Raw genomic sequence first — 57671 nt, forward strand, 5'->3', positions numbered from 1 at the left:
AAAGGAAGGCAGATCAAGGAGCCGCAGTTTGAGACGAAAGGCCCGCTCGTTCACGGTCCGCCTGACCAGCGCTATTATGTCACTACCGGCTTTGGTGAGGATCTGATGACGGCCTGCCGCAAAGCAGTGAGTTACATGATTGAGCATATCAGCCACACATACGGCCTTTCAGACGTCGAAGCATACATGCTTTGCAGCACCGCAGTTGACTTGAAGCTGAGTGAAGTAGTGGATATTCCGCACTACCTCGTCTCTGCGTATCTTCCATTATCTATCTTTAAGTAGCGACAGGATGTTTATTCTGTCGTTTTTTTGAGTAAAAAAACCTATAATGGAAGTAACAGCTTAGAAGAAACGACGTCTATAACTTTAATTTGTATAAAAGGAGCTTCAATATGGAACGATATCAGCAGATGGTGTATAAGCGGATCGAGAAGACACTGGAGCTCTGGGAGCAGTCAGGGGATATTCGCGAAGATGAATTGTACCGCTTTTTTCATAACGTGAAAGGCACAGCAGGAACCGTTGGAATGACGGACGTGTATGAGGCGGCGTCAGTCAGGCTGGAACAGCTGTCAGAAACGGGACACTCAGTGCTGCCGCGGTCAACCTGGAAACCGATGCTTGAGCAGCTCATGCCGAGCAGGGAACAGCCGGTATTAAAGGAGCCTGAGCCCGAGCCGGAGGAAGAGACACCTTTTATCCTGGTGATTGACGATGATGTAGAGTTTATTGCCTATGCAAAAGAACTGCTGGAATCAAATGGGTACCAGGCTTTGCTGGCGATGACCGGTGAAAAAGGAATCGACATGTTTTATGAGTTCCGTCCGAAGCTCGTTATTTTAGACGCGCTCATGCCAGCTTTAAATGGGGAGAGCGTGTTCAGCCGGATTCGTGACAAGGCCGTGAGCGACTTTACCCCGATTGTCCTGCTGGGGGCAGGGGCAGGTCTGGAAGAACGGATCAGCGCTTATGAACAGGGAGCAATGGACTTTATCAGCAAACCGCTGCAGCAGGAGCTGTTTTTTCCCTTTTTAAAAAACCGGCTGCAGCTTCAGGAGCGCATCTGGAATTCGGCACTGCAGGATGAGCTGACTGGTGCGCGAAACCGCAAGCGCTTGTTTCAGGATATGGCTGTCCTGCAGGAAAAAGCGAAAGAAGCAGCCGTTTCGTTTTCCCTCATTCTTTGTGATCTGGATTATTTTAAAAAGATCAACGACACATATGGACACAGCACCGGGGATGAAGCACTCCGCCTGTTTGTGGATGAAACAGAAGCGCTGCTCGGAGCAGGAGAGAGCCTGTACCGCTATGGCGGCGAAGAATTCGTCGTCATTATGGAAGATGCCGGACCGGAGCAGGCAGAATACCGCATGGATCAGCTGAGGGAACGACTGGAGCAGCGTCCGCTGGAGGAAAGCGGAGTCAAGCTGAAGTTTTCTGCCGGCATTTCGACCCCTGAGAAGGAGTCCTTCCATCCGGAGGAGCTGCTTGAAAAAGCCGATCAGGCGCTGTATTACGCCAAGCGGCACGGCCGGGGCCGAACGGTTCCCTATAAAGAAGGGATCGCAGATGCGGTTGAGCAGGGAGTCGTGCAGGTGATTGTCGTCGACGATGACGAAGTGGTGCGGGATATGCTGCGACAGTACATGCAGCGCCGGACGGAGTTTGCAGGCAAAATCGTCCGTTTCCGCAGTTATCCGGACGGTGCCGCATTTTTAGAGGATAACTGGTATCGGGAAAATGATTATTACTTTCTGCTCCTGGACGGCATGATGCCGAAGCTTGACGGCATTGATGTGTTGACGGAAGTGCGCAGCTCGTATCCGAAAGAACGAATACTCGTGTCGATGCTTACGGCCAGAAAAAGCGAGGCCGAAATTGCGCGGGCACTGGAGCTTGGCGCAGATGATTATATGGTCAAGCCCTTCCGAGTAAGGGAAGTGGCTGCCCGCATGACAAGATTAATGGAAAGGGTGTTTGCCTGATGATGTGGGCTGTGTGGCTGATCATACTGTTTGTCGCTTTGCAGCTGGTGCTGCTCGTCTATTTGCTTTTGATGAAGTCGCGCGCACTCCGCTATGAGGAAGCACTGCAGGCGCATTATGAAAATCTGCTGCCGAAAATGGTGTCCTACGCTTCTGGTGAAGAGCAGCATCTGCCTGATTTTCCGGAACGGGGCCAGCTGAAGGTGGCGATCATCGAGAAGGTGCTCGACCGGCTGGCGCTGATAACGGAAAACACCGGCGAACAGGAGCGGCTTCAGCTCTTTGCTGAACAGGAGCTGCTGCCGGTTTATAAAAAGCGTCTCCGTAAAGGCAATTGGGCGGAACGGATGAATACGCTCTACTTTATTGAAGACCTGCATTTGACGCAGATGGCTGATGCTGTGGATACCCACATCAACCGGCTGCAGCAGGGAACAGAAGAATACAGGCAGGCAGTCCGGACACTTGCATCACTCGGCCATACTGGTGCGGTTGATGAATTGCTTCGTGAAGACACGACCGGAGTCGTCTTTCAAAAAGAAATCCTGCGGAGGCTCCCCGAAGAAGAGCTTCGGCACCTAGTAAACCGGCTTGACTCTGAAGCGCACCCGGAGCTCTTCCAGGCGCTTATTGTTCACATTGGGGAACGGGGGCTGCTGGAATTTCTGCCGGATGTGGAGCGGGCGCTTCATCATACGAATAAGGAAATCCGGTTAAAGGCGATGCGGAGCATCGGTGCCTTTCAGTATATGAATACACCGGCGCTGATCGATCCCTTTTTCCGTTCAGACCATTGGGAAGAGCGGATGTATGCCTGTAAAACGGCGGCCGTTCTTTCTCTGGAAAACCGGAGGGATGAGCTGCTGGAGCTGCTTGCAGACTCGGAATGGTGGGTCCGCTATGCCGCAGCTGAAGCGCTGCAGAGCTTTTCAGATGGCGAAATTCTGCTGGAATACGCACGGAATAATCATGAAGACCGCTTTGCACGGGATATGGCAGCGCGGACGCTGACAGCAAAAGCGGAAGGGGAGCGGTAAACATGGACATCCTTTCACTTCTCTTGACGATCACTGGTTACATGATCATCGCCTACATGCTGATCGTAGGCGGCATTTACCTGATTCTCTTTTTTATGTCGATGCCGAAAATCCGCCGCGAGCACGGACTGGACCGCGATGAACCGATAGAAGAGCTCACCGAGAGCGAGGATACGTATCCTGTCTCTGTGCTCGTTCCTGCTTATAATGAAGAGCTCGGGGTCGTTTCTACGGTCCGTTCGCTGCTTGCGCTGAAGTATCCGGAGTTTGAAATTATCGTCATTAACGACGGTTCCAAAGATAAAACGAATGAGAAAATGCTGACGTCATTTAACATGGAAAAAGTAAACTCACCGATTCGACAGCATTTTCCGACTGCGCAGGTGAACCACGTGTACCGCTCCCGCACCCATAAAAACGTCTGGCTGCTGGAAAAGGATAACGGCGGAAAAGCCGATGCGCTGAATGCAGGCATTAACTTTTCCAGATACCCTTATTTTGCAGCGATCGACGGGGACTCCATTCTGGAGCGGGACGCCCTCTTGAAGACGATGAAACCGATCATTGATTCAAACGGCGGAGTTACCTGCACAGGCGGGACGGTCCGGATCGCTAACGGATCGGAAATCCGCCGCAGCGTCGTGGAAAAAATTGCCCTGCCGAAGCAGCCGCTCGCAATCATGCAGATCGTGGAATACTTCCGGGCGTTTTTAATCGGGAGGCTGGGGCTCAGCCGGGTCAACGTTCTGCTGATCATATCCGGCGCGTTCGGCGTGTTTGAAAAGCAGCGGGTGATCCGGGCCGGGGGCTATGAAACGAAAACGATCGGAGAAGACATGGAGCTGATCGTGCGGCTGCATAAAATGCTCAAGGATGAAAAATCAACCCAGCGCATTGAATACATTCAGGACCCTGTCTGCTGGACGGAAGCGCCATCTGATGTCAAATCGCTGAAATCGCAGCGGATCCGCTGGCAGAAAGGGCTTGCCCAGACGCTCTGGCGTCATAAGAAGATGATGTTTAATCCAAAATATAAAGGCATCGGCCTGTTTTCCATGCCGTATTATTTTTTTGTGGAGCTGCTCAGCTCCGTCTTTGAATTTCTCGGTTATTTTATTATCATAGCCGGTCTCGTGTTCGGGTTAGTGAATCCGGAAGTGACGACGCTCATGATCATTGTCACGATCCTGTACGGCTCGCTGCTTTCTGCACTGGCGGTGCTGCTGGAGGAATGGACGTATCACAAGTACCGGGATATGAAGAGCATCCTCGTTTTGTATTTCTGGGCGCTCACCGAATCATTCTGGTTCCGTCCGTTTATGGTCTGGTGCCGCGTTGTCGGATTGTTCTCTGTCCTGAAGAAGAAGCAGTCCTGGGGCGATATGAAGCGAAAAGGAATTGAAGAAGAGCAGAAAGGAGCCTGATCGTGAAACGAATTTTAGTTGCAGATGATGAAGAGATTCTGCGCATGCTGATCACCGATACGCTGGAGGATCTCGGTCATGATATTACAGAAGCAGAGGATGGGGCGGATGCGCTGCAAAAGCTTAGCGAAGCCTCGTTTGATTTACTCGTCGTCGATTATATGATGCCGGAGAAAACAGGAATGGAAGTGCTGGAAAGCCTGTCGGATGAACAGCGGAATATGCCTGTTATCATGCTGACTGCTAAAGCACAGGAGCAGGATAAGCAGCGCGCCCTCGCTGCAGGAGCCGATTATTTTATGGCAAAACCGTTCAGTCCGGAAGAACTGGAAGCGCTCGTGGAGGATATTTTATGATGAAACGTTCCATTCGCAGCAGCTACATACAAAAGGCGGCTATTTTCGTTGCCGTTGTTCTCATTGTGACAGCTGCGGTTACAGGCTATTTAATTTATGACCAGAATCAGAAGGAAAAAGCACGGGAGCAGCTGACAGAGCGGTATGAAGCCGTCGATGCGGTATCAGAACGGCTGAACGAACTGTTTTTTCGTGCGAGGTCCTACTATGCCTATCAGGATCCTGAAGATCTCCGCCACACAGAGCTGGATCTAAGGGCGCTTCTTGCCGGGCTTGACCGGATGGAAGAGCTTGAATTAACAGAGGAGGAAAGCTTGTTTGCTGCAGAGCTTCGGTCATTTTTGATTACTTATGAATCGGACATTCTGCCAACCGCTGTGGCACTCGTAGCTGCCGATGATTACGAAGGGCTTCGCAGCTTCGGCCAGGAAGGTTCGGTAGCGCAGATTAACGGGCTTTTCGATGAAGCATCTGAGCTGCGGAATACCGTTTTCGCTGACTTGCAGCAGGAGTATGAATCCGCGCTGAGTGCGAGTATGACGAATCTGTTGCTCTCCTTTGGGTTTGGAATGCTCGTCTTTTTTGCGATTTTATTTGCGTCCCAGCGTATGCTGCGGAAACTGATTGTACCGGTGGAAGAGCTGACGGAAGCTTCCGATAAGCTGGCAGAAGGGGAAGCGATCGACATAGAGGCAGCGACCCGCAATGATGAGCTGGGCGTGCTTGGCCGATCTTTCATGAATATGGCGCTCACCCTGCAGCAGAACGAGGAAGAGATGCAGGCTCAGAATGAAGAGCTGAAAGCACAGCAGGATTCGCTGCAGGAGCTGCTGGAAGAAGCGGATCGGGAAAAACGCAAGGTGGACCGTTTCAGCCTGTTGAATGAAACGATGTCGACCCGCCTTGACCGCCAGGAGCTTCTCAGCGCCGTTTTCGCTTACGTGAACGAGCTTTATCCGAGCGACCGCAGCATGTTCTGTATGGTGGATACCAGTGATTTTCGTTCAGCCAACATGACGGAGGCGATGATCGAATCCTGGCGGGAGGCGGATAAAGCAGTCTGGGTTAAACGTCTGTTAAACGAGAAACGTGTCATCATCACACGCCCGGCGGAAGCCTCGGATAAAGGGATCGCACCTGAAGCAGATGTGACCGATTATTATACAGCTGTGAGAGACGCTGAAGGGCACATTTACGCTATCTTTGCCGCTACTACGATCGGGAAACGGTTTACAGAAGAAGAAATGGAAGAAATCGAGGCCCTGATGAGCCATGTAGGGATCGGTCTGCAGCGTGTCCTCATTCATGAAGAGATTGCGACATCGCGGCAAATCAGTCAAACCATACTCGACACTGTCAATGAAGGCATTCAGCTGATTGACGGCGAGGGAATTCGCCTTCAGGAAAACCGGGCCGCAGCGGAGCTGGTTCCTGGGGAGTGGCCGTCCAGTCTTCTCCAGCTTGTGGATGAACCGGGGGAGCTGGAACGCTTCTTTGAGGACATGGTTCACCGGCAGTCGGGATCGGCTTCTCATGAATTTACGATACAGCATGAAGAAGGCTCCGTCGTGTACAGCGTGTACGGAACACCTGTCTTTGACGACGATAAGCGCATCGGCACCATTTTTGTTTACCGTGATCGTACGAGGGAATCGGAGCTCGACCGCATGAAATCCGAGCTCGTCAGCACGGTAAGCCATGAGCTGCGGACGCCGCTTTCCAGCGTGTTAGGCTTTACAGAGCTGCTCTTAAAGAAAGAGCTGAAGCCGGAGCGTCAAAAAAAATACATTACGACGATTCATAAAGAAGCGAAGCGTCTGACCAATTTGATTAATGATTTTCTGGATCTGCAGCGAATGGAGGCCGGCAGTCAGCCGTACCGGATGGAAAACATACAGCTCGATCAGCTGGTTCTCGAAACAATGTACCAGTTCCGTCACGTGACGACGCATGAGCTTCTGTTTGAGGATACGGCAGGCGGAGTAACAGTTGAAGCAGACGGAGAGCGGATGCAGCAGGTGCTGACGAACTTGATCAGCAACGCTGTGAAGTTTTCCCCTGAAGGCGGAGCTGTGAAAGTGAAGCTTGCCGCTCAAGAGGATCTGCTGCGGCTTAGCGTGTCTGATGAAGGACTCGGTATTCCAGAGGCAGAAATCGCCAGACTGTTTCAGAAGTTCCAGCGAATTGACCAGAGCGACCGCCGCAACATCGGCGGTACGGGACTCGGTCTCGCGATTTGCCGGGAAATCGTCGAGAAACATGGCGGCAGAATCTTCGTAGATTCCGTAGAGGGAACAGGCTCCACGTTTACTGTCGAACTTCCACTGCTCGTAAACGCACAGCCGTCTGACGACCGGGAGCCGAATGTGAACGGCGAAACCGTTGTGATCGTGGAAGACGATGCGAGTCTCGCTCTGCTGCTGTCAGAGGAGCTGAAAACAAACGGATACCGGGTAGTCCATTATTTACACGCGGAAGCTGCCCTGAACGCGATGAAGGAAACCCCGCCGTCAGCGGCTGTGATTGACCTGATGCTCGGCGAAGGAGGGAACGGCTGGGATCTGGTTCAGCGAATGAAACAGGATGCTGCCACAAAGGACATTCCGATCGTCATTTCCTCAGCGCTCGATGAAGCAGAAGAAAAAACAGAGGAATTCGGTATCGCCCGCTACTTGACGAAGCCGTATCCGCCGGAAAAACTGAGCCGCGCGGTGATGGAGAACGCAGGGCAAAACGGTGATATTCTTTTTCCCGAAAACAGCTCCACTACCTGAACACGTTAGCGCGCAGCATATGAGCGGACGATCGAGTTTTCGATCGTCCGCTCACGCTTTTTAACGAAGTAAAATGCCGCTGCCTTTCAGGGTGTACGCTGAAAGCCTCCTCCCATCCTTTAGATGAAAAGGTTATTCTCGTTAACTGTTTATCATTTCTATGCCGTCCTTCTCCGCTTATCTGGCCTTCCGTTCAACATCAAACGACTTTGAAGACCTGGCAGCACGTGAAAGCCTGGAAACACGACTACATAAAATCACATATCAAACAGGTTTAGTTATACATAGATTGGGAATATATTAAACAAAAGCTCAACAATACTGGAGGCGGATAGGAATGGAACACTTTGAAGGGAAGGTTGTTCTCGTCAACGGCGGGACTTCCGGAATCGGCGCAGAAGCCGTCAAGCAGTTTGCTGAACGCGGTGCGCGCGTTTACTTCACAGGAAGACGGGAAGATGAAGGAAAATCCGTGGAGCAGGAAGCCGGAAGCACTGCCCACTTTCATAAAGTTGATAACACGAATCGTCAGGAAGTAGCTGATTTTTTTGAGAAGCTGTTGGAAGAAGAAGAGCAGATCGACATTTTGTTTAACAACTCAGGCGTCCTTTCACTTGGCAGTGGCCCGCTCGCACGGGTAAAGGAAGAAGACTGGGATGAACTCATCGCAGTGAACCAGACCGCGTTGTTTCTGTATATGAAGTATACGCTTCAGCAAATGCAGAAGCAGAAATCCGGTGCGATCATTAACAACGCCGCTATCCTCGGAAACGACAAAGTCAATCCGATGCTTCCGGCATACAGCGGAACAAAGGCAGCCGTTAAAGCCATGACGAAAAGCACGGCGCTGCGTTTTGCGAGACAAGGTATACGCGTCAACTGTATTTCTCCCGGTCCTACAAAGACAAAGCTGGCCGTGAAAGCATATGGGAACGAAGAATCCTTTGATAAAGCCTCAAAGGAAGCACCGCGCGGATCGTATGCCGATCCATCTGAAATTGTCGCAGCTGTCCGGTTTTTAGCCTCAGACGCTGCCTCTTATGTCATTGGCACCGAGCTCGTCGTTGACGGCGGGTACTCGTTGAAATAGATTGACCCGGGAGAGGTACCGCGGACTTTCCGGGTCCTATACGATGCAAGCTGATAGAAGGGGCTGCTCCGGGATTGACCGCGGAGCAGCCCCTTCTTATGCACGGAGTCGTACAAGCATCATATTCATTGGCTGGCCGAGCCTGTCGTGAAGCGGTTCAGGGTCAAGCGGCTCCCGGATTAAGGCGGGGTGGGATGCACAAAGTGCCAGCACGGCTGCATCGAGCAGGTCATCTGTGGCAAAGGCAGACCGCGGGTACTGCCGGAGCGTGTCGGAAACAAAGCGACGTACGCCGGGATCGAGCGTTTCAAGCAGCGTAAGCCGCTCTTCGCGGCCTTCGGGCTGCTTTTTTTTGGACAATACGGGACCTTCATTCAGGCAGGCAAATAACAGCTCCGGATGGGCCTCGGTTAAAGCGAGAATGTTTGCAGCTTCTCGAGCTTCGGCGATTTTCGGCAGGATAAACCAGCCCTGCTTCTGCAGTCCGGAGCCGGTCAGCTCTTTATGAAGCACGTTCGCTTCAGGGTAGGAAGCTGCTTCCAGCACTTCCTCAGCCGGCACCGGAAACACGGTTGAACCTCGGCCGGGAAGCCGTTTTCGAGCCAGCTGTTCTGTTCGGCGCGGATAGCTGCCGGCGGAAGGGAGCCCGATCGGAATATCGATCCAGATGGCCCCGTAGGCCCCTGCTGCCAGCTGACTCAGCTGGGGCAGCAGAAAAGCGCCGGTGAGCCGGCCGTTCTTTGAGGTCACTGCAATCCAGCCCTGGCGGCATCCGTCCAGTCCGGCTGCAATCAAAGCGTTCCCTCCTCCATCCGCTTCATGTTCAGCTTGACGGTGTCCTTCTGCTGCTTCGTATCCTCTTCACTGCGATTGTCTACGTGCTTGTAAATCATGCCCATGCGCTGGTTGCTGCGGAACCTGTCTTCGTGCCGTTCAAGAAAGTCCCAGTAGAGCGCATGGAACGGGCAGGCGTCTTCGCCGTATTTTTCTTTCACGCTGTAGCGGCAGTCACCGCAGTAGCGGCTCATCTTCTGGATGTAGTTTCCGCTCGACACGTACGGTTTAGTCGACATCAGGCCGCCGTCCGCGTAAAGCGCCATACCCAGCACGTTCGGAAGTACAACCCAGTCGTGCGCATCCACATACATTTCATTGAACCAGTCGGACACCTGCTTTGGCTCAATACCGGCCAGATTTGCAAAGTTGCCGAGCACCATCAGCCGTTGAATGTGATGACTGTAGCCGTGATGCACGACCGCGCTGGTGCATTCCTTTAAGCAGTTCATCTCGGTGTCTGCCGTCCAGTAAAAGTCGGGCAGGTCGCGCTTGTGGTTCAGCTCGTTTGTATTCTCATAGTCCGGCATTTTCCGGATGTAAATGCCGCGGATATACTCTCTCCAGCCGATAATCTGACGGATAAAGCCTTCGACAGCATTAAGCGGAGCCTGCTCATCGTGATACGCCTGCTCCGCTCTGCGTACAACATCGAGCGGGTCCAGCAGCGCATTGTTGATGGAAGTCGAGAGCAGCGAGTGGGCCATAAACGGATCTCCCGGAATCATCGCGTCCTGATAATCACCGAACAGCTCGAGGCGGTTTTTCATAAAATCCTCTGAAAAAGCCTCAGCGGCATCGGCTGTAACCGGATAATGAAAGGTCTCCAGTGTGCCGTACGTGTCAGGAAAGTTTTTTTCGACCTCTTGTATCACGTCTTTTGTGATTTGATCCGGTTTTGGCCAGTCAGGGTTCGGAAATTCCATTTCTTTTTTCGGCTTTTTGCGGTTGTCGGCATCGTAGCTCCACTTACCGCCAATTGGTTTTTTCTGCTTCGTCAGCAGCACATCCATGTCTTTGCGGAATTTGCGGTACAGCTTGTCCATCTGCCAGTTTTCATTGTCTGGAAGAAGCGATTCCCATTCATCGCGTCCGATTAAAAATCCACCTTCCTCCGTCGTATGCACGTCCGTATCTTTCTGCGCCTTCACCCATTTCCGAACGTCCTGCAGCCGATGGTAGTCGGTTGGTTCATGCAGGTAAAGCTCGTTTGGACGATACTGATTGACGTGCATGTCGAGCCCTTCTGAGAACGTATCGGCCGTTCGGTAATCCACTTTGTAGCCTTTCTTTTCGAGCTCCTCTTTAAAATGGCGCATAATCGAAAAAATGAGGACGAGTTTTTGCTTGTGATACCCTTTCCACAATTTTTTTGAATGCTCCTCAACGAGCAGCACCGTATCCTCTTCTTTATCAAACGACTCGAACCAGGGCTGCCGGAGCGAGCACTGATGACCCATCAGCCAAAGCGTTGCCAACATAACCGCCTCCTTCTCCTTTCTCCATACCCCATCCATCCCTCTGCAATCCGTTCATTGATATATGTAAACGAAAGACTCATCGCAAATGACAGCACAAGGTCCTGAATCAGCAGTAGAGGAGACAACAAAAAAAGCCGCTCAAGAGGCGGCTTCAGAGTGTTGATAACGTCATTTCAGGTGAATAACCTTGCATCTGCGGATACTCATTTTCCGGAGGGAATGGGCTCGGCTTTCACCTCGTTCTGATCCTCCTTTAGTCGAGGTCCTTCGATTTGGCAGCTGGCAGTCCGTTTGAAACGCCTGGTGATGATGCAAACGAGCTTGTTCCATATGGATGGAACCTTTATATAGGCAACGCTTCGATGTCGAATAGGGATGCCAGTGCTTCAAATATTCACCAAAAAAGCAAAAGAGCTGCAGCGTCTAGCGATCGGGACGTTTTTTTCCATTAAACAAACCCGTTTTCCCGTCGTATCCGGCGGGGACGCCTGTGGAATAAGCGCAGCCTGAAGATCCTTTCTCAGGGGTTTCCCCTGAGAAATAGCTGAAGGCAAGCCCACGGCAAGCTTCCGCCGGTAAGCAAAGGGGAAATACAATCAATTGAATAAATATATAAGCTGATTGACTTTCTCAACAGCCTGAAGCCGCCCAGCAGGCGGCTTCAGATGGCTATCGGTGGTCGATGGTTTCCGGGTACATGTCGTGGTTCATCATGCGGTGCTCGGCCATTTTTTCATATTTCGTGCCGGGCTTGCCGTAGTTCGTGTACGGGTCGATGGAAATGCCGCCGCGCGGCGTGAATTTACCCCAGACTTCAATGTAACGGGGGTCCATCAGCTTGACGAGGTCGTTTAAAATCGTATTCATGCAGTCCTCATGAAAGTCGCCGTGGTTGCGGAAGCTGAACAAATACAGCTTGAGCGATTTGCTTTCCACCATGCGCTCATCCGGAATGTAGCTGATATAAACGGTTGCAAAGTCCGGCTGGCCGGTTTTCGGACAGAGGCTTGTGAACTCCGGACAGTTAAATTTAACAAAATAATCGCGGTACGTGTGGCGGTTCTCAAATGCCTCCAGAATGTCCGGATCATAATCCATTTTGTAATCAACGTTTGTATTGCCGAGCAGCTCGACTTCTTCATCGCGGCTGTGTGCCATGCGTATCGTTCCTTTCCTGTCTGTCGTTTCGTTGTTTATCTTACATCGTCTGCGCCAATTTTGCCACCCAAACCCGTCCGGTGCTACAATGAAAGCACATACATAATCAGGAGAGGGGCGGACGGCATGAAAGAAACAGCTTCGGAAAACGTAAGCGGCACACGATTGATTCACACATACGAAGGCGGCGGATGGACCGAGCAGGAGGACGACATTGCGCTCGAAGCGCCGGTGACGATTCACGTAAATGGCGACGAATTTGCCACACTGCTTTGTACTCCTTCTTATATGGAAGACATGGTTTACGGCTTTCTTTTGTCAGAAGGCGTGATCCGTTCGGCAGATGACGTGACGCGGCTTGATATTTCGGAGGAAAAGGGCATCGTGCACGCCGATGTAAAAGAAATGCTGCCGCTTGACCGTCTCGGGGTGTCGAAGCGGGTCATCGGCTCCTGCTGCGGAAAGAGCAGGCAGTTTTACTTTGAAAACGACCGTCGAACGGCTAAAACGGTTTCCAGCCCGGTGCGGATTCGCCCCGAGCAGATCATCCGCCTGATGAAGGAAATGCAGGAAGGATCTGCAGACTTTCACGCTACCGGAGGCCTGCACAACGTTGGATTGGCAACGGCAGACGAACTGCTCGTCACCCGATCCGACATCGGCCGGCACAACGGACTCGACAAGCTGTTCGGCTACAGCGTCCGACACCGTATCAGCTTAAAGGATAAAGTGATTGTGTTCAGCGGCAGGCTTTCCTCTGAAGTGCTGCTCAAGGTGTCTAAAATTGGGGCTGGTGTTGTCCTCTCCAAGTCGGCTCCGACCTCGCTCGCCCTGGATCTGGCAGATGATCTCGGCATTACGGCAGTCGGCTTTATCCGCCGGGACCGGTTCAACGTGTACACGCATCCAGAGCGGATTGACGGCTGACCGCAGTTGCGAAGCCGCCTGAAATATGGTAGCGTTAGAGCATTCGAACCGATGGAGAGATGCCGTATGGTAACCGTCCGCTCCGTGCATGTCCAACAGCAGAAGTAGCTCTGCCTGAACCGCTGTCAAAAGCTGGATCAGGGAGGGCTTACACGTATGTAACCGCAGACGCTGGACCATGTGCATGGGAGCCGTGCGGTTTTTTTGTGTTCGTAAAGAGAGGATGGGTACCATGGAAGAAAGACGACTGACCGCCCTGCCGGAAACGGTAGAGCAGTATCAGGCCGGGTTTCCGCTGCTGACAGAAGAAGCGGTCGGGAACCGGACTGATTTAGAAGAAGGAGAGCTGTTCACGCTGGAGGCGCCGGACGGAGATTTTCTCGGACGAGGCTATATCGGCAAGCAGAATAAAGGCATCGGCTGGATTCTGACGAAAAAGGAAAACGAACAGATTGATGAACAGTTCATTTCCAAAAAGCTGATGATGGCGATCAGCCGGCGGGGAAACCTGCTTGCCTCAGAAGAAACGACCGCATTTCGGGTCTTTAACGGAGAAGGAGACGGATTCGGCGGTATTCTGATTGACTACTACGCAGGCTACTACGTGCTGCAGTTCTACAGCCAGGGAGCATACTCCTTCCGCCAGCAGTTTATCGATATTTTGACGCAGACGATGGACCCTGCCGGTATCTATGAGAAAAAGCGCTTTTCCGATGATCAGGAAAAGCAGCAGAGCGACTTTGTCAGCGGCAATGAAGCACCGGCACCGCTTCCTATTAAGGAAAACGGCATGAACTTTGCCGTCTACCTGGACGATGGGGCGATGACAGGCATATTTCTCGATCAGCGTGACGTAAGAAAAACGCTGCGGGATGAATGGGCTGCAGGCAGCACAGTTCTGAATACGTTCAGTTACACCGGAGCATTTTCAACAGCGGCGGCTCTCGGAGGAGCTGTTTCAACCGTAAGCGTAGACGCTGCAAACCGCAGCCGTGAGAAAACCGCGGAGCAGTTCCGCCTGAACGAAATCGACATGGACAGCCAGACGATTCTCGTAGATGACGTGTTCAGCTGGTTCCGCAAGGCGGCTTCCCGCCAGCAAACGTATGATATCGTCGTCCTCGACCCGCCGAGCTTTGCCAGGACGAAGCAGACGATGTTCCGTGCCGCCAAGGATTACGGGCGTCTGGTAGAGGATGCGCTTGAACTGATGGAGCCGGGATCGCTGCTGATTGCGTCTACGAACCATGCAGGACTGCCAAGGTGGCGCTTCCGCCGTCAAGTTGAACAGGCCTTCAAAGCGAAGGACCGCCGCTTCCGAATGGAAAAGCAGTTTTCGCTGCCGGAGGATTTTCTTGTTAATGCCGATTATCCAGAGGGAGACTACCTGAAGGTTCTTGCAATGAGAGTGCTGTAGCATGCAGGCTGGATCGTGACAGGATAAAAAAACACAGCGTCCGGCAGCAACGCCTGCCGGAATGACAGATGAAGAAAGGTGATGGAACCGTGAGCGAAACACACACTCATTTTATTAAGCATATTGTGTCAAAAGACATGGAAGAGGGCGCGTACGATGAAATTGTAACGCGCTTTCCGCCGGAGCCGAACGGCTATCTGCACATTGGCCACGCTAAGTCGATTGTCTTAAACTTTGAGCTCGCTGATGAATTCGGGGGCCGTACGAACCTTCGCTTTGATGACACGAATCCGCTGAAGGAAGACGTGGAATACGTTAAGGCCATTAAAGAAGATATTGACTGGCTCGGCTACGAACCGGAGGAAATCCGCTTTGCATCGGACTATTTTGAGGAGATGTATAAACAGGCGGTTCATTTGATCAAACAGGGACTGGCATACGTCGAGGATCTGTCTCAGGACGAGATCCGCGATATGCGCGGAACGCTGACTGAGCCGGGCAAGGAAAGTCCATCCCGCTCCCGCAGTGTAGAAGAGAACCTGGATCTGTTTGAGAAGATGCGCGCAGGAGAATTCGCGGACGGAGAAAAGGTGCTTCGCGCGAAAATCGATATGAGCTCGCCGAACATCAACCTGCGTGATCCGGTTATTTACCGTATTTCTCACACGACGCATCACAATACCGGGGAGACGTGGTGCATTTACCCAATGTATTCGTTCGCCCATCCGCTTGAGGATGCGATCGAAGGCGTCACACATTCGATATGTACGCTGGAGTTTGAAGACCAGCGACCGCTGTATGACTGGGTGGTTGCACATGCGGAAAACTTGTCGGAGCCGAAGCAGATTGAATTTGCGCGGCTGAACCTGACCAATACGGTCATGAGCAAGCGGAAGCTGAAACAGCTCGTTGATGAAAACATTGTAGACGGCTGGGACGACCCACGGATGCCGACAATTTCCGGCCTGCGCCGCCGCGGTTTTACACCGGAATCAATCAAACAGTTCTGTCGTGAGATTGGCGTAGCGAAGGCGGACAACCTCGTAGATTTCCGCATGCTGGAGCATTTTCTGCGCGAGGATTTAAAGCTGAAGGCGCCGCGCACGATGGCCGTGCTCGATCCGATTAAAGTTGTCATTACCAACTATCCGGAAGGACAGGTGGAATGGCTTCCGGCAGACATCAATCCGGAAAATGAAGACATGGGTATGCGTGAAATTCCGTTTTCCCGTGAAATCTACATCGAGCGGGAAGATTTCATGGAAGACCCGCCGAAAAAGTATTTCCGTCTCTATCCAGGCAACGAAGTACGGATCAAGCACGCCTATTTCATTAAGTGCGAGGACGTCATCAAAGACGAGAACGGCCGCATCACCGAGCTTCACTGCACGTACGATCCGGAAACAAAAAGCGGGTCCGGCTTTAATGCCCGCAAAGTAAAAGGCACGCTGCATTATGTCGAAGCAACACGCGCCGTGCCGGCAGAGTTCCGACTTTACGAGCCGCTCATTGGCGATGAAGCCGGCGGCGACTTCATGGAGCACGTCAATGAAGACTCTGTACAGATTCACCGTGGATTTGTCGAGCCGAACATGGCAGATGTACAAGGGAATGACAAATTCCAGTTTTTCCGCCACGGCTACTTCAACGTTGATCCAAAGGAAAGCCGGAAAGACCATCTGGTATTCAATCGGATCGTAAGCCTGAAAAGCTCGTTTAAGCTAAACGGATAAGTGAAAGCAGCCTCTTTAACGGGGCTGCTTTTTTTCCTAGGCGCAGCGGTGCTTTGGCACCAAGCGTTGCAGGTGAACATCAGCACAGCGCGGGGCACGTACGTTAACAGCACAGGTTCTTCATCCCGCTAAAAAAGATCAAAAAAAGGCTGCCGCAGCAGCCTTTCAAACGGTTTAGCGATTTTCGACAGCATCGATGACTTTACGGGCAACGCTCTCACTCGACATTGGATTCTGTCCGGTTACGAGGTTTCCGTCGCGGATGGAAAAGTCCGTCCACTTGTCCCCGCCTTCAAACTGCGCTCCTTTTTCACGAAGCGTAGACTCAAGCAGGAACGGCACGGCGCCTTCGAGACCCATATCGCGCTCTTCCTCGTCCGTAAAGGCATTGACGCGGCGGCCTTTTACGAGCGGGGTACCGTCGGAAAGCGTCACGTGAACGAGCGCTGTCGGTCCGTGGCAGACGGAACCGATTACGCGGTCCTGTTCAGCGTGCTCCCGCAGAATGCGCTGCAGCAGCAGGTTATCCGGAAAATCGAACACGGTACCGTGGCCGCCTGGGAGGTAGACCGCATCGTAGCCGGCGGAAACGTCTTCCTCAGACAGCTTGTCCGTGTTTGTCAGAATAGACTGGGCCTCCTGCCACTCAAGATTCTCTTCTTCCGGCAGACTGTTCGGATCAAGCGGAACCTGTCCGCCGTCGATGCTTTTCACCGTTACATCATATCCTTGTTTTACAAAAGCAGCGTAAGGAGCTGCATATTCTTCCAGCCATAGTCCGGTATCATTTCCGGCAATTTTGTCTGAGCTTGTGACAACGATCAATACTTTTTTACCCAAATCGAAAACCTCCTTGCAGATTAGCCTCGTGGACTCTACTGGCTGATTCCCGCAAACAGGAGATGTTAAACGCCGGAGACTGCTTCTTGAAACAGCCGGTCAACGTGAGCCTGAACAGTTGATACGAACGGCAGAATATCGCTTTTTGCCGCAAGTTCCAGTTCCGTGCAGCCTAGCAGCATGCTCGTACAGCCGGCGTCGCGCCCGTGGCGCGCGCACCGTTCGACGAGCGCCTCGGTATCGGCGGTGACGATGCCGGACGTAAGCTCGCTGAATATCTTTTTATGCAAGTCCTGCTGCAGCGGTGCAGGCAGATAAATGGGTTCAATCCCTCTGTCCCGAAGCGCTTGGTCGTAGAGACGGTGATCGACAGTGAAGGAGGTGCCGAGAACAAGAATCCGCGAGGCAGACACCGCTGCAGCCGCAGCTTCTGTGATCGACATCACAGGAATAGACACAGCCTGTTCCACGTCGCGGATCCGAAGATGCACCGTGTTGGAAAGAATACCGATAAACCGGGCGCCGCTCTGCTCCAGCCGGACAGCAGAATCCGCGAGCATGCGGCCGACGGCATCCCAGTCACCGTCATGCTGATATGTCGTTACCTCATGAAAAGGGAGCGAATCAATCAGGCAGGGAAGGGATACGCCGCTGCCGAACGTCTGCTGAGTCTGTTTCTGCAGCAGCCGGTAGTACATAGCGGTCGTTTCCCAGCTCATTCCGCCGATCAAGCCTGCTTTTCGCAGCATCCGTTCAGGCTTTTGCATAAGCCTTCAGCGCCTTGACGACGGCGTTGCCGTCTGTCGTTTCGTCAAAATCAACTCCGTAGATGTATTCGCCAAGCTCCTTTCGCTTCCAGACAACTTGTCCAATTGGTTGAAGCTCGGTATCTGCGATCGTAAAGGTAAAGGCGAGCATCGTTTCGTCAGGCAGATCAAGCGGTGTGCGAAGGCGCAGTCCGCCTGCACTCAAGTTCAGCAGCACGCCTTTTCCAGGCTTTGACTGCAGCGTCTTCCCCTTGATTCCGCTTATAAAAAAGCTCGTATCGTGCGGTACGCGGAACGCGTACCGGAATGGTTCCTGTCGTTTAAACGGACTCATGCTCATTCCTCCCCGGGTTAACGTATCGAAAAGGTTTGCCGGAATTCCCGCCTGATATCCTGGACGAGCTGCTCATGCGTCAGCAGCTCCAGACCGGTCAACGCAAGTGCTTTGGCACCGATGATCATGCCGTTAAACCCTTCCCGGCTGAGCGCGGCGTCCCGAAACTCCTCGGTGTGGGGAGTCAGCGGCCTGGACGTGATTTGCACGTATGGATGGATGGCAGGGCAGCGCTGGCTGACATTCCCCATATCGAGGGAGCCGCTGCCGTTATCCTCTTCAAAGATGACATCGGGTTTTATGCCGAGTTCCTGAAGCTGTTTCGTAAAAAGGCCGGACAATGTTTCGTTCGTCTGCATGTCGTCATACGAGTATTCGTAGTTTTGAATTTCGAGCTTAGCTCCAGTGGCAAGCGAAGCAGCACGCGCAGCCTCTTTCACCCGCTCAGAAACAGGGTTTAAGGTGCTTCTCGTGGCAGCGCGCACATAAAACTGAGCCGAAGCAAACTCCGGTACGACATTGGCCGCCTCTCCTCCGTTTGGGATAATCCCATGAATGCGGACATCGTCTGTTACGTGCTGACGCATCGCATTTAAGCTGTGGAACAGCTGCAGCACCGCGTCGAGCGCATTGATTCCTTCTTCAGGAGCCGCGGCTGCGTGAGCCGGCCGTCCATAAAACGAGAACTCCAGAGCATCCATCGCAAGCGAGGTACCGCTTTTCACATAGTCGGAAGACGGGTGAGCCATCATCGCGGCATCGAGATGATCGAACATGCCTGCATCGGCCATCGTAACTTTTGCGCCGTTCGTTTCTTCAGCAGGCGTACCGTATACGTAAATGGTGCCGCCAGTTTCGTCGACGACCTGGGCGAGGGCCATGGCGGCCGCCGCACTCTGCGTGCCGATCAGGTTATGGCCGCAGGCATGTCCGATGCCGGGAAGTGCGTCATATTCACACATAAATCCGATCGACGGGCCGGAGCGGTGGGAGTGGTACACTGCCTCAAACGCCGTCTCCGGCTGCCCGGAAAGCTCCCGCTTCACGTGAAATCCAGCCTCCTCAAGCAGGTCGGTAAGCGCTACTTTGGCTTTGTATTCCTGGTTGCCAAGCTCCGGGTTCGTGCCAATATACTGGCTGATATCGTAAAACAGCCCTTTGCTGCTGTCCAGATAGCGTACAATTGTGTCTTTCATGAGGAATCCCCTCTCTATTGCGTTCTTGTCCCTACTTTACCCTATGTCCTTTCAGGCGACAACTGACGGCATTTATTAGCAGGAAAAGCCGCACAGACGTCGAATAAGTAAAAATATGAATTTTCAAAAAATACCTGGAGGCGAGCTTATGCTGAAAAATTATCCGGCCGATGGATATTATGATGAGATGGTAGAAGCGGCGGGCAAAGTCAGACCGCACTACGAGAAGTTCAGACGGATTTTAGAAGAGCACGCACTGGATGAACTGAATGAGAAACACGAAACGGCACAGCTCAGCTTCCTGAGACAAGGCATTACGTTTACGGTTTACCATGAGGAAGGCGGGACGGAACGGACGATGCCGTTTGATCTCGTGCCGATTATCATTGATCACAGCGAATGGCAGAACATTGAAGCCGGGATTAAACAGCGGGTCACAGCGCTTAACTATTTTTTAGAAGATATTTACAACGAAAACCGGATTGTGGAAGACGGAATTATTCCAAAGGATCTGATTAAGCAGAATCAGTACTACTTTGAAAAACAGGCGTCGGGACTTTCCCTTCCGCACAAAAATCATATTTTTCTTGCGGGAATTGATTTAATCCGGGACGGAGAAGGCACGTACCGGGTGTTAGAGGATAACCTGCGCAACCCGTCCGGACTGTCGTACGTGTTTCAAAACCGGTTCGTCATGCGGAAGGTGTTTCCCGAGTTTTTCTTTGAGCACGCTATTCGGACGCTGGAGCACCAAATGTCACACCTGCATAAGGCACTGCTCGCGCACGTTCCGGAAAATTCACCGAACAAAGCGAATCCGCAGGCTGTTCTTTTAACACCGGGCATGTACAACTCGGCCTACTATGACCACGTGTTTCTCGCCCAGCAGATGGGGATCGAGCTCGTAGAAGGACAGGACCTGCTCGTCAAAGACGACGTCGTGTATATGAAAACTGTCCGCGGACTGAAGCGTGTGGACATTATTTACAGACGGATTGACGATGATTATCTCGATCCGGAGGCGTTCGATCCGGAATCTGCTTTAGGAGTTCCCGGGCTGATGCGCGCGGTTAAATGGGGCAACGCAGCGGTCGTTAACGCGGTCGGCAACGGCGTGGCGGATGACAAAGCCATGTATGCATACGTACCGGAAATGATCCGCTACTATATGGGAGAAGAGCCGCTCATACCAAACGTGGACACGTACTTCCTGAGCGATCCGAAAGTGCGGGAAGATGTGCTTGGACGCCTGGAAGAGCTCGTCATTAAAAACGTAGGGGCTTCAGGCGGCTATGACATGCTGATCGGGCCGCAGTCGACAGCGCGCGACCGGGAAATCTTCCGCGAAAAGATTCTTGAAAATCCGCATCAGTATATCGCCCAGCCGACGATCCAGCTCTCGCGCGCGCCGGCCTTCCAGCAGGGACGCTTTTATCCGTGCCATGTGGACCTGCGGGTGTTTGCTGTCGGCAGCGATCATATTCACGTCCTGCCAGGGGGACTGTCCCGGGTCGCGCTTAAAGAAGGCTCCCTCGTCGTCAACTCGTCACAGGGAGGCGGCGGCAAGGATACGTGGGTGCTGAAAGGAGAGGAAGTCCATGCTTAGCAGAGTTGCGTCCAGCTTGTTCTGGATGGCCAGAAACGTCGAGCGCGCAGAAAGCAATGCACGTGTTCTTGAAGCGAGGCTGATTAATGCACTGGAGACACAGGAATATGGTAAGGTATCTCTGAGTGACTGGGAGGCAGTTGTCGAAATTTGCGCATCCAAGGTTGATTACGAGGCTAAAGGAGGCACCTTTACAACAAAGGAAGCTGCTTCGTACATTTCCTTGGCGCCCGAAAACATCAACTCGATCCGCAATTGTCTGGAGAATGCGCGCTTTAATGCGAGGGCGGTACGCGACCATATCCCGGAAGATTTCTGGTACGTGCTGAATGAGCACTATCTGTCCTTCCGCGGGGAACCGTTTACCGACTGGAACATGCGCCGCATTCAGACCTTCCTGCAGGACACGCAGCGGCTTTCCTTTACGCTGCAGGGAATTATCGAATCCTCCATGCTTCGGGAAGAGGCCTACCAGTTCATCAAAATAGGCAAATGGTTGGAACGAAGTGAAAAAACAGCACGCGTGCTGAACGTGATGTGTGAGAAAACGAAAGAGGCAGAGCAGGAAGCGAACGCCAATTACTACTACTGGCTGAGTGCGCTTCAGTTTTTAAATGGCTACAGCGCTTATCTGAAGCGGTTCCCGCCGACGATGGATCCGGAGTATGTCATTCCGTTTCTGATCTCCTACGAGCAGTTTCCGCGTTCGATTGAATACTGCATGGAGCACGTCAGAGAAACCATTATGAAACTCGAAGGGGGCCAAGTGTCCCATTACTCAGAGGATCTGTTCAAATCGCTTGATCATGTAAGCAGCGAATTTATGAAAATTAAATTTCAGCGGCTTTCCAACGAGGAAACGGGTCAGTTTCTGGACCGCTTTCAAAACGATTTAAACCGGATCAGCTCTGTTTTCTCAAGCACGTACTACTTCGTCTAACGTCAGCCGTACCAGAGGTGGTAACACGTGAAATATAAAATAGAACATACCAATGAATTCCGCTACGAATCCTCCGTTGATCAAAGCTTAAACCGGATCCGGCTGAAGCCGCGCACCGACGAGTGCCAGCGGCTTCTTTCCTACTATCCGGAGATCACCCCGGTGTCGCTCACGAAAGAGCATACGGACATATGGGGAAACAACGTCGAGACCTTTTTTATAGCTGAGCCGCATCACGAGCTGCACATTAAAACGACGTCTTATGTGAGCATTCAGAAAAGCCCGTTTATCCGCGTCATTCCTTATACGGATGAAATGAAGGCGATCTATCATTCTGATTTGTTCCATAAGCATTACCTTGCGTACCTTGCGGAAACAGATTATACCTACGTGCCGGATGAACAGCTGCAGGAAATGTGGAACGTGACCGGCTCCAACGGCAACCCGGTGCAGTATGCGCTGGATGTGATGAAATATATGCACGAAACGATCACGTACGACCCGGAAGCGACTGAAGTCCACACGAAGGCTCACGAGGCATTTGCTTTGAAGCGGGGAGTCTGCCAGGACTTTACCAATATTATGCTCGGGGCGCTCCGATCCCGGAAAATTCCAGCCCGCTACGTCAGCGGCTATTTATATGTCGGCGAAAATTCGGCGCTGGTCGGCGACGCAGCGACCCACGCCTGGGTAGAAATGATGGTGCCGGGGATCGGCTGGGTCGGTCTCGATCCGACGAACAATGTCGAGGCGCTGGAGCAGCATATCCGCGTCGGTGTCGGACGGGACTACAACGATACGAGTCCAGTCGAGGGAGTGTACCGGGGCGGGTCGCATACGCTTGACGTGAAAGTAGCCGTTCAGCTCCTGGAGCAGAACTAAGGTCCTCTTTCTGTGTACGGCACTGGATATTTCGCTGGTGGAAAGATATAATCAGGAAAGCGGTTCCAGCTGCGGAGCGGGTAGTCAGGCAGCTGGAGATGTGAGAAAATATGCCGTACACCATTTTTGAATGAGGGATGGAACATGATGATGGATGTGAAGGACAACATAACGCCGTTTACGACGTTCTCCAGAACGGAATGGGCGGCACTGCGTGAATCATACCCAATGGAAGTAACGCCGGAGGAGCTGGAGCGGCTGAAGGGTGTCAACGACGTGCTGAACATGGATGAGGTCGCTGACATTTACCTGCCGCTGACCAGGCTGCTGCACCTCCATGCGATCGCTTCGCAGGAGCTGTACCGGAGCCGTTCGGTGTTCCTGCAAAAGCAGGAAAAGAAAGTGCCTTATATTATCGGCATTGCCGGAAGCGTTGCTGTCGGAAAAAGCACGCTGGCACGTGTTCTTCACACTCTGCTGTCCAGATGGGAGGATCACCCGCGGGTGGATCTTGTCACGACGGACGGATTTCTGTATCCCAACGCTACGCTGGAAAAGCGCGGCATAATGAATAAAAAAGGCTTTCCGGAAAGCTACGATGTCCAGAAGCTGCTCGCGTTTTTATCGGACTTGAAGTCTGGTAAAGCGCAGGTCGAGGCACCGGTTTACTCCCACATTACGTATGACGTAAAGAAGGACGAAAAACAAATTGTCAAGCAGCCGGATATTGTGATTATCGAAGGAATCAACGTCCTGCAGCCGCCGCGTCCGGTCAGTCAGGAGGATGAAGTGGCCGTTTCCGACTACTTCGATTTCTCTATCTACGTGGATGCCGATGAAACAGACATTTTCCGCTGGTACGTCGAACGGTTTAAGAAGCTTCGGGAAACGGCATTCCGCAATCCGGCTTCCTATTTCAGGCGTTATGCTGATTTGAACGACGAGGAGGCATATACGTTTGCCAAAGATATTTGGGACAGAATCAATCATCCCAATTTGACCGAAAATATTCAGCCGACGAGGCACAGGGCAGACCTGATTCTTCGAAAAGGAGAGCATCACCTCGTTAACCAAATCAAAATGAGAAAGATATAGCAGGGAGGCGTCAAACATGCAAAAAAACATTATTCATACGAATCTCGCTCCGGAAGCGATTGGCCCGTATTCCCAGGCGGTCGAAGTAGACGGAGTCATTTATACGTCCGGCCAGATTGGCCTTAATCCGGAAACCGGCGAGCTGGTTGAAGGAGTGGAGGACCAGGCGCACCAGGTTATGAAAAACGTCTCTGCTGTGCTTGAAGCAGCCGGAGCCGATACGTCCACTATCATCAAAGCGCTTATTTTTCTGCAGAACATGGACGATTTTACTGTCGTCAATGAGATTTACGCTTCGTACCTGCAGGAGCCGTATCCGGCCCGAAGCGCTGTAGAAATTTCCAGAATGCCAAAAGGAGCGCTTGTAGAGGTTGAAGTCATCGCCAAAAAAGCATAGCCGATGGTAAAAGCTCCCAGGTCTCGCAGACCTGGGAGCTTTTAGACTGTGGATTAAGTCTTTCAACTTACATGTTTATTCGTTTAGTTATATTTTCCCTGTGCTTACCTAGCCTGCAGTGGGCTGATCTTCAGCTATTTCTCAGGGTGACCCCTGTTCAAAAGGGAGAATGGCGCGGATTCACTCGGACCCAGGCTTCTTATAAAGAAGCCTTCTAGAGCCAGTCCGGCTCCGCTCGTGCGTTGAAACCGTTCGCAGATCTGAACGGCACGGGATCTTCAGACTGTTTGTTGCGACTCCGCCGGACACATCGGGAAAACGGCTCTGCTTATTGGGGAACAACGTCACAATAGGCAACCGCGACTACTTTTTTTCGTTTATCATGCATTCGATGAAGGATTGGCATCCCTATTTAACATCGAAACGTCTCTTCCGGAAGGTTCTATCTGTATGGAAGCCGATCGTGCCTTCATAACCAGCACATGAAACGCACTGCCAGCTGCCGACATCGAAGGTCCTCGACTCCTGGAGGATCAGAACGAGGCGAAGATCCAGCGCTTTCGACAGCAGGAGAAAGCGGTTAGCTGAGCCCGTTCCCTCCGGAAAGCGAGGGTCCGCATATACAGGCAGGTGTAAGGTTATTCACCTAAAATGACTTTATCAATACTCTGAAGCTCCCAGGTCTCGCAGACCTGGGAGCTTTTTCTGAGTCGTTATTAAAAGATAAGGTGGGCGATGAGCACCACGACCGGGAGCGAAATAAGCGTACGCTCCAGAAAAATAATAACGAGGTCGCGGAAATTGACCGGAATTTTTGATCCAAGCAGCACGCCGCCGACTTCTGACAGAAAGATCAGCTGGGTTACGGAGACACAGGCAATAATGAAGCGCGTCATGTCGCTCTCGATGCCGGAAGCGAAAATAGCCGGCAAAAACATATCGGCAAAGCCGACAACAAGCGTCGCTCCGGCTTCGGCTGCTTCCGGCACCTGCATCAGCTGCAGCAGCGGCACAAACGGCGCGCCGAGCCACGTAAACAACGGCGTGTTTTCAGCGAGAATAGTCGCGATGGTCCCGAACGCCATTATGATCGGCGCGACCGCGATCCACATGTCGAGAACGGTTCGCCCGCCCTGCGCGAAAAAGGCGGCAGGACTGCTGTTTTTCGCGGCGCGTTTAGAAGCCATATCAAACCCGAATCGAACGAGACCGAACGACTGGCCGCGGTATTCCTGCGGCAGTGTTTCATCGAGCTTTTCCGTAGCTTCATCGATATAGCTGTTCGATTTCCACGAGAGCGGCGGGATACGCGGCATGATCAGAGCGGTGACGAGACCAGCTGCAATCACCGTTCCGTAAAACTCAAAAAACATATGCTGAAGCCCGACTTCCTCAATGACGACGAGCGCAAAGGTGATGGAAACGACAGAAAAAGTCGTCCCGATGACCGCCGCTTCACGCTGGGAGTAATAGCCTTCCTGGTACTGTTTGTCGGTCAGAATGACACCGATCGTCCCGTCTCCGAGCCAGGACGTTAACGAGTCGATAGAGGAGCGTCCGGGCAGCGTAAACAGCGGACGCATGATCTTCGTCATCAAGCCGCCGAAAAACTCCAGCAGTCCGAAGTTTAATAAAAGCGGCAGGAACAGACCGGCGAACAGAAAGATCGTAAACAGCGTCGGGAGCAGGTCTCCGAACAGAAGGCCGCCCGTAAATTCACTCCATACCATCTCAGGCCCGATTTGAAAATACGTCATGACAACAAACACAGAAGCAAGAAAACGTACGGTAAACCAGAACCAGGAAACATCAAACAGCCGCTGTAAGAATGCATGTTTATCCATTGCCTGCGGCCGCACTGTTTTAATGATGAGCGAGCCGATAAAGCTTATCAGAATGACGAGAACGATTAAGACCGGCAGCACGTTTCCAAGCAGATCACGCAGCCCGGACGATAATATGGCGATCGGAATCGTAAAGCCTTCATCTGTCGGGATCGGTGTCATAAACAGCAGCACCCCGATCAGGGAAAATACAATAAATTTAAGAGGGGAGTATCCTTTCATGATGAACCCCATCCTTTCCAATTAGCATCTTCATTCACAAGAACTAATTCTAATAGATGAAAACCGGAAAATCAATTATAAATATACGATTATAATGAATGAATTTGCGTTTTTTCATCTTCAGGCTAACAGGATGAAAAAAGCCGCCTCCCAGTTAAAATAAGGAGACGGCCGGTGTACGCGTTATTTACGTGCAAGATCACGTTCTTTTTCTTCGCGCGCCACTTTAAGGAATTTATTCGTTTCTGCCACAACAACCCCTGTCAGACCGAGCAGGCCGATCAAGTTCGGAATCGCCATCAGCCCATTCATCACGTCAGCGATGCCCCAGACGAGGTCAAGCTCGGCAACGGCCCCGACGAAGATGGCAGCCACGAAGGCAGCACGGTAATACGGAACTGCTTTGTCGCTGAACAGGTAGCTGAAGCACTTCTCTCCATAATAGGCCCAGCCAAGAATGGTAGAGAAGGCAAAGAATACAATACCGATGGCAACGATGACACCGCCTGCTCCTCCGAGGAAGAGGTCAAAGGATGCGGATGTTAAGGCAGCACCTTCCGGACCGCCGATGTACATGTCACCCATGACAATGACGATACCAGTGATCGAACAAACGATGATCGTATCAATGAACACTTGCGTCATCGAAACGAGTGCCTGACGTCCAGGATAATCGGTACGCGCAGCAGCGGCTGCGATCGGAGCAGAACCGAGACCGGCTTCGTTCGAGAACACGCCTCGTGCGACACCCCAGCGGATGACAGCACCGATCGCACCGCCGGCTACAGCCTGCCCGGTGAAGGCATCGGTAAAGATATAAGCCACAGCACCAGGAACAAGCTCCCAGTTTAAAATCATAATAATGAGTCCTGCGAGTACATAAAAAAGAGCCATGAACGGAACGATAAATGCGGTTGCACGTCCGATCGCGCGGATGCCGCCAAGAATAACAAGTCCGGCGAGTACCGTCAGTATAAGGCCGGTAACAGTCGCATTGACGTTAAATGTTTCCGTGAGCGCTCCGGCAACGGAATTGGACTGTACCATGTTTCCGATCCCGAATGCGGCGATTGCCCCAAACAGGGCAAACAGTACGGCCAGCCATTTCAGGCCGAGCCCTTTCTCAATATAGTACATCGGACCGCCGGAAAACTGTCCTTTTGAGTTCTTCTCCCGGTATTTAACCGCGAGAATGGCTTCTGCATACTTTGTCGCCATCCCGAACAGGGCACTTAGCCACATCCAGAAAACAGCACCAGGTCCCCCGAGCACGACCGCTGTTGCGACACCGGCGATGTTACCTGTACCGATCGTCGCCGCGAGGGCGGTCGTCAATGCTTCGAAGTGACTGATATCCCCTTCTGATTTTTTATCCTGCTTACTAGGGCTGAAGGCGAGCTTCAGACCGTAAAACAACGTGCGGAACTGTAGAAATCCAAGCCGTATTGTTAAGTAAAGCCCTGTTCCGACAATAAGAATTAACGTCGGAATCCCCCAGACGACATCACTGATGGCGCCGATTACATCCATAAGCCAGTCCTGCAATGAAAACTACCCCCTTTAATATGTAAGTAGTTTCATTATATTCCGAAAACTTAGAATAAAAAAGCAATATTTTCAAAAATGTGAAAAAATCCGACAACTTTTTTCATGCGGACAAAGAGGGACAGGGCAAAACGAGAGACCGCCAGCGTGTTTTCATCAGAAGATGAATCTGCCGCTCAGGAAAAAAGATCCTATATTGACAGAATAGTTCGGCAGGCGATAGCAAAACGATCCGCCCAGTTTTCCGGGCGGATCGTCGTATCGTGCTGCTGCCGGCTATGCCCACTCACCGTTTCGAAAAACCGGTTTTACCGTACCGTCAGCTTTGATGCCGTCGATGTTCATGTCGCCTGATCCGATCATGAAATCAACGTGGGTGATGCTCGTATTGAGGCCGGCATGCTTCAGCTCATCGCTGCTCATGTCAGCTCCGCCTTCTACGCAAGTGGAGTAGGCGCTGCCGAGCGCTATATGATTGGATGCGTTCTCGTCATAAAGCGTATTGTAAAACAAAATACCGCTTTGAGAAATGGGGGAGCTGTGCGGAACGAGTGCCACTTCACCGAGACGTGCAGCGCCGTCATCGGTATCAAGCAGATCTTTCAGCGTTTCTTCGCCCTTTTCTGCAGAGAAATCAACCACTTTTCCATCTTTGAACGTCAGCGAAAAGCCGTCAATGATGTTGCCGCCGTAGTTGAGGGGCTTCGTGTTGCGCACCGTTCCGTTGACACCATCTGCTTTTGGTGCGGTAAACACTTCCTCGGTCGGCATGTTCGCGATGAAGTGCACACCGTCCTTGTTCGGGCCGCCTCCGCCGATCCAGATATGCTGTTCCGGAAGTTCAATTGTGAGATCCGTGCCCGGCCCCGTATAGTGGAGACGATCGAATTTTTCCCCTGTAAGCTCCTTCGCTTTCGTTTGCAGCTTCTCGTCGTGTTCTTTCCAGGCTTGAACCGGATCAGCTTCATTGATGCGCACAGCTTCAAACATCGCCTCCCACAGCTTCTGCTCCTGCTCTTCTGCTGGAGCTTCCGGGAAGACCTTTGCTGCCCACGCTGGTGAAGGAGCAGAGATCACAAGCCAGCTGACTTTGTCAGACTGAATATACGTGCGGAACGTATTCATCGCCTGTCCGGACGCCTTGTTAGCAGCTGCGACTTTGCGGCTGTCGACACCTTGAAGCAGGTCTGGATCGGTTGATTTGATGGTCATAAAAGCTGCGCCGTTTTCTGCAAGCTCCTCAAAGCCGCGCGCCTTCCACGCTGGAAATTCATGGAACGCTTCCAAGGGAGCCTTGTCGTACTTCAGCCGCGTTAATCGATCGTCGTTCCATTCCACATGGACGTGCTTAGCACCCGCCTCATAGGCTTTGTCTGCAACCAGATGAACGAAGTCCGCTGCGCTCACCGGTGCATTCACGACGAGCGTCTGATCCTGTTGAATATTCACACCAGCCTTTACGGCCAGTTCTGCGTACTTATCGAGCTTTTTTGCAAATGCTGTCATAGATGTACACCCTTTCCCCTCCATTGATGCTGCCGGCGGATTCAACACCGGTCAGATAAAAATACTCCCTCTGAAAGTATACCAGTCCGTGCCGGAAATTTGTACGTACTGGAGCGGAATCCTTCGGGAATGGAAATGATAAGATTATGAGCGAGTGATAAAGGGAATTATATACTGGTACCAGCGATGTCAAAAAACGTGTAAATAGACCGGGTATATTGGCTTATTGAAGACTTGTTCAGTAAAATAAAAGCAACTACGCTGTTTGCAGTGAACAGTCATCTTCACGCGCATGAGCTGTCATCTGAGAGTGGTTGCCTGTGATTTCATAGAAAGGAAGAGACGGGATGCTTGATTTTATGAACCGACACCGCTTTATGTTTTTGTGCTTAGGCATCCTCTGGATTAAAACTGTTACGGTGTCCTTTCTGACCTTTAATTTGGTCATGGCGCACTGGCTGGAAGCGATTATTTTCGTTATTAATCCGCTTGCATTCCTTCTCATCGTCTTTAGCCTGGGCCTGCTTTTGAAGCCGAAATGGCAGCGGGGCTACTTTTTTACGCTCAGTCTGCTGTTGACGGTCGTCCTCTACAGCAACACCGTGTACTATCGGGAGTTTGCGGATTTGATTACGCTGCCGATGCTGGTGATGGGCGGGAATGCAGGAGATTTAACGACGAGCGTGTTCGAGCTCATCCAATGGTGGGACATCATCTTCTTTCTTGATTTGATTTTAATCGGCTGGATTATGGTGAAAAAACCGGATCCAATTCCGGTAGAACGTGCTCCGATGAAGCACGAGAAGGCAAAATATGCCATCATTGCAGTTGTTGCCGTGCTCATCATCGGACTCGGCCGCGTCGATTTCGCTGAAGCGGAAACCCCTGCACATTCCTTCGACCGCCAGAGCCTGATTAAGAGTCTTGGCATATACAATTTTTACTTTTACGATGCGTATCTCCACTTCACCACCGGTGCTCAGCCGGATCTTGCAGAACAAGATGATCTGGATGCGATTGAGGAGCATTTGGAGCGTTACCATACGGACCCGAATGCAGATTTTTTTGCCGCAGCAGAAGGGATGAACGTTGTCGTGATTTCGCTGGAATCGGTTGAAACACAGGCGATCGAGCTGACGATCGATGGTGAAGAAGTGACCCCGTTTTTAAATGAGCTGATCGAAGAGAGCTTTTATTTTGAGAACGTTTACGACCAGGCAGGACAGGGGAAGACGTCCGACGCGGAATGGATGATGAATAACTCCATGTATCCGCTGGGCCGCGGTGCTGTTTTCCACACCCATCCGGAAATTGAGAGCAGGCCTCTGCCGCGTGCGCTCGGGGAAGAATCCTATACGAATATGGTGTTTCACGCCAATACGGATACATTTTACAATCGGGATGTCGTCTATCCGCATCTTGGTTATGACGAGTATTTCCATTTGGATTATTTTGACGTGACAGATGAGAATTCTGTCGGCTGGGGCCTGAAGGATATTCCGTTTTTCGAGCAGTCGATGGCGTACCTGGCAGAAGAGCCGGAACCGTTTTATGCGACGTTCCTGACGCTGACGAATCACTTTCCGTATGAGCTTGATCCGGAAGACACATTTATTGATCCGCTTGATACAGACAGTGATATCGTAAACCGGTATTATCCAACCGTGCGCTATACAGATGAGGCAGTCCGCCATTTCATGAACCGTATGGAAGAAGAGGGGCTCCACGAAAATACGATGTATGTCATGTATGGAGATCACTACGGCATTGCTGAAAGTCACTACGAGGAGCTTGGTCCTGTCCTTGGAAAAGAGATTGATGATTATGAAGCAGTGAAGCTGGACCGCGTGCCATTTTTAATTCACATTCCGGGAATGGAAGAGGAAGCACAGCGATTCGATACAGTGGGCGGCCATATCGATATGATGCCGACCGTTCTCAATCTGCTCGGGATGTCCCAGGATAACCACGTTATGTTTGGCACAGATCTTATGGCAGAAGAACGCGATGATTTTGCCGTATTACGAAATGGGACAGTTATTACCGATGAGGTCATTTTTGTAAACGAACAGTGCTTTCATGCAGAAGACGGAGAGCTGATTGAAACGGAAAACTGTGTAGAAGCAGCGGCACGCGGGGAAGAGGAGCTTCTCTATTCCGACGAAATTATTTACGGTGACCTGCTCCGGTTTTTTGATGAAGAGGAACTGCAGTAAATAACAGGTTTGAACTTGGATAAAACAGGGAATACGTAATTATTCTATTGCGTTACCTGGAGGTGAACATTCATGGTCCAACACGGTAATCCGTTTATCGGCCGCTATTTACGCTATGCTGTTTTACTGCTTGTTTTTGGACTCTTTTTACCAATTACCTTTTTCTCGGCAGATCCACTGTTTGCTGTGTTAAGCATCACGATCGCGCTGCTCTTTACAGTCGGGGTTGATGTTATGATGTATCAGATCGTTCGTTATAAGGCGAATACAGTGCTGAAAGAGGACATTCAAGCGTCGGTGCCGGCAGTCTTGACGCGATCCGATTGGAGAGGAAGGCTGATTTTCACCGAAAACTATATTGTTTTCGTTCCATACTTTCATAAGATCACGTTCGCCCGCCGCTGGCAAAAGGTATTTGCGTTTGATATGGAAGGCGGCTACCTCGAGCTTCTTTATACGAAGAGCAAGCAGCGCCGCGTGATACACTTTATCGTCGCTTCCCCGTATAAAGTGCGGGAAGAGCTCGCAGGACGTACAAAAGAAGAGCGCGTTGCCGTCGACGTGCAGTAAAAAAAGCAGCCTGGATGGGCTGCTTTTTGTTTGCTGTTTTATATTGGAACGATCGTTTTTATCAGCGCAGCGCGGTCTAAACTGGATAGCGCCAGAAGCGTTCGGTTACGAGCATTTCTTCCATTTCCGTATCGTGCCTGCTTTTGACGGCTTCAATCAGTCCGGCCGTCTGTGAGGCGTGAGCCTCAATCACCTGAAGTTTTTTATCCCGGTAGGCGCTCACGTCTGTAAGGACGTCCGGTGCGCCAAGGTCCTCTTCGGTCCCGTCAGCAAACGCAATGGTGTGAACATCCGGCCGCTCTTCCTCCGGGAGCGCTCGGACAGCGCGAATCACCGCTTCGCCCGTGGCATCATGATCCGGATGGACCGCGTAGCCGGGATAAAAGGTAATGATCCGTTCCGGAGCGACCTCCTGAATGACATCGCTGAAGCGGGAAGCGAGCGCGTCGAGGTCCGTGAACTCAATCGTTTTATCCCGCATGCCAAAGCGGCGCAGGTCCCGGATACCGAGCAGCTCAGATGCCCGGTCCAGCTCATGCCTGCGGATGTCCGGCAGTGTTTCCCGGTTCGCCATCACGGGACGTCCCATGTTTCGGCCCATCTCACCAAGCGTGAGACAGACGTAGGTGACGGTTCCTCCGGCTTCGACGTGTTTCAAGATAGTTCCTGCCACACCGAACGCTTCGTCGTCCGGATGCGGAAATATAACAAGCAGTGGCTTCTTACTCATTGTCAGCGCTCCTTTCGCCCGGATATTGCCCGGGCAGCATTATTTCGGGAAAGGGCTGCGGCTTAGTTCAAGCGCTGCAGCGAGTCTTCCTTCCTCATCGTGACCGGCGAAAAGCAGCCGGTTTTCTTCGTCTTTTTCCCAATCGGTCAGTCCTTCTGCATAGAGCCAGCCGATATCTGTTTCAAGCCCGATTCGGTAGGGGCCGTTCCCGGCAATCTTGCCGATTTCAAACGTCAGCTGAACATTCCGAATAAAAGCGCCGGCAGAAAGCATTCCTTTTTCACGGTGGCTCGCATACGCGCCGTTTGTTGTCTCAAGGTGAACATAGACAGGCTCTCCCCGCAGCTGATCGAGCTCTGCCTGTACGAGTGCTGGATTAATAGCTTTCAATGCCTGCTCCTTTCGCCGCGTTGACAAGTGTACGGGCGATTTCCTTCATTCCCGACGTACCGTAGCGGACTTCCGCCTCGCGGTTGTAGTTTGTGTTTGTATTAACGTCATACGTGTAGGTGGTGCCATCCCGGTCGGTCATTTGTTCGATGCCGGCGAAGGCAATGTCGTTCGCTTGTAAAAACGCCTCGTATTTCGGAATGAGCGGGCTGTCAAAATGCTCGATGATCTCGAATGACGGAGAAGCTGATGCTGCATCGGTCGGACAGTAGCTTTCCTCGAGGCTGCACGCATCTGCCGGGCACAGTTCAAAGCTGCCGCCGGTATCGACCTTCACTGCGTACAGGAATTTTCCATTGACGAATTCGCAGCGTACGATGCTGCTGTCTGGTGAGTCGATATACTGCTGCAGAAGCATCACGCCATCAACGGACGGATCGACTGTTCCGGTTTCCAGAGCGGCAGCGAGGGCATCCACAGAGTCAAATCGCTGGACGCCAAGTCCTTTGCCTGCACGGTTATGCTTTGTAATGAATGGCACAGGCATCGAAGCAGCCGACTGAAGGAGGGCATCGTCACCCACTGCGGCTGTCGTTTTTGGAACGCGGATGCCGTGTGTTTCCAGCGAGGCATACTGTGCCGCTTTGCTCAACTCCAAATAAAGAGCACGGCTTCCATTCAGCACTGTTCGGCCGTGCTGCTCCAGCCAGTTGAGAACAGCAGCTGTCAGTTCAGGGGCATAGCGGTGCCCGCGGGTGTGAGAGGAGGCACTCATCCGATTATAAAACACGCCTTCCGGCGGTGCTTCGTGCATCGGGACATGACCTTCATGCATGTGCCAGGCTTCGTAGTCGGCCCCCAGTCGATCAAGTTCTTCCAGAAGCGGAGCGGTCCATTCGTCATTCTCGTGAAGAATATAAATATCAGCCAATCGGTCTCATCCTTTCCAAAGTCATCTTTCATCATTGTATCAGGAACAGAGGCATTTTCAATTCTGCAAGCCCCCGGAGTCCGTTCTGCAAATTAACACTTGCCAAACTATCAGAAATATAAGACAATAAGCATGGTTATAAATGCTTAATAAGAATCATTTATTTGAGTAAATAGAATTACATAAACGATTAGGAACTATCCGATCTAAGAACAGGGACCTATTATGAAGACGGGACAGGGGGAAACAGCATGATGCATTCACTAAAAGGCAAGATGGTCGTATTCTCAGCAGGGCTGATTGTACTGACGATGCTCGCAGCGTCGTTTGTGATCTATAGTCAGCTGAGCGGAGGGATCGAACAGTCGGTCCAGGAAAATGCGTCGGCTACTGTGGAAGACGCCGAACGCTACATACAGGAATACCTGGATAAGTATTCACTGTCTGTCGACATGCTCGCACAGGACGAGCGTACGGTATCGTTTCTGGCGGACGACGATGAGGAAGCATGGCAGGAAATGAACAGTTACTTTGAGCAGTTTATGGCCAGGGAGGAAGGAACTCAGCTCATGTATGTCGCCACGGAAGCAGGGGAGCTCGTCTCCACCCCGGCAATCGACCTGCCGGATGACTTTGATCCGCGTGAGCGTCCGTGGTATACAGCAGCGGTGGACCATCCGGAAGGTGTGATTTGGACCGATCCGTACATTGATGTGGATACGGAGGAGCTGATCATTACGGCTGCCCGCGCTGTTGAACAAAACGGCAGTCTGCTCGGCGTTCAGGCTGTAGATCTGTCACTTGACCGGATGGTGCAAGTACTGCAGGCGTCTGATACAGGTTATGACGGGGAACTGGCACTCCTTGATGCAGAAGGAACATATATCGCACATACAAACGAATCGCTGGTCGGCGAGACCGCGTCTGAAGCACCTGCCCAAGCGGCAGTCGGCGCAGACAGCGGCGGTTCCAGCTCTTCAGCTGGCGAAACCGCTTATTTTGAACCGGTGGCAGGCTTCGGCTGGACGGTTATGGCCGGCTATGAGGACCGTGTCCTGTACCAGGAGCTCGCGACGGCGCGAAATACGTTTATCGTCGTGGGGCTTGCGGCTGTGCTTCTCGCCGTAGCCGCCTCATATGCAGCGGCTTCCCGTCTTGTGAAGCCAGTGCGCCGTTTGAACGAACATGTAGGACGCATGGCAGACGGAGATTTCTCGGAAGCCGTCTCCATTCGCGGAAAGGATGAGATCGGCCAGCTTGGGGCCTCCGTCAGCGTCATGACTGCCAGCCTGAAAGAACTGATCGGCTCCATTCAGGACTCTGCCGGCCGGTCCAGGGCCATGTCAGAGGAGCTTAGCGCCGTTGCTGAAGAAACAGCTGCAGCAAGCGAAGAAATGGCTTCAGCGGTAACGGGCGTTGCAGACGGCGCCACACGTCAGGCAGAAGACGTGGAGCAGACAAATCAGCAAATGCAGCTGCTTTCCGGACGGCTGGAGGAAGCCGAGCGCCGCACGAAGCGGATGACGGAGCTTTCTGACGATATTCGCGACGCCAATGAGGCAGGAAGCCGCAGCACGAAAAAACTGGCGGAACGAACCGAAGCGGCAGAAACGCTTTATGACAAGGCAAACGAAGCTGTATCGGCACTTACTGCAAAAGTAGCAGAGATCGGAACGGTAGTCCGCACGATTTCAGAATTTGCCGATCAGACGAACCTGCTCGCCCTCAATGCGAGCATCGAAGCAGCACGGGCCGGTGAACATGGACGCGGGTTTGCCGTGGTAGCAGAAGAGGTGCGCCGCCTCGCAGAGCAGTCGCTGGCTGCGACGACGAAAATTAACGACACGATCTCTGAGGTGGAGCACGAAACAAAGCGTGTTGCCGGCACGATGGATTCCGTGAACGAGATGCAGAAGGAGCAGCGCGGAGCTGTAACAGAAACCGGCGAATCCGTGCAGTCCATCATTGCCTCTGTAGAACTGCTGACCGCAACGCTTACAGAGCTGGATGCCGACCTGAAAGAGGTGAGCAGCTACAGAAGCAGCATCGCAGAAGCGGTCGCGAGCGTGGCGGCAGTTGCTGAAGACGCAGCTGCGACATCCGAAGAAGTATCGGCTTCTGCGCAGGAGCAGTCTTCTGCCGTCGCATCGGTTGGAAGCACATCCGAACAGCTGAGCGATTTAAGCATCGCCCTGCAGGAAAAGACAGACCGTTTTCGCTTCTGATACTTGTTCCTGTGCCGGTCCATCCGTATAATATAGACCATAACAGAAGGTTACCCGGCAGGTTTTACTGCGCAGCGGTAACCTTCTTTACTCTATAACAGGCCGAATGGAAAGAGGGGAACAGTGATGAAAAACGGTGTAATTTGCCTGGGTGAAGCGTTGATCGATTTCATCCCGCTTGATGACCATAATGAAACGTTCCAGAAAAGCCCGGGAGGGGCACCTGCCAATGTGGCAGTCGGACTGGCTCGGCTTGGAGCGAAGGCGGTTTTTTTAGGAAAGGTCGGCGACGACGTGCTTGGACGTTTCCTGAAAGAAACGCTCGATGCATTTGGCGTCGATACGTCTGCTATGACGTTTACCCGTGATGTACGGACGGGGATCGTCTTCGTTACGCTCGGCGATGGCGGCGAACGAAGCTTTGAATTTTACATTGATCCAAGCGCAGACCGTTTTTTAGAGCCGGGAGATATTCCGCAACAGCTCTTCGACGAAAATAACGTGCTTCATATCGGCTCCATCAGCTTAATCAGCGAGCCGTCCCGGTCCGCCACGCTGCACGCCGTAAAAGAAGCAAAAGCGAACGGCATGCTGATTTCCTACGATCCAAACCTGCGTCTCGGGCTGTGGGAATCAGAGGAAGAGGCGAAAGAGGGCATCCGGACGCTTCTCGGCGAAGCGGACGTACTGAAGCTTTCCGAGGAGGAGCTGGAATTTCTTACGGGCGAAACCGATATGGAAGCCGGCGTAAGCAGACTGGATGTGTATAATATTCCACTTATTCTCGTCACACTTGGAGCAGACGGAAGCTGGGTGTTTATTCAAGGAGAAGCACCGCTGCACGTACCGGCACAAAAGGTCGATGCCGTTGACACAACAGGAGCCGGAGATGCATTTGTTTCCGGAATGCTCTACCAGCTTCATTTACTCGATCGGGACATTCGCACCCTCTCACCTGAAGAAGCAGCGGAAATGGCAGCCTTCGCAGCCGTTTCCGGTGCTCTGGCAGCTTCGACTAAAGGAGCGATGACGGCACTGCCCACGCTCGAGCAGGTGAAAACGTACAGGGAGGAAAAAGCATGACTGAAAACGAAAAGCAGCTGCACGATGCAGCCTACCAGGCAGTAGTGAAAGAAGGAGCACGAGCAGAAGCGGATCCATATAGACAGGTGTACCACCGGATGCCGCCAGTCGGTCTGTTGAATGACCCGAACGGCTGGATTCAGTGGAAGGGCACGTACCACCTCTTTTTTCAGTGGAACCCGTTCGCGCCGGATCATACCCACAAATTTTGGGGGCACTGGACGTCTGAAGATCTCGTAAATTGGAACGAGGAACCGATTGCACTCGCGCCGAGCGAGTGGTTTGAGAAGAACGGCTGCTATTCCGGAAGCGCGATGGAACTGGATGGAAAGCTGGCGCTTCTATATACCGGCAACGTAAAGGATGAAGCGGGAAATCGCGAAGCGTACCAGTGTCTCGCACTTTCTGAGGACGGCAAAACCTTTGAGAAAAAAGGGCCGCTCGTCGACAGCCAGCCGCAGGGATACACGGCTCATTTCCGCGATCCGAAAGTATGGGAAGAAAACGGCTTCTATTACTTTGTCATCGGGGCCCAGACAGAAGCAGAAGAAGGACAGGTGCTGCTTTACCGGTCCGCTGATTTTCAGAAGTGGGACTATGTCGGTCCGTTTGCAGGCTCCCGCCTGAACGGACTGGACGCGTTCGGCTACATGTGGGAATGCCCGGATCTGTTCCGTCTCGACGGAGAAGATGTGCTGATCGTGTCGCCGCAAGGACTGGAGCAGCAGGGGAACCGCTTTGAGAACGTCTACCAGGCCGGCTATTTTACAGGAAAAGCAAATTTGGAAACGCCGACCTTTGCGCATGGTGACTTTCATGAGCTGGATGAGGGCTTTGAGTTTTATGCTCCGCAGACGACGCTTGATGAAAAAGGCCGGCGCCTGTTGTTCGGCTGGATGGGAGTGCCGGATTCGGACGAGGAGCATCAGCCGACGACTGAAGCCGGCTGGATTCACTGCATGACCGTTCCACGAGTGCTGCGTGTGGAAAATGGCGCTGTCGTACAGGAGCCGGCAGAAGAGCTGGAGGCACTGCGGGCAGGAGACCCGCTTGAGATGAAAGTCCGTCTTGATCAAGGCGCCGAAGCAGCTGTTACCCCCGCGTCGGAAATCGTACTGGAGACGAATGAGGCATCCAGCTTTTCCATTACAATTCGCGAAGGGCTGACCGTGACGTATGAAAACGGGACGCTTTCCATGAGCCGCCCGCGCTTTAAAGACGGCAAAACCGAAACACGCAGCACCGATATTGCCTCGATCGACGAGCTGCGCCTGTTTTTGGACAGCTCGTCGGCAGAAGTATTCGTCGACGGGGGCCGAACCGTCATGACCGCCCGATTTTTCCCGGAACCAGAAGCAAATATCGTCCGTATCAGCGGGGAAGGCAGCCTCATCTGGCGCTCCTGGGAACTGGCATAACGATCGAAAGAAAAGCGCCGCATCGCCGGCGTTTTTTTCGTATCCGCTCTTGTAGAAGCGCGCTCTTTCATTTCGGAAGGCGGGCACCTCGCGTGCGATACTGGAGCAATGTCGCATGTGGCCGGCTTTATATAACGGTTGCTGGTGCTTGTGTCGGTTTATTCTTGAAAACAATCTGTTGCGTTGCATCACTTGCCGCTGGAGTGAAGCAGTTTTCTGAACGGATGCCGAACGCCTCTTTTCTGTTCTCGATCACAAAAAAGCCGCACTCAGGAAGAGGCGGCTAGTCAAGACAGGGAGTCAGCTCATCACTTTTTCAAAGGATTCTTTAATGCGTGCTTCATCAAATGGCTTTACGATAAAATCAGAGGCTCCTTTTTGGATCGCATCGACCACCATCTTCTGCTGTCCCATGGCAGAACACATAATAACCTTGGCATCCGGGTCTAACGCTTTGATTTTTTCCAGTGCCTCAATACCGTTCATTTCCGGCATCGTAATATCCATCGTTACGAGATCCGGCTTATGCTCCTCATACATAGCGACAGCCTCCAGGCCATTCTCTGCTTCAGCGACGACTTCGTAGCCGGCATCCGTCACCATCTTTTTTAACGTCATTCGCATAAAAGCTGCATCATCTGTAATCAACAATCGAGTCATCTCGTTCCCTCCTGTATAATGAAGATAGAAATTCCCTTTACATAGGTACAAAGGTTTGCTTAAGCTACCCACCTTTGATTCGATAGTCTCTTTTAGTATGCCATAATTAGATGGATTGCGAAAGAAGTACTGAGTAAAAAGCCTGACTCAGTCAGGGAAGATGACGAACAGACGGCTTTTGCCGAAACTGTTTTCAGATCTGTATTCAAGGGAAATGAAAGCGGGGAAGGAATTTATATTTCGTCTGGCGAAGTAAACAGGCGTGAGAGGAGCGTACAGAATGGCAGATGCGTTTCAAAATGACTGGCAGCAGGTGATCGGCGGTGAGCTCGCGAAGGATTACTTTCATGACCTGCGTGCATTTTTAAAAGAGGAATACAAGCAGCAGGCTGTTTTCCCGCCTAAGAACGACATTATGAACGCGTTTCATGCTACATCGTTTGAAAAGACTAAGGTTGTGCTGCTCGGTCAGGACCCCTATCACGGCAAAGGACAGGCGCACGGCTTGAGCTTTTCCGTAAAGCCAGGCGTCAAAGTGCCGCCCTCGCTCGTCAATATTTACAAGGAGCTGGAAGCGGACGTAGGGTGTCCTGCTCCTCAGCACGGACATTTGCAAAAGTGGGCAGAACAGGGTGTGCTGATGCTGAATACGGTGCTCACCGTAAGGGCTGGAGAGCCGCAGTCTCATCGGGGGAAGGGCTGGGAAACGTTCACAAACGAAGTGATCGACCGGCTGAATGAACGGGACACCCCGCTGATCTTCCTTTTATGGGGAAAACCTGCGCAGGAAAAGCGGGAGCGGGTGGATGAGGAAAAGCATCTCGTGCTGACATCGCCGCACCCGAGTCCATTTTCAGCTAACCGCGGCTTCTTTGGCAGCCGGCCCTTTTCTGCCATCAATGAGAAGCTGCAGGAATGGGGAAGCGAGCCGATCGACTGGTGTCTGCCGCTCGACCCGGAGGAGGCAAAACGATGAAATCATTAGCAGATACGTGGACACTGGCCAACGGCACGGAAATGCCGTGTCTCGGTTTTGGTGTGTATAAAGTAGACCAGGAAGAAACAGGGCCTGCCGTTCGGACGGCGATTGAGACCGGCTACCGGCTGATTGACACCGCCTCCTATTATGACAATGAGTCCGAAACAGGGCAGGCCATCCGCGATGTCGGTGTTTCACGTGAAACGTTGTTTCTAACGACGAAGGTGTGGAATACCGAGCAGGGCTATGAAGAAACGCTCCGGGCGTTTGAGAAAAGCAGAAAAAAGCTCGGCGTCGATTACGTTGACATGTACTTGATTCACTGGCCCGACACCCCGTATCCGGAAACGTGGCGGGCAATCGAAAAGCTGTACCGGGAAGGCTGGATAAGGGCAGCCGGAGTCAGTAATTTCCTCGTCAGGCATTTGCAGCGGCTGCAGGAAACAGCGGAAATCCAACCGATGGTGAATCAGGTGGAATATCATCCGTGGCTGACCCAGCCCGAGCTTTACAATTACTGCAGAAATAACAACATTCAGCTGCAGGCGTGGAGTCCGCTCACCCGGGGACGAAAGCTGAAGGATCCGGAGCTGGTCCGCATGGCCCAAGCTTACAGCAAAACGCCGGCTCAGATTATTCTCCGCTGGAACATGCAGCGACACGTTGCGGCAGTGCCCAAATCGGTGACGCCGGAGCGCATTCGTGAAAATGCGGCCATTACCGATTTTGAACTGAGCAGCGGCGATGTGGATACGATGACCGCCTGGAATGAAGACATGCGGTTTGGCTCCAGTCCGGAAAAATTCGCATAAAAGGAGAGAGAGCATGAAGGATGTCGGTTTTATTGGAACGGGAGTGATGGGAGCGAGTATGGCAGGGCATCTGATGGAAGCCGGCTATACGCTCCACGTTTACACCCGCACAAAAGAAAAAGCAGACAAGCTGGTGCAAAACGGGGCCGTCTGGCATAATACACCGGCAGAATTGGCGCAGCACACGGACGCCCTCATCACGATGGTGGGCTACCCAGAGGATGTTGAGGCGCTCTATTTTGGAGAGGCGGGACTGATCCGGCAGGCAAAGCAGGGAGCACTGCTAATCGACATGACAACATCCAGTCCGCTGCTCGCCGAAAAAATTGCCGCTGAAGCAGAAGCTGCAGGCCTGCATGCACTGGACGCACCGGTTTCAGGAGGCGACGTCGGTGCCAGAAACGCCGAGCTTGCTATTATGTGCGGCGGAAGCGCCCGGGCCTTTACGCTCGGTGAAGCACTGTTTCGCATCATGGGGAAAAAAATCGAGCACTTCGGAGCTGCGGGATCGGGCCAGTTTACGAAAATGGCGAATCAGATCGCTGTTGCCGGCACCATGCTTGGGGTCGCGGAGTCATTAGCATTTGCAGAAAAAGCAGGACTCGATCCGGAGCAGGTGCTGCAGACGATTGAAACAGGCGCTGCGGGCAGCTTTTCGCTGACCAAACTTGGGCGCCGCATGATCGCTGATGATATGGAGCCAGGCTTTTATATTAAGCATTTTATTAAGGACATGTCGATCGCGCTGCAGGCAGCCGAGGAGCTGAAGCTAGAGCTTCCGGGACTGCAGCTGGCCCGCAAGCTGTACGGACAGCTGGCTGAAAACGGCCGCGCGGACGAAGGCACGCAGGCGCTGATCCGCTGGTATGAGGGCGGCTGACCAGGATTATGAAAAGAAGACTCAGTCACCAGCTTTTTATTTTTATGCTGCTCGTGTCTGTGCTCCCGATGCTCCTCATCGCTGTTATCGGCTATACTTCTCAAAAGGAAGAGCTGACGCGGCAGGTGGAGCGGGAGCTGCGGCAGCAGAGCAGTCAGATCACGGCCGAAACGGCCCGTTACTTAGAAGACAGGCTGGCAGATACCCGCTACCTGGCAGAAAATGACGTGCTCCGCAATCCGTTTTCAACGGCAACGGAAATGCGGGAGCAGCTCAATCAGTTTCTGGACGTTCATACCCGCTATGACGATGTTTTCATCATTCATCCCCGCGGTATCGTACTGACGGATGGACGAAGCGGCCTTTACGGACAGGACGTAAGCGGCCGTCCCTGGTTTCAGCAGGTGCTTGCCGGCAGCGCACAAGTATCCTCGATTTACCGCTCACCGCTGCTGGATGAAGTAGTGCTTGCCTTTGCAGCTCCGGTATACGATGAGGACAATGAACTGGTCCGGATGCTGCTGCCGATCTTTACGATCCAAAACTTTCAGGAGGACATCAGCGGGTTTATTCAAAGCAGCGATGCCGGCTACGCGATGCTGATGGACAGCGGCGGGGAGCTCCTGTCGCATCCGGACGAATCACTTGTGCTGGAAGAAGCCTACTTGGATGATGACATGCTTTCAGCTGCTTCAGAAGGTGCCATTGTCTCGACAGACAGCGGTGAACTGGTATCAGTAGCCGAGATAGACAGCTTTCCCGGCTTTGAACAAAGCTGGTATCTGGGTGTCGCAGCAGATGAGCAGGTGCTGCAGACGCCGTTGATGAACCTGATGATCAGCTACGTTGCCGGCTTCGGCTTTGTGCTCGGGCTGCTTATCATCGCTGTCTACTGGCTTGCAGAGCGGCTGACGAATCCCGTGCGGCAGCTCGTCCGCAAATCGCGGGCGCTAGCTTCCGGAGAGCGGGAAGAGGAAGCCTTTCACGGCCACTACCGGGAAATGATGGAGCTGAACCGGTCGTTCGATGCGATGGCCACAAAGCTGCAGGAACGGGAGGCCTTTCACCGGCGCTCAACGCTTGCGCTTGAATCAAGTGACAACGGGGTTTTTGCCTTCGACCGGAAAACAGGCGCCATCACGCTTTGGAACCGGACGAGTGCGTTTATGTTTGGCGTACCGGCTGAAGAAGCTGTAAGTATCGATGCGCTGATGGTACATTCAAGTGCCTTTCGGCAGATGTCAGATCAAATCTCGTTTAACAGCGTCAGCGAACAGCAGGTTACGCTGCAGGCAGAAGGGGAAACAAGGATACATAGCGTGCTGACGGCGCCGTTGCCGACAAAAGAACAAGAAGAGCTGCTCGTCATGTGCTACGACGTTACCGATCGACAGACCGCCGAGCAGGAGATGATCCGTTCGGAAAAGCTGAAGGTGGTGGCTCAGATGGCGGCAGGCTTTGCCCATGAGGTGCGTAACCCGCTTACCACGATCCGCGGCTTTATCCAGCTCAATCATCAAAACCGTACGCTTATGAGCGACGCCTCCTACCAGCTTGTGATCGACGAAATTGACCGGGTGAATACGATTATCCATGAACTGCTGGATACAGCTGATCCGGATGCAGATTCTGCACGGAGAATCACCGACGTCAATCAAGTCATCCGGGATGTGATCACGCTGCAGGAATCCCAGCTGCGATCGAAGGGCATCAGCTGGCAGCTGATGCTCGATCCTAAGCTTCCGGAGGCGCACGTGAATCGGAACAAGCTGAAGCAGGTGCTCGTCAATTTGGTTCAAAATGCTGTGGAAGCGATGCCGGACGGCGGAGAGCTTCGTATGATGACCGATTGGGAAGACGGCGCCATGCTCGTTGGAATTGAAGATACGGGAATCGGCATGGAGCAGCCGGTGATTGACCGGCTCGGCACGCCGTTCTTTACGCGCAAAGCGACAGGCACAGGGCTTGGCCTGACGATGAGCTTTCGTTACGTGGAAGAGATGAACGGGCACATGTCCATTATGTCCCGTCCGGGAGAAGGATCTTTGTTTACCCTCCGGCTCCCGGCAGCCGTATCAGAAAGGCATGCTGCTTTAAGTGAGTAGAACGATCATGGTATCTTTAACACAGTGTTTAAAAATGACAACAATTGAGGTGACCGAGATGAAAAAAGCATTAGTTGCAGGAGCAACGGGGCTTGTCGGACGACAGCTCACCGAAAAGCTCCTTGAACAGAACGCGTACGATAACGTCAGGCTGTTAACGAGAAGGCGCACACCGTTTCATGATCATGAAAACGTCACAGAGCATGTCGTCGATTTTGATGCCCTCGAGCAGTATGCAGAAGCGTTTGAAGGGGTGGACGATGTGTTTATCGCCCTCGGCTCCACGATTAAAAAAGCCGGGTCCCGCGAAAACTTTATGCAGGTCGACTACTTATATCCGCTGAAAATAGCGGAGCTTGCCAATAAACATAACTGCGGCCGGGTCCTCGCGGTATCTGCAATGGGAGCGGACCGGGAATCCCGCTTTTTCTATAATCAGGTAAAGGGCAGCATGGAGGAAGCACTCATGGCACTGGAGCTGCCGACACTGCACATCATTCGTCCATCCCTGCTGACGGGAGAGCGGTATGAGTTCAGGCTCGGTGAAAAATCAGCTGAAATGCTGACGAAGCCGGTAAAAGGCTGGTTGAAGGGCCCGCTGCAGAAGCTGGCGCCGATCGAAGCATCCGTCGTAGCAGAAGCAATGGCGCTGATCGCACAGTCCGAAAGCCGCGGTCTGCACGTGTTTGAAAACGAAGACCTGCACCGTATCGGCACAGCGGTCCGCGGAGGAGGCAGCTCTAAGGAAGGGCGCTACCGGCAGACGTGGAATCTGGACTCGATCTTTAAGGGCGGAAGCAGCTCCAAGCAGTTCGCTCAGTTTTTAACGAACACCGAAACGGATCTGTCCACGATGAAGCTGAAGCTGGAGAAAGCAGCGGCGAAAGATGCTCCTGATCCGGAAGAGTGGGCGTATGCGATTGAGCGGCTGCAGACAGTCGGCATGAAGGTGCGTGAAGTAAACGCCTTCGTCAGCTGTCTGACAGCTCAGGACGTGCACGATAAAGAAGCGCGCCGGCTCGGCGGAAAGACAAAAGAGCTGGCATCGCTTTATCGTCAGCTTTTCTCCATCGTCGACGAGCAGCTGCTTCAGTTTACAGATGCGCAGTGGCATACGTTTATGGAGCAGGAAACGATGCAGAAAATTGCAGAAAACCTGCAGGAACGCCGCGATCTGGCGAAAGAAAAACTTCCATCTGAGCAGGAGCAGCTGATTCAAAAGCTGTCAACGGACGGCTATCACGCATGGGGCGAGCTTTACAACACGATCGTCGGCCGCATGAAGGTGGATATTCGCGAAAAAGGCATAAAGCGCAGCTATTCCGTCGGGCAGGCTGCCAATAAAATGTCTGATAAAAACCGGGCGGTCAGACGCCACGTTTTCCGCCAGTTCGAACAGGCCTGGGAAAAGGAAGCGGAGCTGTTTACAAGCTCGCTGAACCACCTTGCCGGATTCCGTCTCGCTTCGTATGAAGCACGCGGCTGGGAAAATGTGCTGAAGGAACCGCTCATGATCAACCGCATGAAGCAGGAAACACTCGATACGATGTGGGAAACAATTGAGCATAACAAATCACTTTTCACCGGCTACTTGAACCGCAAGGCAGAGCTTCTCGGTGTCGAAAAGCTGGCAATGTACGACGTCAGCGCACCGCTCACAAAGGAAGTGCCGCAGGTATCGTTTGATGATGCGGCAGATATGATTATCGAGCAGTTTGGCCGCTTCAGCCCGGAAATGGCTGCATTTGCGGAAAAGGCGTTCAAAGAAGAATGGATCGAAGCGGAAAATCGCGACGGAAAGCGTCCGGGAGGTTTTTGCACGAGTTTCCCTATCCGCGAGCAGTCCCGTATTTTCATGACCTATGACGGATCGGCTTCGAACGTGGCGACGCTTGCGCATGAGCTAGGACACGCCTATCATCAGCACGTCATGAACGACATGCCGTATATGGCGCAGGGATATGCGATGAACGTGGCGGAAACAGCGTCTACGTTTGCAGAAATGATCGTTGCCGATGCATCCGTCAAGCAGGCATCATCACGCAAAGAAAAGCTGCAGCTGCTGGATGACAAATTAAACAGAAGCGTGGCCTTCTTCATGAACATCCATTCACGTTTTCTGTTTGAAACCCGTTTTTACGAAGAGCGGAAGAACGGACTGGTCAGCCAGGAGCGTCTCAATGAACTGATGACGGAAGCGCAGAAAGAAGCCTATCAGGATTCACTGAGTGAGTACTCGCCGATGTTCTGGGCATCGAAGCTTCACTTCCATATCACCGGCGTTCCGTTTTACAACTTCCCGTACACCTTCGGCTACTTGTTCAGCATGGGCATCTATGCACGTGCCGCAGAAGAAGGAACGTCGTTTGAAGCGAAGTACACGGAGCTGCTTCGAGATACAGGCAGGCTGGACGTCGAAACACTCGCCCATAAACACCTCGGTGAAGATATCACAAAGCCGGATTTCTGGCAGAAGGCCATCGACTTTCTGAAAGAGGACGTTGAAACGTTTATGAAGCTGTCTGAAGAAGAGCTCAGCAGTAAAAAATAATGACGCATCAATCAGCCGTCCCGGTATCGATACCGGGACGGCTGTTCTGTCTTTCGTTTTGAACAGGAAAAGAGTACAATAAGAGCCGGGAACGAAAGGAGCGGAAACTGCAATGGATATACCGGCAAAACTGGTGATCGAAAAAATGGAATCGGAGCTTGCCAAGCTGAAGCAGAGCATGAGCGGGGAGACAGCAACGTCCTACCGGGATCATGCCCAGTCGTTGAAAACGTACTGCGAGCTGCTGCTGGAGTCGCAGCACACCGGCACCTATTATAAAGCGGAACCGGTGCGTCATGCGACACCAGAGCAGGTGAAAAAGCAGGCCGCTCCGGCGCAAGAGCCGGAGAAGCGGAGCAGCTTTTATGATGATGGCGATAAGCCGGACAGCGACAGCCTGTTTGATTTTTAGCGGTTAACGTCCGGGTTGCGCCATTCGACGAGCACGGCGTAGTTATGAGATTCATCGTCTTCCACATAGCCGGGCAGCGGCTGGACCGCCGTGAGCCCTTGACGAAGCATGAAGCTTAAGACGAGGTCGTGGATGCGTCCTGCCGCGACCTCCTGCATGTACTGCCCGGGTGAGAGACGGTCTGCCCATTCGCGGTAGCCGGGAATGCGGCAGCCTGCTACATAACGCGCCAGCCCGAGCCCTCGGACGAGCTGTTTGCGCTGTTCATACAGAGCAGAAGCAACGCCCCGCCCGCGGTAATCCGGCCGGACGCACACATCAATGCCGTAAAGCGTATCGCCGTTCGGGTCATGTGTGCCACGGATGTAGCCGTGATCGGCAACCTCATCCCACGTGTGCGATCCCTCATGCAAGGTCGTAATAAGCGACGTAGCCGACCCGGCAGGCGCACCGTTGTAAAAAGCGATCATCCCGCCTTCAGGGAAGGTGGCAGCGTGCGCTTCAATGTGAGCGCGCGACCACCACAGCTCCTCTGGAAAAGGCGGAGGAAAAGCTTCTTTCTGAATCAGCAGCAATTCATTATAATCATCAAGCGTATATGGCCGTATGTCGATAGAGGACAAACCGTCCCCTCCTTTCAGAATCAGTCTGTGTGCCTATTATAGTAGGGAGAAGGGACCTTCGCAAAGGAAAACCTCAGCCAGGAAAGGGAGTTTACTCGCAATGAAATTATTTTTAATGATTGGCGCTGTTATGTCGTTCTTGTTTGTCGCAATCGGTGCTTTCGGGGCACATGCTTTGGCAGGAAGGCTGGAACAAACCGGATACACGGCAACGTTTGAAACCGGCGTACAGTATCACATGATTCATGCACTCGCGATCATCGCCGTCGCTGTATTGACCCAGCATCTGTCCTCGCACGGTCTGCTGCACGGTGCAGGCTGGGCGTTTACGGCCGGCATCGTCATCTTTTCCGGCAGCCTTTATACACTCAGCCTCACAGGGATCCGGATTTTTGGAGCGATCACGCCGATCGGCGGCCTCGCCTTCCTCATCGGATGGGTGCTCATCGCCATCGCCGCGATTGTCGAATAACCACAGCTCCGAACAAGACAGCTTCCAACAGCTTGAACACCTGCGCAAAAAGAGGGCTCATCCATCGTGGATGAGCCCTATCCAAAGTGTCGATAACGTATTTTTTAGTGAATAACCTTACACCTGCCTGTATCTGCGGACCCTCGCTTTCCGGAGGGAACGGGATCGGCTCTTCCTTCTTCCGTCGGAAGCGCTGGATCTTCGCCTCGTTCTGATCCTCCAGGAGTCGAGATCCTTCGATGTCGGCAGCTGGCAGTCCGTTTCACCTACCTGGTTAGGACTGCACGATCAGGTTCCATACAGGATAGATCTTCCCCATGAGATGTTTCGATGTTGAATAGGGATGTCAGTCCTTCATCGAATGCATAATAAACGGAAAAAAGCAGTCGCGTCTGTCGTGACGTTTTTCTCCAACAAGCAGTCTAAAGATCCTTTCTCAGGGGTCACCCTGAGAAATAGCTGAAGGACAGCCCACGGCAGGCTCGGTAAGCAGAAGGGAAATACAAACAAACGAATAAACATGTAAGTTGAAAAACTTTTTTAGCAGCCTGAAGAGGGCTCATCCATCGTGGATGAGCCCTCTCTTCTTTACGTTCATTCAGCGATGCTGAAGTATGGCTTAATGTCGCTTTCGTCCATTGTCTGACCGACGTAGAACGTGCCGAAGTCGCCGTAGCGTGCGCTGACTTCGTCAAAGCGCATTTCGTATATGAGCTTCTTAAACTGAAGCACGTCGTGAGCAAACAGTGTCACGCCCCACTCCCAGTCGTCAAATCCGACAGAACCGGAGATGATTTGGCGCACCTTGCCGGCATATGTGCGGCCGATCATGCCGTGGCTGCGCATCATCGTGGAACGCTCTTCCATCGAGAGCATGTACCAGTTGTCATCGCCGTCGCGGCGCTTGTCCATCGGATAGAAGCAGACGTACTTCCACTTTGGAAGGATCGGCTTCAGCCGCGCCTGAATCTCAGGATCCTGCTCCGGATCCTTGTCCGACGGCAGATAGTTACTCAGCTCGACAACCGATACGTAAGAATACGTCGGCGTCGTAAACGCGGCCAGCCGCGTCTTGTTGAATTCATTTTCAAGCTCAATCAGCTCGTCCATCGTCGGACGGAGCCAAAGAATCATCAGGTCTGCTTTTTGGCCGAGAATCGAATACAGCCCGTGGCTTCCTTCGAATTTAGCCTGGGTGTCATCCCATTGTTTTGCGAGCTCCAGAAACTCGTTCAGGATGCTGTCACGCTCAGTCTCGCTCAGCTGCTTCCATTCAGCCCAATTGATCGTGCGGAAATCGTGGTAGCAATACCACCCGTCCAGCGTTTTTGCCGGTTCTGCCATGCTGCTTCACTCCATTTCTTCTTCTGTAAGTAGTCCACCGCTTATTATACCTGTGGAGCGGGGGAGTTCGCAAACAGAGTGATATCAGCGGCTCTTTTGAATAAATGCCTCCAGCGCCTGCTGGTGCGCGCGCGACTTGCCGGCAATGCGCTGTGCACGGACTTCGGCCTCCAGCGTATCCTCAAGAGAAGAGGCTGCACCGGTTTTCATGTTCTGCTTCATCAGGCCGTAGGCCGGAAGCGGCGCAGACACAAGTGCTTTGACCAGTGCTTCCGGCCAGCCGAGGCCGTTCAGGAGTCCGGAGGAGAGGGCTTCCTCGACCGGAATCGTTTTGCCAGTGCCAAATTCAATTGCTTTCCCGAGCCCGACGAGGCGGGGGAGAAAGTAGGAGGCGCCGGCATCCGGAGCAAGACCGATTTTAAGAAAGCTCAGTGCCATCACGCTGTCCTTTTCGGCATAGCGGAAATCGCAGGCAAGCGCCAGGCTCAGCCCTGCTCCGACGGCAATGCCGTTCATGTAAGCGACAATTGGCTTTTCTATCCGATCCATGAGCAGAACGAGGCGGTTGTAGGTTTCCTCTAAATAACTGCCGTGATCAAATGACGCAAGCTCCGTCACCGGAATGCTTTTTAAGTCGGCACCGCTGGAAAAGGAATCGCCGCTGCCGGTTAAGACGATCACACGGACCTCGCTGTCTTCATTCGCCTTCGTAAACGCCTGATACAGCTCCTCGTGCATCTTTTTATTGATCGCGTTTTTAACTTCCGGCCGGTTCATGGAAATCAGCGCTGTACGGTCTTTCACCTCATAGGTTACAGTCGTTTTCATGTGAAGCTCCTCTCTACAGTGCGCGTGCAGTTACGGCACCGTCATAAATCGCTTTTTTTGCATCAAGTCCCAGGGCATCTTTGGCACCGCCGATTACGTGAACGCGGCGTCCGTCTTCTGACAGCTGTTCTGCCAGTTCATGATTGATCAGCTGTCCGGCCGCGGTGATGACCATATCTGCCGGAACGAGCGTGCTTTCTCCTTCAATGGTGATTCGGAGGCCATCTTCTTCTACAGCCTCATACGCTTCCACGCCGCCTGTCATACGAATCCCCTTCTGTTTCATTTCCATAAGCGTGGCCCAGCGTGTCGTTTTCCCGATTCCGCGTGCAAACGAGGTGCCCCGCTGCAGAAGTGTGATATCATGAATCCCTTTGTCGGCAAGAAACAGTGCGAGATCACAGGCAATCCCGCCGCCGCCAATGATAACGATTTTGCCGGAAGGCTGTACCTTTTCATCAAAAATGTCCCGGTAGGAAACGGTCCTCTCTAAGCCGCTGACGTCAGGCTGCCTCGGAAGAATACCGGTCGCAATCACGATGTCATCGGCTTCTTCAAACAGTGGATCTGTTCGTTCCATCGTTTTACCAAGCTGGACGTCCACACCGAGCTTATCAAGCTGGACGCGGAAATAACGCAGCGTTTCGTAAAATTCCTCTTTACCAGGAATCCGCTTGGAGTAGTTGAGCTGTCCGCCAAGCTCGGTGCGGCTGTCGGCGATCGTGACCCGGTGTCCGCGTTCAGCGGCAACGCGCGCTGTTTCAAGACCAGCGGGCCCTGCGCCGACAACAACGATATGCTTCGGCGCTTCGGCACGATGAAGCGGGAGGTCCAGCTCCCGGCCAGCCTCTGGATTGACGAGGCAGGTAGCCGCTTTTCCTTCGAACACGTGATCGAGACACGCCTGATTACAGGCAATACACGTATTAATCTCTTCAAAGCGCCCATCCTGCGCTTTCGATAAGATAGCAGGATCGGCCAAAAACGGACGTGCCATGGACACGAGCTGCACCGTCCCCCGGCTGAGCACTTCCTCAGCGTCGCGCGGATCGTTGATGCGGTTGCTGGCGATCACTGGAATCGAGACGTGTCCGGAAATCCGCTCTGCAACAGGAACGAACTTCATGCGAGGCACTTTCATTGAAATCGTTGGAACACGGGATTCATGCCAGCCGATTCCGATATTCAGCGCATCTGCACCTGCTTCTTCAAGCGCCTGCGCCCAGCGGAGCGTTTCCTCCTCTGTCGTGCTGCCTTCAATTAAATCAAGCCCCGACATGCGGTATACGATAGGATAATCAGCACCGACTGCAGAACGCACGGCTTCCATCACCGCTACAGGCAGGCGCAGTCTTTTTTTAAAAGAACCGCCCCAGTCATCCGTGCGCTGATTCGTAACTGGTGACATAAATTCATTGATTAAATACCCTTCGGATCCCATGATTTCCACCGCATCAAAGCCGGCTTCCTTTGCCCGCACGGCTCCTGCTGCAAATGCACCAATCAGCTGCTCGATTTCTTCTGCAGAGAGCTCTCTAGGCGTATCCGGATTGATCGGCGAGCGGATTGCAGAAGGCGCCACCGGATCCAGGCCGGTCATCTGCTTATACGCGTAGCGGCCCGCGTGAAACAGCTGCAGGGCAATCGCGCCGCCTTCTTCATGGACGGCCTCCGTCATCGGCTTCCACCGCTCTGCATCCTCCGGCTTGTAAATCGTCATAAAATCATGTCCGCCTCCGCTTCCTTCAGGAGACACGGCTGCGCCGCCCGTGACGATCAGTCCCGTGCCATTTGCAGCCCGGCGTCGGTAGAATTCGGTCAGCCTTTCTTCGCCGCGGTCAAGCCCCTCCAGCCCTACATGCATCGAGCCCATCATGACGCGGCTTCTCAGTGTAAGCGTATTCAATTTCAGCGGTTCAAATAGCATACAATACCTCCTTATCGAAATGACTGAATGTTCATTCATTATAGTTCTAGTATACAGGATTTTACTTCAGGAGGAACAGTCTGTTTCAGAAAATTAGAACTTTCCTTCGAAAGCCCTTCCAACGTTTTATTTTTCCTGGCGGAACGGGTATGCTAGTACTAATGTGATGAATTAAAGGAGGAATTTCTGTGAGCGACATGTTTACAGATATAAAAGAACAGGTCCGCAGCGCGAATCCGACGCTCGTATTTCCTGAAGGAACAGACGAACGGATTCTGGAAGCTGCTGTACGGCTGAAAGCGGAGGGCGTTATGAATCCGCTTCTGATTGGGAATGAAGCGGACGTCCTTGCCAAGGCAAAAAGCCTGGAGGTGGATGCCTCCGGACTGACGATACTCGATCCGGAAACGTATGAAGGAATGGACGCTCTGATTGATGCATTTGTAGAGCGCCGTAAAGGAAAGAATACGCGCGAGCAGGCGGCAGAGATCCTGAAGCAGCCGAACTATTTCGGTACAATGCTCGTTTATACAGGAGAAGCGACCGGACTCGTCAGCGGTGCAGCTCATTCTACAGGGGATACGGTCCGTCCAGCCCTGCAGATCATCAAGACAAAAGAAGGCGTGAAGAAAACATCCGGCGTTTTCGTGATGGTTAAAAACGATGAGCGCTATATCTTTGGTGACTGTGCCATTAACATTGCACCAGACGCCGACGATCTGGCAGAAACAGCAGTTGAAGCCGCAAAAACAGCAGAAGTGTTTGGAATCGATCCGAAGGTAGCGATGCTCAGCTTCTCCACGAAAGGCTCTGCGAAGAGCGAGGAAACCGAGCGCGTCGTCGAAGCAACGAGAATCGCCCAGGAGAAAGCACCGGGCGTCACCGTTGACGGTGAGTTTCAGTTTGACGCGGCCTTCGTTTCAAGCGTGGCTGAGAAAAAAGCACCGGACTCTCCGCTGAAAGGACAGGCGAACACGTTTATTTTCCCTAGCCTGGAAGCAGGCAACATCGGCTACAAAATCGCTCAGCGCATGGGCGGCTATGAAGCCATTGGTCCCATACTGCAAGGCCTGAACAAGCCGGTAAACGATCTTTCGCGAGGCTGCAACCAGGAAGACGTATACAAGTTGGCCTTGATTACTGCCATGCAGGGGCTTCAATAATAAATCGAGACATGATCAGAGACGAGCCGGACATCACCGGCTCGTTTTTTTAGCATCAAAAAATAAGTTGACGGTTTGGTTGATTGCTAAGTTGCTGGAAGGTAAGGAACGTTTGCGAGACGTTGTCTCCCTCTATTCGTCAAAACGGTTTAAGCTGCTTTTCGGCGTTGAGTTATTCGAATCAACCGCAGTTGCGTATCGGTTGTCTCAGGTTGTACAGCTAGTACCAGCAGATTCTGAGCTGCGCTTTTTTGTCACAGCGGCCATTGTGTACTACAACACAAGAAAATTCTTTTTTCTTAGAGCCTCAGGTGTTTGGCAGCTCCTTCGAAAAAAAATCCCAAAAAAGTATTGCAATCTTTTTTTGTTGTTATACAATAATAAACATGAAAACAAACTGTTATAAAACAGAAGCATTTGCTTGAAGGAGGTTGTTATGGAAGCGGTAAGAATTGGAAGTCTTCGTGTACATCCAAAGTTGAAAGCGTTTGTAGAAGAAGAGCTTCTGCCGGGAACGGACGTCAGTCCAGAAACCTTTTGGGAAGGAGCAGGCAGGCTGATTAACGGCCTGAAGCCGGAAAACGACAGGCTCCTTGCTGAAAGACGCGCGTTTCAGAAGCAACTCGACAGCTGGTATGAAACACATGATGTTACAGACGATCAGGAAGGGTACTTAAGAGAGATCGGGTATCTGGAGGACGAGCCGGAAGCCTTTACCGTTGAAACGTCAGGCATTGACCAGGAAATCAATCAGCAGCCGGGACCGCAGCTCGTCGTTCCGCTCAGTAACCCACGCTATGTGCTCAATGCAGCAAATGCAAGATGGGGCAGCCTGTATGACTCGCTTTACGGCTCCGATATTCTGTCTGAAGAAAACGGAAAAGAGCGTGGAACAAGCTATAATCCGAAGCGTGGCGAAGACGTAATCCGCTGGGCAAAGGAGATGCTCGACCAGCACATGCCGCTTGCTGACGGAAGCCATGCCGAGGTTCAGCACTACCGCATCCGCAGCGGCAAACTGGAAGCGGAGCTGCCGGATCGCCAAACAACCCTCGCTGCTAACCAGCTGAAGGGCTGGCGCGGGCAGGAAGAAGAGCCGGAAGCCATTTTACTCGAGCATCATCATCTTCATATGGAAATTCAGATTGACCGGAATCACCCGATTGGGAAAACGGATGCCGCCGGAGTAAAGGATATTCTGACTGAAGCAGCGATTACGTCAATCATGGACGCAGAAGACAGCGTAGCTGCTGTTGATACAGAAGAGAAAACAGCAGTGTACAGAAGCTGGCTCGGCTTGATGAAGGGAACGCTTGAAACCTCCTTTACAAAAGGCGGGAGAACGGTTACGAGGAGACTCGAGGAGGATCGAACGTACCGCTCGCCGTCAGGCGGAGACGTCACTCTGTCCGGAAGAGTACTGATGCTCGTCCGAAACGTCGGTCATCTGATGACCACGGATATGATCACACTGGAAGATGGCAGTGAAGCACCGGAGGGAATCATTGATGGGCTCGTTACAGCAGCGGCAGCGCTGCACGACTTAAAAGGAAACAGCCCCTTCCAAAATTCTGTCGAAGGTTCTATCTATATCGTAAAGCCGAAAATGCACGGATCGAAAGAAGTAGCCTTCACGAATCACCTGATGACGGAAATCGAAAAGCTTTACGGACTGGCGGCCAATACGATAAAAATCGGCGTAATGGATGAGGAACGCCGTACATCGCTCAACTTGAAAGCGTGCATCCGTGAAGTCAAAGACCGCATCTTTTTCATTAATACCGGCTTTTTGGATCGGACAGGTGATGAGATCCACACATCCTTCCACGCCGGTCCGATGATCCGCAAGGCAGAAATGAAAGCGAGCAGCTGGCTCGGAAGCTATGAAGAGCAGAACGTGTCAGCCGGCCTGCGCGTCCGGTTGCACGAGCGGGGGCAGATCGGAAAAGGCATGTGGGCCATGCCGGATGAGATGAAGCAGATGATGGAGCAGAAAGATGGTCAGCTGCTTGCAGGCGGGAGCACCGCCTGGGTGCCGTCACCGACCGCAGCTGTCCTGCACGCCCTTCACTACCATCAGGTGGATGTACGGGAGGTGCACCGCAGCAAGCTGGAGCAGGAGCCGCCGCAGTCGCGAATGCTTGACGTGCCGGTAGCCGCAGACCGCAGCTGGTCTGCTGAAGAGATTCAGGCGGAGCTTGAGAACAATGCCCAGGGTATTCTCGGCTACGTTGTCCGCTGGGTCGAGCACGGGATCGGCTGCTCGAAGGTGCCGGATATTCACGGCACGAACTTGATGGAGGACCGTGCAACGCTGCGCATCTCCAGCCAGCACATCGCCAACTGGCTTGCACACGGTGTTTGCAGCGAAGACCAGGTGCGGCAGGTGATGGCGAAAATGGCTGCACTCGTCGACAAACAGAATGCGGACGATCCGGAATACCGGTCGATGACCGCAGATCTGGAGCGGTCAGACGCGTTCCAGGCAGCTCTCGAGCTTGTGCTTGAAGGGGGCCGCCAGCCGAACGGCTATACGGAGCCGATTCTTCACCGGCGCCGCCGCGAGTTTAAGCAGCGGCAGTACGTCAGTCAGTAACAACAGCCGCCGGCCGGGGGAAGTCCCCCGGAGCGGGCGGGATCTTATTTCAGAGAGGGGTAGAGGAACATGCTGACAAAACAACGCTCGACCGCAAAGGAATTAGCAGCCAAGTGGGTTGCCCAGCAGCAGGAAAACGGGAGAACAGCAGGGGAGCTGCATCAAACCATGTTCGTCTACGGAGATGATGTGATGCAAGTCGACATGAACGAGAACAAGGAACTGCATATCACGGATCGGACGCCGCAAAAAGTCGTCGTATTCCGTAAACCGGAGCCGGAGCCGGGTCACATTTGCCGATGCTGCTCAATGGAATATGATCATGAAAAGGATGCCCTGCACTGCTGCGCGTATATCGACTGATTTTTTACGGATCATTTGTTATATAACAATACAAATAAAATTAATCTGTATAGTACAGAAGAGGAGAGTGGATGAGAATGACAACACGCGAAGAGCTAATGAACCAGTGGAACACGGAACGATTTGAAGGGGTGGAGCGTCCATATTCCCCGGAGGAAGTATTGAAGCTGCGAGGATCCGTGAAAATTGAACATACGCTTGCCAGAATGGGTGCTGACAGACTGTGGAGGCTGATGGACGAAGAGGACTACATCAATGCGCTCGGTGCCCTCACTGGGAACCAGGCTATGCAGCAGGTGAAAGCAGGCCTGCAGGCGATCTACTTAAGCGGCTGGCAAGTAGCAGCTGACGCCAACCTCTCCGGTCAAATGTACCCGGATCAGAGCCTGTACCCGGCAAACAGCGTGCCGAACGTCGTAAAGAAAATCAATCAGACGCTGCAGCGGGCAGATCAAATTCAGACGGCAGAAGGAGAAGGCGACACGCACTGGTTTGCTCCGATCGTTGCAGATATGGAAGCTGGATTTGGCGGACCGCTGAATGTGTTTGAACTGACAAAGCAGATGATTGAAGCAGGGGCTGCCGGGGTACACTTGGAGGATCAGCTCTCTTCCGAGAAAAAGTGCGGACACCTTGGCGGGAAAGTGCTGCAGCCGACGCAGGTGGCGGTGCGCAACCTGATATCCGCCCGTCTCGCGGCAGACGTAATGGATATTCCGACGATCATCGTTGCCCGTACGGATGCGAATGCGGCTAACCTGATTACGAGCGACATCGATCCGGCAGACCATGAGTTCCTGACCGGTGAGCGCACGCCGGAAGGCTTCTACCGCACAAACCCAGGAATCGACCAGGCGATCGCGCGCGGACTCGCATATGCTCCTTACGCTGATCTAATCTGGTGTGAGACGAGCGAGCCGGACCTTGATGAAGCTCGTCAGTTCGCAGAAGCGATTCATGCGAAGTTCCCCGGCAAAAAGCTTGCGTACAACTGCTCTCC

General features: G+C 52.6%; 49 protein-coding genes (2 of these 49 cut by a window edge). 31 read left to right on the top strand and 18 right to left on the bottom strand.

All coding sequences use genetic code 11. From position 1 onward, the window contains the following. The 7 genes from ACSZLD_RS10780 to ACSZLD_RS10810 all read left to right on the top strand — a co-directional run. Positions 1–285, top strand: partial view of an acetamidase/formamidase family protein gene (locus ACSZLD_RS10780; RefSeq protein ID WP_444685166.1) — the 3' end only. 639 nt of this gene lie to the left of the window's left edge; the window shows 285 of its 924 coding nt (coding positions 640–924); its start codon lies beyond the left edge, outside the window; it ends in the stop codon at positions 283–285. A 110-nt stretch (positions 286–395) separates the two neighbouring features. Continuing rightward, on the top strand, positions 396–1988 hold the full coding sequence (locus ACSZLD_RS10785) for a response regulator (protein ID WP_444685167.1): 1593 nt from the start codon (positions 396–398) through the stop codon (positions 1986–1988). Beyond that, positions 1988–3025, top strand: a complete 1038-nt coding sequence (locus ACSZLD_RS10790; RefSeq protein WP_444685168.1) for a HEAT repeat domain-containing protein — start codon at positions 1988–1990, stop codon at positions 3023–3025. The genes ACSZLD_RS10785 and ACSZLD_RS10790 overlap by 1 nt, the downstream gene beginning before the upstream one ends. Before the next feature lie 2 nt (positions 3026–3027). Next, entirely contained in the window at positions 3028–4449 is a 1422-nt protein-coding gene (locus tag ACSZLD_RS10795; RefSeq protein WP_444685169.1) for a glycosyltransferase family 2 protein, read from the top strand. Between the two features lie 2 nt (positions 4450–4451). After that, a complete protein-coding gene (locus ACSZLD_RS10800; RefSeq protein WP_377909056.1) occupies positions 4452–4805 on the top strand; it encodes a response regulator transcription factor in 354 nt (117 codons plus the stop codon). Beyond that, a complete protein-coding gene (locus ACSZLD_RS10805; RefSeq protein WP_444685170.1) occupies positions 4802–7579 on the top strand; it encodes an ATP-binding protein in 2778 nt (925 codons plus the stop codon). The genes ACSZLD_RS10800 and ACSZLD_RS10805 overlap by 4 nt, the downstream gene beginning before the upstream one ends. Positions 7580–7916: 337 nt before the next feature. Further along, positions 7917–8669: an SDR family NAD(P)-dependent oxidoreductase gene (locus tag ACSZLD_RS10810; RefSeq protein ID WP_377909058.1), complete on the top strand. Its 753-nt coding sequence runs from the start codon at positions 7917–7919 to the stop codon at positions 8667–8669. Between the two features lie 96 nt (positions 8670–8765). Here ACSZLD_RS10810 and ACSZLD_RS10815 read toward each other — a convergent pair whose 3' ends face one another. The 3 genes from ACSZLD_RS10815 to queF all read right to left on the bottom strand — a co-directional run bounded on the left by ACSZLD_RS10815 (position 8766) and on the right by queF (position 12142). Beyond that, entirely contained in the window at positions 8766–9464 is a 699-nt protein-coding gene (locus tag ACSZLD_RS10815; protein WP_444685171.1) for a DUF429 domain-containing protein, read from the bottom strand. Beyond that, positions 9461–10981, bottom strand: coding sequence for a cryptochrome/photolyase family protein (locus tag ACSZLD_RS10820; protein WP_444685172.1), 1521 nt, complete (start codon positions 10979–10981; stop codon positions 9461–9463). Before ACSZLD_RS10820 ends, ACSZLD_RS10815 begins: the two co-directional genes overlap by 4 nt. Positions 10982–11653: 672 nt before the next feature. Then, on the bottom strand, positions 11654–12142 hold the full coding sequence (gene queF, locus ACSZLD_RS10825) for a preQ(1) synthase (RefSeq protein ID WP_377909061.1): 489 nt from the start codon (positions 12140–12142) through the stop codon (positions 11654–11656). 126 nt (positions 12143–12268) lie between these two features. Here queF and fdhD point away from each other — a divergent pair, with 126 nt between their 5' ends. The 3 genes from fdhD (at position 12269) to ACSZLD_RS10840 (ending at position 16219) form a co-directional block, all read left to right on the top strand. Next, positions 12269–13069, top strand: coding sequence for a formate dehydrogenase accessory sulfurtransferase FdhD (gene fdhD, locus ACSZLD_RS10830; protein WP_377909062.1), 801 nt, complete (start codon positions 12269–12271; stop codon positions 13067–13069). A 232-nt stretch (positions 13070–13301) separates the two neighbouring features. Next, entirely contained in the window at positions 13302–14486 is a 1185-nt protein-coding gene (locus ACSZLD_RS10835; protein WP_444685173.1) for a class I SAM-dependent rRNA methyltransferase, read from the top strand. 89 nt (positions 14487–14575) lie between these two features. Further along, entirely contained in the window at positions 14576–16219 is a 1644-nt protein-coding gene (locus ACSZLD_RS10840) for a glutamine--tRNA ligase/YqeY domain fusion protein (RefSeq protein WP_444685174.1), read from the top strand. A gap of 174 nt (positions 16220–16393) precedes the next feature. Here the strand turns inward: ACSZLD_RS10840 and ACSZLD_RS10845 are convergent, their stop codons facing one another. From ACSZLD_RS10845 to ACSZLD_RS10860, 4 genes are all read right to left on the bottom strand, one after another. Then, the gene (locus ACSZLD_RS10845; RefSeq protein WP_377909064.1) at positions 16394–17059 is read right to left on the bottom strand and encodes a type 1 glutamine amidotransferase domain-containing protein; all 666 of its coding nucleotides are present in this window, start codon (positions 17057–17059) and stop codon (positions 16394–16396) included. A 65-nt stretch (positions 17060–17124) separates the two neighbouring features. Beyond that, entirely contained in the window at positions 17125–17826 is a 702-nt protein-coding gene (locus ACSZLD_RS10850) for an aspartate/glutamate racemase family protein (protein ID WP_444685175.1), read from the bottom strand. Continuing rightward, positions 17813–18160 carry a PilZ domain-containing protein gene (locus ACSZLD_RS10855; protein ID WP_444685176.1) on the bottom strand — a complete coding sequence of 116 codons (348 nt, stop codon included), beginning with the start codon at positions 18158–18160 and terminating at the stop codon, positions 17813–17815. Before ACSZLD_RS10855 ends, ACSZLD_RS10850 begins: the two co-directional genes overlap by 14 nt. Before the next feature lie 17 nt (positions 18161–18177). Beyond that, a complete protein-coding gene (locus ACSZLD_RS10860) occupies positions 18178–19356 on the bottom strand; it encodes a M20 family metallopeptidase (protein WP_444685177.1) in 1179 nt (392 codons plus the stop codon). Between the two features lie 148 nt (positions 19357–19504). Here ACSZLD_RS10860 and ACSZLD_RS10865 point away from each other — a divergent pair, with 148 nt between their 5' ends. The 5 genes from ACSZLD_RS10865 (at position 19505) to ACSZLD_RS10885 (ending at position 24276) form a co-directional block, all read left to right on the top strand. Continuing rightward, the gene (locus ACSZLD_RS10865; RefSeq protein ID WP_444685178.1) at positions 19505–20962 is read left to right on the top strand and encodes a circularly permuted type 2 ATP-grasp protein; all 1458 of its coding nucleotides are present in this window, start codon (positions 19505–19507) and stop codon (positions 20960–20962) included. Further along, positions 20955–21902: an alpha-E domain-containing protein gene (locus tag ACSZLD_RS10870; protein ID WP_444685179.1), complete on the top strand. Its 948-nt coding sequence runs from the start codon at positions 20955–20957 to the stop codon at positions 21900–21902. Before ACSZLD_RS10865 ends, ACSZLD_RS10870 begins: the two co-directional genes overlap by 8 nt. A 27-nt stretch (positions 21903–21929) precedes the next feature. Further along, positions 21930–22784 carry a transglutaminase family protein gene (locus ACSZLD_RS10875; RefSeq protein WP_377909070.1) on the top strand — a complete coding sequence of 285 codons (855 nt, stop codon included), beginning with the start codon at positions 21930–21932 and terminating at the stop codon, positions 22782–22784. A gap of 147 nt (positions 22785–22931) precedes the next feature. Beyond that, positions 22932–23879, top strand: coding sequence for a type I pantothenate kinase (gene coaA / locus ACSZLD_RS10880; protein WP_377909163.1), 948 nt, complete (start codon positions 22932–22934; stop codon positions 23877–23879). 16 nt (positions 23880–23895) lie between these two features. Then, the gene (locus ACSZLD_RS10885) at positions 23896–24276 is read left to right on the top strand and encodes a RidA family protein (protein WP_444685180.1); all 381 of its coding nucleotides are present in this window, start codon (positions 23896–23898) and stop codon (positions 24274–24276) included. 716 nt (positions 24277–24992) lie between these two features. Here ACSZLD_RS10885 and ACSZLD_RS10890 read toward each other — a convergent pair. From ACSZLD_RS10890 to ACSZLD_RS10900, 3 genes are all read right to left on the bottom strand, one after another. Then, positions 24993–26342: a YjiH family protein gene (locus ACSZLD_RS10890; RefSeq protein ID WP_377909072.1), complete on the bottom strand. Its 1350-nt coding sequence runs from the start codon at positions 26340–26342 to the stop codon at positions 24993–24995. Between the two features lie 183 nt (positions 26343–26525). Then, complete coding sequence (locus ACSZLD_RS10895) at positions 26526–27872, bottom strand: alanine/glycine:cation symporter family protein (protein ID WP_444685236.1); 1347 nt, start codon at positions 27870–27872, stop codon at positions 26526–26528. A 291-nt stretch (positions 27873–28163) separates the two neighbouring features. Further along, positions 28164–29393, bottom strand: a complete 1230-nt coding sequence (locus ACSZLD_RS10900; protein ID WP_377909073.1) for an aminopeptidase — start codon at positions 29391–29393, stop codon at positions 28164–28166. Positions 29394–29740: 347 nt separating this feature from the next. Here ACSZLD_RS10900 and ACSZLD_RS10905 point away from each other — a divergent pair, with 347 nt between their 5' ends. Beyond that, on the top strand, positions 29741–31609 hold the full coding sequence (locus ACSZLD_RS10905; protein WP_444685181.1) for an LTA synthase family protein: 1869 nt from the start codon (positions 29741–29743) through the stop codon (positions 31607–31609). Positions 31610–31681: 72 nt separating this feature from the next. Continuing rightward, a complete protein-coding gene (locus tag ACSZLD_RS10910; protein ID WP_377909075.1) occupies positions 31682–32179 on the top strand; it encodes a hypothetical protein in 498 nt (165 codons plus the stop codon). A gap of 76 nt (positions 32180–32255) precedes the next feature. Here the strand turns inward: ACSZLD_RS10910 and bshB2 are convergent, their stop codons facing one another. From bshB2 to ACSZLD_RS10925, 3 genes are read right to left on the bottom strand one after another with little or no spacing between them, the layout of a single operon-like run. Continuing rightward, positions 32256–32909, bottom strand: a complete 654-nt coding sequence (gene bshB2 / locus ACSZLD_RS10915) for a bacillithiol biosynthesis deacetylase BshB2 (RefSeq protein ID WP_444685182.1) — start codon at positions 32907–32909, stop codon at positions 32256–32258. A 39-nt stretch (positions 32910–32948) separates the two neighbouring features. After that, complete coding sequence (locus tag ACSZLD_RS10920; RefSeq protein ID WP_444685183.1) at positions 32949–33299, bottom strand: YojF family protein; 351 nt, start codon at positions 33297–33299, stop codon at positions 32949–32951. Then, positions 33286–34230 (bottom strand): ATP-grasp domain-containing protein, encoded by a 945-nt coding sequence (locus tag ACSZLD_RS10925; RefSeq protein WP_444685184.1) that lies wholly within the window; start codon positions 34228–34230, stop codon positions 33286–33288. Before ACSZLD_RS10925 ends, ACSZLD_RS10920 begins: the two co-directional genes overlap by 14 nt. Before the next feature lie 251 nt (positions 34231–34481). On the opposite strand from ACSZLD_RS10925, the gene ACSZLD_RS10930 reads away from it, so the two are divergent. From ACSZLD_RS10930 to ACSZLD_RS10940, 3 genes are all read left to right on the top strand, one after another. Further along, positions 34482–36455: a methyl-accepting chemotaxis protein gene (locus ACSZLD_RS10930; protein WP_377909079.1), complete on the top strand. Its 1974-nt coding sequence runs from the start codon at positions 34482–34484 to the stop codon at positions 36453–36455. A gap of 126 nt (positions 36456–36581) precedes the next feature. Continuing rightward, positions 36582–37538 (top strand): carbohydrate kinase family protein, encoded by a 957-nt coding sequence (locus tag ACSZLD_RS10935; RefSeq protein WP_444685185.1) that lies wholly within the window; start codon positions 36582–36584, stop codon positions 37536–37538. Beyond that, positions 37535–38956, top strand: a complete 1422-nt coding sequence (locus ACSZLD_RS10940; protein ID WP_444685186.1) for a sucrose-6-phosphate hydrolase — start codon at positions 37535–37537, stop codon at positions 38954–38956. The genes ACSZLD_RS10935 and ACSZLD_RS10940 overlap by 4 nt, the downstream gene beginning before the upstream one ends. A gap of 300 nt (positions 38957–39256) precedes the next feature. Here ACSZLD_RS10940 and ACSZLD_RS10945 read toward each other — a convergent pair whose 3' ends face one another. After that, on the bottom strand, positions 39257–39616 hold the full coding sequence (locus tag ACSZLD_RS10945; protein WP_444685187.1) for a response regulator: 360 nt from the start codon (positions 39614–39616) through the stop codon (positions 39257–39259). A 280-nt stretch (positions 39617–39896) separates the two neighbouring features. Between ACSZLD_RS10945 and ACSZLD_RS10950 the strand changes: the two genes are divergently transcribed. The 6 genes from ACSZLD_RS10950 to ACSZLD_RS10975 all read left to right on the top strand — a co-directional run bounded on the left by ACSZLD_RS10950 (position 39897) and on the right by ACSZLD_RS10975 (position 47355). Continuing rightward, positions 39897–40592, top strand: a complete 696-nt coding sequence (locus ACSZLD_RS10950) for a uracil-DNA glycosylase (RefSeq protein ID WP_377909083.1) — start codon at positions 39897–39899, stop codon at positions 40590–40592. After that, positions 40589–41407, top strand: coding sequence for an aldo/keto reductase (locus tag ACSZLD_RS10955; RefSeq protein WP_444685188.1), 819 nt, complete (start codon positions 40589–40591; stop codon positions 41405–41407). The genes ACSZLD_RS10950 and ACSZLD_RS10955 overlap by 4 nt, the downstream gene beginning before the upstream one ends. Before the next feature lie 13 nt (positions 41408–41420). Beyond that, entirely contained in the window at positions 41421–42287 is an 867-nt protein-coding gene (locus ACSZLD_RS10960; protein ID WP_377909085.1) for an NAD(P)-dependent oxidoreductase, read from the top strand. A gap of 8 nt (positions 42288–42295) precedes the next feature. Beyond that, positions 42296–44392, top strand: coding sequence for a cache domain-containing protein (locus ACSZLD_RS10965; protein ID WP_444685189.1), 2097 nt, complete (start codon positions 42296–42298; stop codon positions 44390–44392). Positions 44393–44450: 58 nt separating this feature from the next. Next, a complete protein-coding gene (locus tag ACSZLD_RS10970) occupies positions 44451–46943 on the top strand; it encodes a M3 family oligoendopeptidase (RefSeq protein WP_444685190.1) in 2493 nt (830 codons plus the stop codon). A gap of 112 nt (positions 46944–47055) precedes the next feature. Beyond that, positions 47056–47355, top strand: coding sequence for a YwdI family protein (locus ACSZLD_RS10975; protein WP_377909088.1), 300 nt, complete (start codon positions 47056–47058; stop codon positions 47353–47355). On the opposite strand, the gene ACSZLD_RS10980 is transcribed toward ACSZLD_RS10975, so the two are convergent. After that, entirely contained in the window at positions 47352–47978 is a 627-nt protein-coding gene (locus tag ACSZLD_RS10980) for a GNAT family N-acetyltransferase (protein WP_444685191.1), read from the bottom strand. The two genes, ACSZLD_RS10975 and ACSZLD_RS10980, sit on opposite strands and share 4 nt — an antisense overlap. A gap of 100 nt (positions 47979–48078) precedes the next feature. On the opposite strand from ACSZLD_RS10980, the gene ACSZLD_RS10985 reads away from it, so the two are divergent. Continuing rightward, entirely contained in the window at positions 48079–48450 is a 372-nt protein-coding gene (locus ACSZLD_RS10985) for a DUF423 domain-containing protein (protein ID WP_377909090.1), read from the top strand. Positions 48451–49044: 594 nt separating this feature from the next. On the opposite strand, the gene hemQ is transcribed toward ACSZLD_RS10985, so the two are convergent. The 3 genes from hemQ to ACSZLD_RS11000 form a co-directional block, all read right to left on the bottom strand. Further along, positions 49045–49794: a hydrogen peroxide-dependent heme synthase gene (gene hemQ / locus ACSZLD_RS10990; RefSeq protein WP_444685192.1), complete on the bottom strand. Its 750-nt coding sequence runs from the start codon at positions 49792–49794 to the stop codon at positions 49045–49047. An 84-nt stretch (positions 49795–49878) separates the two neighbouring features. After that, positions 49879–50622 (bottom strand): enoyl-CoA hydratase/isomerase family protein, encoded by a 744-nt coding sequence (locus ACSZLD_RS10995; protein WP_444685193.1) that lies wholly within the window; start codon positions 50620–50622, stop codon positions 49879–49881. Positions 50623–50635: 13 nt separating this feature from the next. Continuing rightward, positions 50636–52549 (bottom strand): oxidoreductase, encoded by a 1914-nt coding sequence (locus ACSZLD_RS11000; protein WP_444685194.1) that lies wholly within the window; start codon positions 52547–52549, stop codon positions 50636–50638. A 188-nt stretch (positions 52550–52737) separates the two neighbouring features. Here ACSZLD_RS11000 and pta point away from each other — a divergent pair, with 188 nt between their 5' ends. From pta to aceA, 4 genes are all read left to right on the top strand, one after another. Beyond that, positions 52738–53712, top strand: coding sequence for a phosphate acetyltransferase (pta, locus tag ACSZLD_RS11005; protein ID WP_377909094.1), 975 nt, complete (start codon positions 52738–52740; stop codon positions 53710–53712). A 436-nt stretch (positions 53713–54148) separates the two neighbouring features. Continuing rightward, on the top strand, positions 54149–56308 hold the full coding sequence (locus tag ACSZLD_RS11010) for a malate synthase G (RefSeq protein ID WP_444685195.1): 2160 nt from the start codon (positions 54149–54151) through the stop codon (positions 56306–56308). Between the two features lie 69 nt (positions 56309–56377). After that, on the top strand, positions 56378–56671 hold the full coding sequence (locus tag ACSZLD_RS11015; RefSeq protein ID WP_377909096.1) for a hypothetical protein: 294 nt from the start codon (positions 56378–56380) through the stop codon (positions 56669–56671). Positions 56672–56748: 77 nt separating this feature from the next. Beyond that, positions 56749–57671 carry the 5' portion of an isocitrate lyase gene (gene aceA / locus ACSZLD_RS11020; protein ID WP_377909165.1) on the top strand. It continues 340 nt past the right edge of the window, so the window shows 923 of its 1263 coding nt (coding positions 1–923); its start codon is at positions 56749–56751; its stop codon lies off the right edge, out of view.

The organism is Alkalicoccus luteus, assembly GCF_052061695.1.
Lineage (GTDB): Bacteria > Bacillota > Bacilli > Bacillales > Salisediminibacteriaceae > Alkalicoccus > Alkalicoccus luteus.

Excerpts from the sequence above, each read along its gene's own strand:
- ACSZLD_RS10785 (WP_444685167.1), top strand. The coding sequence starts at position 396 with ATGGAACGATATCAGCAGATGGTGTATAAGCGGATCGAGAAGACACTG.
- ACSZLD_RS10790 (WP_444685168.1), top strand. The coding sequence starts at position 1,988 with ATGATGTGGGCTGTGTGGCTGATCATACTGTTTGTCGCTTTGCAGCTG.
- ACSZLD_RS10795 (WP_444685169.1), top strand. The coding sequence starts at position 3,028 with ATGGACATCCTTTCACTTCTCTTGACGATCACTGGTTACATGATCATC.
- ACSZLD_RS10805 (WP_444685170.1), top strand. The coding sequence starts at position 4,802 with ATGATGAAACGTTCCATTCGCAGCAGCTACATACAAAAGGCGGCTATT.
- ACSZLD_RS10810 (WP_377909058.1), top strand. The coding sequence starts at position 7,917 with ATGGAACACTTTGAAGGGAAGGTTGTTCTCGTCAACGGCGGGACTTCC.
- queF (WP_377909061.1), bottom strand. The coding sequence starts at position 12,142 with ATGGCACACAGCCGCGATGAAGAAGTCGAGCTGCTCGGCAATACAAAC.
- fdhD (WP_377909062.1), top strand. The coding sequence starts at position 12,269 with ATGAAAGAAACAGCTTCGGAAAACGTAAGCGGCACACGATTGATTCAC.
- ACSZLD_RS10835 (WP_444685173.1), top strand. The coding sequence starts at position 13,302 with ATGGAAGAAAGACGACTGACCGCCCTGCCGGAAACGGTAGAGCAGTAT.
- ACSZLD_RS10850 (WP_444685175.1), bottom strand. The coding sequence starts at position 17,826 with ATGCAAAAGCCTGAACGGATGCTGCGAAAAGCAGGCTTGATCGGCGGA.
- ACSZLD_RS10855 (WP_444685176.1), bottom strand. The coding sequence starts at position 18,160 with ATGAGTCCGTTTAAACGACAGGAACCATTCCGGTACGCGTTCCGCGTA.
- ACSZLD_RS10860 (WP_444685177.1), bottom strand. The coding sequence starts at position 19,356 with ATGAAAGACACAATTGTACGCTATCTGGACAGCAGCAAAGGGCTGTTT.
- ACSZLD_RS10865 (WP_444685178.1), top strand. The coding sequence starts at position 19,505 with ATGCTGAAAAATTATCCGGCCGATGGATATTATGATGAGATGGTAGAA.
- ACSZLD_RS10870 (WP_444685179.1), top strand. The coding sequence starts at position 20,955 with ATGCTTAGCAGAGTTGCGTCCAGCTTGTTCTGGATGGCCAGAAACGTC.
- coaA (WP_377909163.1), top strand. The coding sequence starts at position 22,932 with ATGATGGATGTGAAGGACAACATAACGCCGTTTACGACGTTCTCCAGA.
- ACSZLD_RS10885 (WP_444685180.1), top strand. The coding sequence starts at position 23,896 with ATGCAAAAAAACATTATTCATACGAATCTCGCTCCGGAAGCGATTGGC.
- ACSZLD_RS10890 (WP_377909072.1), bottom strand. The coding sequence starts at position 26,342 with ATGAAAGGATACTCCCCTCTTAAATTTATTGTATTTTCCCTGATCGGG.
- ACSZLD_RS10895 (WP_444685236.1), bottom strand. The coding sequence starts at position 27,872 with ATGGATGTAATCGGCGCCATCAGTGATGTCGTCTGGGGGATTCCGACG.
- ACSZLD_RS10900 (WP_377909073.1), bottom strand. The coding sequence starts at position 29,393 with ATGACAGCATTTGCAAAAAAGCTCGATAAGTACGCAGAACTGGCCGTA.
- ACSZLD_RS10905 (WP_444685181.1), top strand. The coding sequence starts at position 29,741 with ATGCTTGATTTTATGAACCGACACCGCTTTATGTTTTTGTGCTTAGGC.
- ACSZLD_RS10910 (WP_377909075.1), top strand. The coding sequence starts at position 31,682 with ATGGTCCAACACGGTAATCCGTTTATCGGCCGCTATTTACGCTATGCT.
- bshB2 (WP_444685182.1), bottom strand. The coding sequence starts at position 32,909 with ATGAGTAAGAAGCCACTGCTTGTTATATTTCCGCATCCGGACGACGAA.
- ACSZLD_RS10930 (WP_377909079.1), top strand. The coding sequence starts at position 34,482 with ATGATGCATTCACTAAAAGGCAAGATGGTCGTATTCTCAGCAGGGCTG.
- ACSZLD_RS10935 (WP_444685185.1), top strand. The coding sequence starts at position 36,582 with ATGAAAAACGGTGTAATTTGCCTGGGTGAAGCGTTGATCGATTTCATC.
- ACSZLD_RS10940 (WP_444685186.1), top strand. The coding sequence starts at position 37,535 with ATGACTGAAAACGAAAAGCAGCTGCACGATGCAGCCTACCAGGCAGTA.
- ACSZLD_RS10945 (WP_444685187.1), bottom strand. The coding sequence starts at position 39,616 with ATGACTCGATTGTTGATTACAGATGATGCAGCTTTTATGCGAATGACG.
- ACSZLD_RS10950 (WP_377909083.1), top strand. The coding sequence starts at position 39,897 with ATGGCAGATGCGTTTCAAAATGACTGGCAGCAGGTGATCGGCGGTGAG.
- ACSZLD_RS10955 (WP_444685188.1), top strand. The coding sequence starts at position 40,589 with ATGAAATCATTAGCAGATACGTGGACACTGGCCAACGGCACGGAAATG.
- ACSZLD_RS10960 (WP_377909085.1), top strand. The coding sequence starts at position 41,421 with ATGAAGGATGTCGGTTTTATTGGAACGGGAGTGATGGGAGCGAGTATG.
- ACSZLD_RS10965 (WP_444685189.1), top strand. The coding sequence starts at position 42,296 with ATGAAAAGAAGACTCAGTCACCAGCTTTTTATTTTTATGCTGCTCGTG.
- ACSZLD_RS10970 (WP_444685190.1), top strand. The coding sequence starts at position 44,451 with ATGAAAAAAGCATTAGTTGCAGGAGCAACGGGGCTTGTCGGACGACAG.
- ACSZLD_RS10975 (WP_377909088.1), top strand. The coding sequence starts at position 47,056 with ATGGATATACCGGCAAAACTGGTGATCGAAAAAATGGAATCGGAGCTT.
- ACSZLD_RS10985 (WP_377909090.1), top strand. The coding sequence starts at position 48,079 with ATGAAATTATTTTTAATGATTGGCGCTGTTATGTCGTTCTTGTTTGTC.
- hemQ (WP_444685192.1), bottom strand. The coding sequence starts at position 49,794 with ATGGCAGAACCGGCAAAAACGCTGGACGGGTGGTATTGCTACCACGAT.
- ACSZLD_RS10995 (WP_444685193.1), bottom strand. The coding sequence starts at position 50,622 with ATGAAAACGACTGTAACCTATGAGGTGAAAGACCGTACAGCGCTGATT.
- ACSZLD_RS11000 (WP_444685194.1), bottom strand. The coding sequence starts at position 52,549 with ATGCTATTTGAACCGCTGAAATTGAATACGCTTACACTGAGAAGCCGC.
- ACSZLD_RS11010 (WP_444685195.1), top strand. The coding sequence starts at position 54,149 with ATGGAAGCGGTAAGAATTGGAAGTCTTCGTGTACATCCAAAGTTGAAA.
- ACSZLD_RS11015 (WP_377909096.1), top strand. The coding sequence starts at position 56,378 with ATGCTGACAAAACAACGCTCGACCGCAAAGGAATTAGCAGCCAAGTGG.